The sequence below is a fragment of the Paraburkholderia sp. WS6 genome, from assembly GCF_030464835.1.
Taxonomy (GTDB): domain Bacteria; phylum Pseudomonadota; class Gammaproteobacteria; order Burkholderiales; family Burkholderiaceae; genus Paraburkholderia; species Paraburkholderia madseniana.
In genome coordinates this window covers 1-42,530 of record NZ_JALQCK010000062.1, presented here as the reverse complement: position 1 = coordinate 42,530, position 42,530 = coordinate 1, and the positions used below count along the sequence as shown (strand labels likewise).

At 59.2% G+C, this 42,530-nt stretch carries 39 protein-coding genes and 1 pseudogene; 13 read left to right on the top strand and 27 right to left on the bottom strand.

The window, feature by feature from the left end; genetic code table 11:
• Window positions 1–106: 106 nt before the first annotated feature.
• From M0D64_RS41470 to M0D64_RS41450, 5 genes are all read left to right on the top strand, one after another.
• Window positions 107–301: a hypothetical protein gene (locus M0D64_RS41470; RefSeq protein ID WP_266261905.1), complete on the top strand. Its 195-nt coding sequence runs from the start codon at window positions 107–109 to the stop codon at window positions 299–301.
• 48 nt (window positions 302–349) lie between these two features.
• On the top strand, window positions 350–637 hold the full coding sequence (locus tag M0D64_RS41465; RefSeq protein WP_266261904.1) for a hypothetical protein: 288 nt from the start codon (window positions 350–352) through the stop codon (window positions 635–637).
• A gap of 4 nt (window positions 638–641) precedes the next feature.
• The gene (locus M0D64_RS41460; protein WP_266261903.1) at window positions 642–2,492 is read left to right on the top strand and encodes a site-specific integrase; all 1,851 of its coding nucleotides are present in this window, start codon (window positions 642–644) and stop codon (window positions 2,490–2,492) included.
• Between the two features lie 385 nt (window positions 2,493–2,877).
• Window positions 2,878–3,894, top strand: a complete 1,017-nt coding sequence (locus tag M0D64_RS41455; RefSeq protein WP_266261902.1) for a metallophosphoesterase — start codon at window positions 2,878–2,880, stop codon at window positions 3,892–3,894.
• 117 nt (window positions 3,895–4,011) lie between these two features.
• A complete protein-coding gene (locus tag M0D64_RS41450; protein ID WP_266261901.1) occupies window positions 4,012–5,574 on the top strand; it encodes a sigma-70 family RNA polymerase sigma factor in 1,563 nt (520 codons plus the stop codon).
• A gap of 169 nt (window positions 5,575–5,743) precedes the next feature.
• On the opposite strand, the gene M0D64_RS41445 is transcribed toward M0D64_RS41450, so the two are convergent.
• Both M0D64_RS41445 and M0D64_RS41440 read right to left on the bottom strand, forming a co-directional pair.
• Window positions 5,744–7,015, bottom strand: coding sequence for a three-Cys-motif partner protein TcmP (locus tag M0D64_RS41445; protein ID WP_266261900.1), 1,272 nt, complete (start codon window positions 7,013–7,015; stop codon window positions 5,744–5,746).
• Between the two features lie 29 nt (window positions 7,016–7,044).
• The gene (locus M0D64_RS41440) at window positions 7,045–7,902 is read right to left on the bottom strand and encodes a DUF5131 family protein (protein WP_266261899.1); all 858 of its coding nucleotides are present in this window, start codon (window positions 7,900–7,902) and stop codon (window positions 7,045–7,047) included.
• Window positions 7,903–8,095: 193 nt separating this feature from the next.
• On the opposite strand from M0D64_RS41440, the gene M0D64_RS41435 reads away from it, so the two are divergent.
• The 3 genes from M0D64_RS41435 (at window position 8,096) to M0D64_RS41425 (ending at window position 10,643) form a co-directional block, all read left to right on the top strand.
• Window positions 8,096–8,920 carry a three-Cys-motif partner protein TcmP gene (locus M0D64_RS41435; protein ID WP_266261897.1) on the top strand — a complete coding sequence of 275 codons (825 nt, stop codon included), beginning with the start codon at window positions 8,096–8,098 and terminating at the stop codon, window positions 8,918–8,920.
• 425 nt (window positions 8,921–9,345) lie between these two features.
• Window positions 9,346–10,188 carry a hypothetical protein gene (locus M0D64_RS41430; RefSeq protein ID WP_266261896.1) on the top strand — a complete coding sequence of 281 codons (843 nt, stop codon included), beginning with the start codon at window positions 9,346–9,348 and terminating at the stop codon, window positions 10,186–10,188.
• 260 nt (window positions 10,189–10,448) lie between these two features.
• Window positions 10,449–10,643, top strand: coding sequence for a hypothetical protein (locus M0D64_RS41425; RefSeq protein WP_266261895.1), 195 nt, complete (start codon window positions 10,449–10,451; stop codon window positions 10,641–10,643).
• A gap of 23 nt (window positions 10,644–10,666) precedes the next feature.
• Here the strand turns inward: M0D64_RS41425 and M0D64_RS41420 are convergent, their stop codons facing one another.
• From M0D64_RS41420 to M0D64_RS41410, 3 genes are read right to left on the bottom strand one after another with little or no spacing between them, the layout of a single operon-like run.
• Window positions 10,667–11,296 (bottom strand): DUF1780 domain-containing protein, encoded by a 630-nt coding sequence (locus M0D64_RS41420; protein WP_266261894.1) that lies wholly within the window; start codon window positions 11,294–11,296, stop codon window positions 10,667–10,669.
• A 47-nt stretch (window positions 11,297–11,343) separates the two neighbouring features.
• Complete coding sequence (locus tag M0D64_RS41415) at window positions 11,344–11,634, bottom strand: type II toxin-antitoxin system RelE/ParE family toxin (RefSeq protein ID WP_266261892.1); 291 nt, start codon at window positions 11,632–11,634, stop codon at window positions 11,344–11,346.
• On the bottom strand, window positions 11,631–11,939 hold the full coding sequence (locus tag M0D64_RS41410; RefSeq protein WP_266261891.1) for a type II toxin-antitoxin system RelB/DinJ family antitoxin: 309 nt from the start codon (window positions 11,937–11,939) through the stop codon (window positions 11,631–11,633). The genes M0D64_RS41415 and M0D64_RS41410 overlap by 4 nt, the downstream gene beginning before the upstream one ends.
• 305 nt (window positions 11,940–12,244) lie before the next feature.
• Between M0D64_RS41410 and M0D64_RS41405 the strand changes: the two genes are divergently transcribed.
• The 4 genes from M0D64_RS41405 (at window position 12,245) to M0D64_RS41390 (ending at window position 22,713) form a co-directional block, all read left to right on the top strand.
• Window positions 12,245–15,772, top strand: coding sequence for a helicase-related protein (locus M0D64_RS41405; RefSeq protein ID WP_266261889.1), 3,528 nt, complete (start codon window positions 12,245–12,247; stop codon window positions 15,770–15,772).
• Between the two features lie 101 nt (window positions 15,773–15,873).
• The gene (locus M0D64_RS41400) at window positions 15,874–18,747 is read left to right on the top strand and encodes a DUF1156 domain-containing protein (protein WP_266261888.1); all 2,874 of its coding nucleotides are present in this window, start codon (window positions 15,874–15,876) and stop codon (window positions 18,745–18,747) included.
• Window positions 18,748–18,767: 20 nt separating this feature from the next.
• On the top strand, window positions 18,768–21,647 hold the full coding sequence (locus M0D64_RS41395; protein ID WP_266261887.1) for an ATP-binding protein: 2,880 nt from the start codon (window positions 18,768–18,770) through the stop codon (window positions 21,645–21,647).
• Between the two features lie 430 nt (window positions 21,648–22,077).
• Complete coding sequence (locus M0D64_RS41390) at window positions 22,078–22,713, top strand: hypothetical protein (RefSeq protein ID WP_266261885.1); 636 nt, start codon at window positions 22,078–22,080, stop codon at window positions 22,711–22,713.
• 41 nt (window positions 22,714–22,754) lie between these two features.
• Here M0D64_RS41390 and M0D64_RS41385 read toward each other — a convergent pair whose 3' ends face one another.
• The 21 genes and pseudogenes from M0D64_RS41385 to imuA all read right to left on the bottom strand — a co-directional run bounded on the left by M0D64_RS41385 (window position 22,755) and on the right by imuA (window position 39,339).
• Window positions 22,755–23,408, bottom strand: coding sequence for a hypothetical protein (locus M0D64_RS41385; RefSeq protein ID WP_266261884.1), 654 nt, complete (start codon window positions 23,406–23,408; stop codon window positions 22,755–22,757).
• A gap of 362 nt (window positions 23,409–23,770) precedes the next feature.
• A pseudogene (locus M0D64_RS41380) lies at window positions 23,771–23,872 on the bottom strand (IS110 family transposase); the annotation flags it as partial.
• A gap of 346 nt (window positions 23,873–24,218) precedes the next feature.
• Window positions 24,219–24,626 carry a hypothetical protein gene (locus tag M0D64_RS41375; RefSeq protein ID WP_266261883.1) on the bottom strand — a complete coding sequence of 136 codons (408 nt, stop codon included), beginning with the start codon at window positions 24,624–24,626 and terminating at the stop codon, window positions 24,219–24,221.
• Between the two features lie 472 nt (window positions 24,627–25,098).
• A complete protein-coding gene (locus tag M0D64_RS41370; RefSeq protein WP_266261881.1) occupies window positions 25,099–25,749 on the bottom strand; it encodes a hypothetical protein in 651 nt (216 codons plus the stop codon).
• A gap of 10 nt (window positions 25,750–25,759) precedes the next feature.
• Window positions 25,760–26,395 (bottom strand): GIY-YIG nuclease family protein, encoded by a 636-nt coding sequence (locus tag M0D64_RS41365; protein WP_266261880.1) that lies wholly within the window; start codon window positions 26,393–26,395, stop codon window positions 25,760–25,762.
• A 25-nt stretch (window positions 26,396–26,420) separates the two neighbouring features.
• A complete protein-coding gene (locus tag M0D64_RS41360) occupies window positions 26,421–26,819 on the bottom strand; it encodes a DUF2513 domain-containing protein (RefSeq protein ID WP_266261879.1) in 399 nt (132 codons plus the stop codon).
• A 9-nt stretch (window positions 26,820–26,828) separates the two neighbouring features.
• The gene (locus M0D64_RS41355; RefSeq protein ID WP_266261878.1) at window positions 26,829–27,158 is read right to left on the bottom strand and encodes a hypothetical protein; all 330 of its coding nucleotides are present in this window, start codon (window positions 27,156–27,158) and stop codon (window positions 26,829–26,831) included.
• A 359-nt stretch (window positions 27,159–27,517) separates the two neighbouring features.
• Window positions 27,518–27,808 carry a GIY-YIG nuclease family protein gene (locus M0D64_RS41350; RefSeq protein WP_266261877.1) on the bottom strand — a complete coding sequence of 97 codons (291 nt, stop codon included), beginning with the start codon at window positions 27,806–27,808 and terminating at the stop codon, window positions 27,518–27,520.
• 12 nt (window positions 27,809–27,820) lie between these two features.
• Window positions 27,821–28,216, bottom strand: coding sequence for a hypothetical protein (locus tag M0D64_RS41345; protein WP_266261876.1), 396 nt, complete (start codon window positions 28,214–28,216; stop codon window positions 27,821–27,823).
• Between the two features lie 66 nt (window positions 28,217–28,282).
• Entirely contained in the window at window positions 28,283–29,089 is an 807-nt protein-coding gene (locus tag M0D64_RS41340; protein WP_266261875.1) for a hypothetical protein, read from the bottom strand.
• 105 nt (window positions 29,090–29,194) lie between these two features.
• Window positions 29,195–29,623: a hypothetical protein gene (locus tag M0D64_RS41335; RefSeq protein ID WP_266261874.1), complete on the bottom strand. Its 429-nt coding sequence runs from the start codon at window positions 29,621–29,623 to the stop codon at window positions 29,195–29,197.
• Between the two features lie 79 nt (window positions 29,624–29,702).
• Window positions 29,703–30,170 (bottom strand): hypothetical protein, encoded by a 468-nt coding sequence (locus M0D64_RS41330; RefSeq protein ID WP_266261873.1) that lies wholly within the window; start codon window positions 30,168–30,170, stop codon window positions 29,703–29,705.
• A 58-nt stretch (window positions 30,171–30,228) separates the two neighbouring features.
• Complete coding sequence (locus tag M0D64_RS41325) at window positions 30,229–30,435, bottom strand: hypothetical protein (protein ID WP_266261872.1); 207 nt, start codon at window positions 30,433–30,435, stop codon at window positions 30,229–30,231.
• A gap of 59 nt (window positions 30,436–30,494) precedes the next feature.
• The gene (locus tag M0D64_RS41320) at window positions 30,495–30,848 is read right to left on the bottom strand and encodes a hypothetical protein (protein ID WP_266261871.1); all 354 of its coding nucleotides are present in this window, start codon (window positions 30,846–30,848) and stop codon (window positions 30,495–30,497) included.
• Between the two features lie 78 nt (window positions 30,849–30,926).
• Window positions 30,927–31,226, bottom strand: a complete 300-nt coding sequence (locus M0D64_RS41315; RefSeq protein WP_266261870.1) for a hypothetical protein — start codon at window positions 31,224–31,226, stop codon at window positions 30,927–30,929.
• Between the two features lie 10 nt (window positions 31,227–31,236).
• Window positions 31,237–32,139, bottom strand: a complete 903-nt coding sequence (locus M0D64_RS41310) for a toll/interleukin-1 receptor domain-containing protein (RefSeq protein WP_266261869.1) — start codon at window positions 32,137–32,139, stop codon at window positions 31,237–31,239.
• Window positions 32,136–32,795, bottom strand: a complete 660-nt coding sequence (locus tag M0D64_RS41305; protein WP_266261868.1) for a site-specific integrase — start codon at window positions 32,793–32,795, stop codon at window positions 32,136–32,138. The genes M0D64_RS41310 and M0D64_RS41305 overlap by 4 nt, the downstream gene beginning before the upstream one ends.
• A 281-nt stretch (window positions 32,796–33,076) precedes the next feature.
• Complete coding sequence (locus tag M0D64_RS41300; RefSeq protein WP_266261906.1) at window positions 33,077–34,036, bottom strand: SOS response-associated peptidase family protein; 960 nt, start codon at window positions 34,034–34,036, stop codon at window positions 33,077–33,079.
• A gap of 46 nt (window positions 34,037–34,082) precedes the next feature.
• Window positions 34,083–37,226 carry an error-prone DNA polymerase gene (locus M0D64_RS41295; protein WP_266261867.1) on the bottom strand — a complete coding sequence of 1,048 codons (3,144 nt, stop codon included), beginning with the start codon at window positions 37,224–37,226 and terminating at the stop codon, window positions 34,083–34,085.
• Window positions 37,227–37,232: 6 nt separating this feature from the next.
• Complete coding sequence (locus M0D64_RS41290; protein WP_266261866.1) at window positions 37,233–38,702, bottom strand: DNA polymerase Y family protein; 1,470 nt, start codon at window positions 38,700–38,702, stop codon at window positions 37,233–37,235.
• Window positions 38,623–39,339: a translesion DNA synthesis-associated protein ImuA gene (imuA, locus tag M0D64_RS41285; RefSeq protein ID WP_266261865.1), complete on the bottom strand. Its 717-nt coding sequence runs from the start codon at window positions 39,337–39,339 to the stop codon at window positions 38,623–38,625. Before imuA ends, M0D64_RS41290 begins: the two co-directional genes overlap by 80 nt.
• Before the next feature lie 416 nt (window positions 39,340–39,755).
• Between imuA and M0D64_RS41280 the strand changes: the two genes are divergently transcribed.
• On the top strand, window positions 39,756–41,786 hold the full coding sequence (locus tag M0D64_RS41280; RefSeq protein ID WP_266261864.1) for a DEAD/DEAH box helicase: 2,031 nt from the start codon (window positions 39,756–39,758) through the stop codon (window positions 41,784–41,786).
• A gap of 218 nt (window positions 41,787–42,004) precedes the next feature.
• Here M0D64_RS41280 and M0D64_RS41275 read toward each other — a convergent pair whose 3' ends face one another.
• The gene (locus M0D64_RS41275; protein ID WP_266261863.1) at window positions 42,005–42,358 is read right to left on the bottom strand and encodes a hypothetical protein; all 354 of its coding nucleotides are present in this window, start codon (window positions 42,356–42,358) and stop codon (window positions 42,005–42,007) included.
• Between the last annotated feature and the right edge of the window lie 172 nt (window positions 42,359–42,530).

The window sequence follows — 42,530 nt, the reverse complement described above, 5'->3', positions numbered from 1 at the left end:
CCGCCTGAAGTCGAACGCTATCAAGCTGCCCATACACCACTCTTGACGTTAGCTCCACGACGGAGACTCGGTCCCGTTCGTTGCTCTTGAAACCAATCAGGATTTCATGCAGCGCCTGCACTACGTGACGATTCCGCCCGATGCATTTGGCGCGATGCGGCTGCAGCTGGACAAAGCTGGCGTGACGAGTGCAGTGCTGTTCCCCGACCTCGAGGGCATCGCAGCGTACGTCACCCGCACCCATCTGTACCTTGCTGACGAGATTCTGCCGAGACTCGGCGGGATCGGCTCCAACCTCTGACACACATGGCGAACCAGCCGCAGCAGCTGACTCAAGGGAGACTAGACGATGGTGACGACGACGAAGGGCATTGCGTCCGCGCTCGCGATCGGGGGCCTGGTGGTTGGCCTGGTAGCCGCCTGGTATTGGCGCGAGTCGACCCGGGTGCCGATTGATCCGCTCGACGGCGATCCGAACGCGATCATGCCGGTCGTGCCGGAGCTCGAGCACCAGGCGTGGTGGGCCGCCCAGTTCCGCGCGAATCAGGAGGCCGGTCGCCTGAACACCATCGCTGCCATGCTGACCGCAGTCGCGGTGGTGCTCAGCACCGCATCGTCCGTCATCGCCCTGTTCTGATTCCATGGCGAACCAACCACAGCAACTCACCCTGCCGCCGCCGCGTACCTATTCGCGCACCGAATTTGCGGCGCTGCGCGCGCGGGTGCAGGGCATCCCGGTCGGGAAAATCGCGCAGCTGTATTTCGACAGCGACGCCACGCCGTACCACGACGAGCCCGAGCAGCTCGAGCGGTTCCTGCGCACGATGCGCGACGATCTGGTCCAGATGGCCATCCTCCACGGCTCGCCCGTGCTGGCCGACCACCTGCGCGCCTCGATCGCGAAGCACGGCAGTGCGCGGCTTGCGAGTGTCTCGCTGCAGATGGTCGAGCAGGCGTCGCGGCTCGCCGTCGCCGCGCCGCTGGCCGGTCACGCCGTCGGCCTGTGGTTCCGGCCGCTGATCGCGCGGCACCTGGCAGGCGAGGGCATCCACACGCTTGCCGAGCTGGTCGCTGTTGCGAACCGCCGCGGCGGCAGCTGGTGGCGTGCGGTGCCGCGCATCGGGCCCGGCCGGGCGCGCGTGATCGTCGCGTGGCTGCGGCGGCACGTCGATTCGCTGGGTGTGACGGTTGCGGCCGACGTCGATGCCGCAGAGCCGCTCGTGGCACCGGGCGGCACCGTGGTGATCGGACCGGCCAGCGGGCAGCTCGCGCCGCTCGAGCGCATGGCCTTGCCGCACGCGCTGTCCGGCGAGCGCGGCACCAACCGTGCGCCCGTCTTCCCGTACGTCCGGGCCCGCCACGACCTCGACGCGGTGCGGGCCTACCTGGCCGGCTACGCCGGACAGACGGCCACCCAGCGCGCGTATGTACGCGAGCTCGAGCGGCTGGTGCTGTGGGCAACAATGCAGTGCGGTGTGGCGCTGTCGTCATTGACGGTCGAGGACTGCGAGGCCTACAAGGCCTTTCTGGCCGCGCCGGCGGATGCCTTTACGGGGCCGCCGGTGTCGCGCGCCTCCGGGCGGTGGCGACCGTTCGCCCCGGGCGGCCTGTCGGCCGACAGCCAGCGGTACGCGGTGCGCGCAATCCGCGCCGCGTTCGACTGGCTGGTCGACGTCCGTTATCTGGCGGGCAATCCGTGGCGGGCCGTCAAGGACCCGCGCACCGTCCGGCGCGCGCAGAAAATGAAGATCGATCGCGCCCTGCCGATCGACCTGTGGACCCGCATGCGTGAGTTTCTCGCCAGTCGCGCGGACGATGCTGCCCCGCAGGGAGCCCAATGGCGCGCGGCGCGCGCGTTCCTGCTGCTGATGGGCGATTCGGGCCTGCGGATCGCCGAGGCGGCGGCGACCCGGCGCCCGGCGCTCGAGTGGCTGCCAGCCGACGGCGACGTGCCCGCGACGTGGCTGCTGCAGGTGGTCGGAAAAGGCGACCGGGAACGGTTCGTCCCGGTGAGCGATGAGTGCATCGCCGCGCTGCAGGCGCACTGGCGCGACCGCGGCCTCGAGTTCGATGTGCCGGACGCGGGCGCACCGCTCGTCGCTCCGCTCGTCATCCCGGGGACGAAGAAGGCCCGCGAGAAGTTCGGACTGGATGCGGGCAAGGAGGATGTAGCCGGGGTGCCGCTGCAGGAAGGGTATTCCGTGCGCGGCGCACGGGGACTCACCAGCTGGGCGATCCGTCAGATGCTCGAACACCTGACGGATCTCAACGAGTCCGAGCGCCGGCAACTCGCCCGCACATCACCGCATGCGCTGCGGCATACCTTTGGCACGCAGTCGGTGGCCGCCGACGTCCCAATTGACGTCGTGCAGCGGATCATGGGGCACGCATCACTGCAGACCACCACAACCTACGTGACCGCCGAGCGGCGGCGGATGCGCGCCGAGGTCTCAAAGTATCACGCGCGGCTGACCGGATCGGGACAGAAATAGCCGGTCAGAGTGTAATACGCATGGCGCTGGCCAACCGCCCGGGGAAGGAACAACTTCGTACATCGTCGCGATGCGTGCATGTGTTCCCGACCGCACGAATACCGTGGTTGGCGCTGGAACAAAATCATGCAAAGCAACGCAGGTGGTTGGGCCGGAGTCCGTCTGCCAGCACGGGGCAGGGCTTCGGGAAGGGGGGAGAACGCTGACCGGGTTTTACCCGGTCCAGAAATTGGGTACGACATACAACGAAAAGACGCGCTCCAGCTTCCCCGGATTCGCTGGAAAGTATTATAAATAACCAAGGATCCCCGCACGTGCTGCACTGGATGAACGATTTTTTGAATAGCAACAAGGCATCAGCCACGCCACAGCTACGGAGGATCCGATGGGAATCGTCAAGACCTACATCCATATCTCGGACCTGCATTTCGCCGGCCCGACGCAGCGGTTCTTCTATGATCGATGGGCGCGGTATTTCCCTGTCCTCGACGGCTTGGTCGGCCATGACCCAAACAAGCTTAACTATCTGGAAAACACGTACGGGAGATTGAAGGCAACTGAACCGGATGTCGATCTGGTAGTGACCGGAGACTTGACGGCCCAGTCGCTCGATTCAGAATTTGATGACGCGGAGTGCTTTCTGGAAACGGTGACGCCAGCCCCGACATTTTACGGACTGGGCGTCGCGGCATGGAAGGACCTTGCGGTCCCTGGCAATCACGATCAATGGCCAGGGATCCCCTTCACGCCGATAGGAACATGCAACGCCCGGGTACGTGCGATCTTTCCCCACACGGCTTCCGTCACCCACTCGTTTACCTTGGCAAATGGTGTTCCCGTGGTGTTTCTTGAACTGAACGGAGACGCAGATGTGGGGGCGGCATCGCCTGAAAGAGTACTGGCGCGTGGTTCGTTCGTTTCGGCCATCCATCGGCTTCGCAACCTGCTGGACCGCCGGGATGACCGCGAGGTGCGGATCCTGCTGCTTCATCATTCCATTGAGTTCCCGGGGCGCAGTTACCCATTCATGACAGAGCGGCCGCTGTCAATCGACGACCCGAGTCGTACTGAAATCGAGAAATTGCTGTCGGATTACGACATTCGGGTTGTCCTGACGGGACATGCTCACGAGCCGTTTTTCGTTGGCCCTCTCCAGGGAGTGGCCGGAAGGGCAGGCTTCGGCGTCATGGAAAGTCGCTGCGGCACAACCACGCAACGACTGAAGAAGCGTGGCCTGAACAGCCTGTTTGTGCATCGCGTTGAGCGCGACGCAAGTACCCATACGTTCATCTGGCGCAGTTCGCTTTACACGCACGGGGCGAGCCGGTCGGCCAGATTCACGGCCGTGGGCGCGACCTGCCAGGGGCGGACTGCGGAAGACCGGATCCAGATCTTCCCGTAACCTGGTCCCTGATGCACCGACGTGGTGCAAGAAAGTTTCGGCCAGCGGCCTGTCGAGGTCCCAATAACGAGTTGAAGACCGAAAACACGCTCGCGAAGATTGTCGCATCTGAAAATCATGACCACTCCTGCCCCCTCTTTTGAAGTTGCATATCGCGAATACCGAGGGCTGCTGTTCGCCGCCCTCGGCAGGATGGCGCTCCAGGGATTCGTCGTACCACCGGGAGACGCCAGTGATCTCGTGCACGACTTTTTCATTGACGCCTGGAGCGGCCTGGAGCAGAGGTATGAACCTCAGCGAGCCAGCTTCCAGACGTACATGTACGCGGCCTTCGTGCGCTTTGCCCGACCACGTATCGTACGACTGCACCGGTTCAACAAGGCGCTATGTGACCCGGCGGAAATGACTCGCCTGGCCGACCTCCTTGCCGGCGACTCGGGGCCTGCGGATGATGCGATCGATCTCGCCCGGGTGCATCAATCCATCGCGGATCTCCCGGTCGCCCTGCACGAGGCCCTGAGCGGCTGGCTTGATGCAAACAGGACCTCGGAGCGAGATGTCGCACGGACCCTCGGCCTGTCCCGCTACGAGTTGAGGCGCAGGCTGATCGAGGCCCTGGGCCAGATCTCCGTGGCCATGGGGGCGCTGCACGAAGCCGATTCCACTGACCGGGACGTGGCGATCGCGGTCTGGCAAGACGGCCTCACGGTGAACGAGGCGGCGGGGCAGCTCGGAATGACGTCACAGGAAGTGCGCAATGCGTGCCTGAGAAATCAGCGTCGGGTTCAGCAATCCATGGCATTGATGCGCAGCACGCCCCCCCTACCCAGCGGGAGAACAACGATGAATACCCCTTCGACGACTGAACTGGTGGGCACGATCCTGAGCGGAGCACTCGACGATGCGTCGCTCCTCCAGATCGAGTCAAATGCAGGAGAATTGCTTGGGCCACTCGCAGAAGCGATTGACCAGGCTCCTGCCGCATGGGAACGCTTGCCGCCTGACCAGGTGGCAAAGGTATATCTCGCACTGGCGCGAGGACTTGGCGCCGGGATTATGGTTGAACAGGAACCCGATCCACTGGTTGCAGAGGGTGCCGACGATTGCCGTGCAGTTGGGCTGGCGTTCGCAGACGCCCTCGTGCCGGCACTACCGACTCGCAGTAGTCTTTATCATTTGGCTGACGCGCTCGCGGCGCGCACACGACCATTGCCTCCGGATCGCCTGCAGCAACTTTTGGGCGAGCACGACGTTCAGGCTGCGGGAGACGCGGTGCTACCGGTCGCCGCCTACGGGTTGGGACCAATGCATTTTGTCTACGCGTCCGACGCGATCGGACTCCTGTTGCAGCGGGCCATCAACGCCGGATATTTTCCCCGGGGCGCGGCGCTATCGGTAATGCGCGAAGGTGGCGGTGTGAACTACATTTGCACTGCATCGCACAGCAAGCTCACGCGGGACAACCAGCTCACGCAGGATGATCTCGTCCGCGAGGTGGCGACAATGGCGGATATTTCCCGGGATATCGCGAAACCCGTACTTGACTGGATGGTGAACTCAGCGCCCGCCGTCAGGTCGCTGTTCACGGGCTTTTCCGCGTCGTTCAATGAACAGAATGTGATTCTGATGCCGCATGAAATGGCGGATGATGATCTTTTTCAGCGATGGTCACCGGCCTGAAACAGGATAAGCGGTGCCTCACAAGACATTGCGTCACTGGTCGATGCGCCGAATGCGCTGACGCATGCGTCATAACAAGGCAACGGCAAGCGTTAGCTGCATGGTTTTGACGTGACTATGCTGGGGCGGCGACGGCGATACTTTGCGTTGCGACGTCAGGCGCGTTTGGCTAACGCGTTGGAGGTAAGAACAACTTCAATTGTCTGGCCTGCTCAACCTGGTCTGAATCCTGGATGTAGCGACCCTGGTATCGATGTTTTCCATCACTCGACCTGATAATGACGTCTCCGCTCGCGACCAGCGTTGCAAGGGCGTCTTTATACATCGACGCGGTGGCGGGCGATCCATTGCAGGTCTGCGCGAAGATTGACGAAAACGTGACCGCGTGGGGCTGGTCAAAAATGCGCGCGGCGAGCTGTTCGACCAGTTCCTTGTCGGACCTGCTGCGTGCCACGTCATCAAACCGGAATCCCCCATCGAACTCCTGCAGGAACCCCATGGTGTGGGGTGCGAGCATGTTCAACCCGGCGCCGCCATAGTGCACAAAGTGGTTGCTGTGTTGCCAGTGAACCTGCTTCATCACATCCTGTGCGCGGTGGTGTTGGGAGAGGTGAACAAGCCAGTATTCCCCATGGCCGGCGCCTGTCCCGCGGATGAAGAACGGCGTGAAAAACGCTGCACCGCATCGCTCAACCAGAGCCTCGTACAGCGCGGCCTGAATGAACCGTCGCCAGTCCGTTTCGTCCGCCTTGATCTGTTCGATCGAACGCGTGCCTAACCGCTTGAAAATGTCGATCTGTAACGTGGTGGAAATGCGCTGCGCGAACTCGTCGTTCGTGTATGTCGCAAATGACGACACGTGAAATGTCAGCACGACCTCGGCATTGCGGCTGGTTTGAAAAATGCGCCGGATCAACGTTGCTGGAACCTCCGCGTACCCGTACTGATCCAGAAAAAAGAGTGCGGTGCCCGAACGAGGCGTGTGCTGGTGGATGCGCAGCAGGACCTCTTCCACGGCGACCCCGAATTCGGCGTGCAGCAGGTGGATGGAGACGCCGATTGCATGTTCGAGTCCGCGGTCCCCAAGCACCTTGCGCAGGTGTTGCAGCGCGCCCCGGTCTTTATCAACGAAGACAAACTGCACGTCGAATGCAATCAGCTTCGTTCTGTTCGCATTGACGAGCGCGAAGGCGGCGTCGACCGCCTCGATCATACGCAGTGGAGATCCGAACACGAGCTCCCCTGAGCCGCGAAGCTCGTACAGTCCGCCGCCACAAAAGCCGTCCACCAGGGTGATCTTGAAACGTTCGCGCCCGGGGGCATTGAGTAGTCGCTGCTGAAAATAACGCACCAGGTAGTCAACGAGCACCTGATGTTTTGTCAGACTGTGCTCGTCGAGGACGGCGGGGCCGTTGCTCCAGTCATAATGACGTTTTGCCAAGGCTTATTTTCCGAGTGAGGCTCGAGCGGCTAAGACGCGGATGCCGGAAACTGGTCCCAATGCTTTCCCGCGAGGGTGCGCCCGGCCTTGCTCTTGCCGATCGCCGCGACAGAGACCTCCGAGCCATCCTGGCGAAGAACCTTCACCGCGGTGTGCTTGGTCATGACGTCGGTGACCTGGTCCACTGGTGCCCAGTGCCCCCACTGCTTGAAGTGAAACGGCACTCTGGTTTTTGCGCACTGCTTTTGAAGATTTGCTGGCCAGACGGGATCCATGGGTCGAGAGCCGGGCCCCGACTCGCCGCCTGCAATGACCCAGTCAACGCGCGTGCCGTTCTCGCCGCGCACGAGAAACTCGGAGAGATCGAGCGGGCCCAGTAGCGGCTCGCAGGAGAGGAACCGGACGGCCGGCGAGGTGAACTCGAGCAGGTACTTGATGCGCTTGCGCGCGCTTGCCTGATTCTCAACCGTCGTTCCCAGCCAGACGTTGCTGGGAAAGTCATATCCCTTTGGCAACTGCTTGCGGACGAGATGAATGCGCTTCGTTAACAGCAACCAGTCCAGGTTGGGTGTCTGCGCAATCAGTTCGAGAAGCCGTAAGCGCTCGCCAACCAGGTCCGGTCTGTTCTCGAATACATCGGCCATCGACGCGCAGAAGACGCGAAGCCGGGTCTTGTCTGCCGCCGCTTCCCGATTCCACTTCAGGGGCTCTTTCCAATGCGCATCGCTAAAGAAGCGCCGGGGTGTTTCCGGCCCCCAAACGCTTTCGCCCAGCCTCTTTGCCCAAGTTTCCGCGTAGCAATGGTCGCAAGCGGCGGATACCTTGACGCAACCCCACCAGGGGTTGAAGGTGTGGTGCGTCCATTCGATGCGAGAATCTTTTCCCATGACGATCAGCTTATGTTGGGCGGTACGATATTGTACGCGTATGGCCGCCCAGAAAGGACCTTGCTCGGGGACGGGGGCATTGGGCCGGAATGCCACGTGTCGTCCGTGCGGCGCCATGGTCCGGACGCATTGCGAATCACGTCGCACGTTGCAGGACGACGCTGGTACAACAACGGAGTGAGAGGGGCGCGCTGTGGCGGATACGAAGACGGTGGTACCGGACAACAACGACGGCTTGCCTGCCATGGTGGTAGGTCGCTGGGTGACCGAAGAGAAGCACCAGATCATCAAGCGGTACATTGACGCGTCCTGGGGCGCACGTCAGAAGTTCACCACTCAGCGAACGTACATTGACCTCTTTGCCGGCACTGGCCGGGTACTGATCAAACACACCTCGACCTTTTCGGACGGTGGCCCGCTGGCGGCCTGGACGATGTCCCAGCAGAGACGCGGGACGTTTTCGCACTTTTTCGTCGCGGACGCGAACCCTGAATATCTGGCAGCCTGTGACGAGCGATTGCGCAAACTGGGAGCCCCGGTCAAATCCGCCGTCGGTCGCGCGGACCAAACCGTCGACTGGGTGATCCCGCAACTGGACCGGCGAGGACTTCATCTCGCATTGCTCGACCCATTCAACGCGGGTCACCTCCATTTCTCGATCATCGAGAAGCTGGCATCCATGCCGTCAATTGATATCGTCGTGCATCTGAGCACGGGCGATATCCAGCGCAACATTGCATCAGGCCTCGAGTCAGAACGCTCATCGCTCGACGACTTCGCCCCAGGATGGCGGCAGGTTGTTCGCCAACAGGCCTCGAAGCACGAGATGCGAGACGCGTTTGTCGATCACTGGAAGACGCTGGTGAGCAAGACAGGCATGCGCGTGTGCGACACGATGTACCCGGTGCGGAACAGCAAGGATTCGACCATGTACTGGCTGTGTCTGCTCGCAAGACACGATCTCGCCGAGAAGCTCTGGCGCGACGCGTGCAACCTCCAGGGCCGTTCCCTGTTCTGACTCACTACGTTATAACTTCCACCATGTGGCACACCCAAGGGTGTTTGCCGCTATCTGTTATCAATATGCATTGGTCAAACTGTGCCGGCTGCGGTGGACAGTCAGAACGCCAGCCGATCTTCGAAAACTGCCGGGTATGTGGAGAAGGTCAATCCCGCGTGGGTAGGGCTGCGGCGTGTCATCTGGCCATACGGCTTTGCATTGACTTTTCCCGAGTGCAGTATATAACTCGGATTGCATGACTGGCCGTCGCGACGCCAGTCATTTTTTTGACCCCCGTTGGATGGTGTGCGTCGCGTCCATATGCTGTTGCAGCGTAATGATTGGGCGGTCCTATGAAGACTTCAGGATGGTTTCTTCTCCCATTCGTTCTCGGTGGATGCTGCACTACGAAGGAGCCCGCATCGCCGCCTGGTACTGCGGACATGAGTGCGGTGATTGACCGCGTCAAAGTTGAACTCAACAAATTCAAGCACTCTCTACCGGTTGCACCGCCGAACAATACGACGACATGCACTGTGAATGGAAAACCGAACGTCTTTATCGTGCCGACGAAAGCCGAGCTGACACTGAAAGTCGCGTCAACGAACAACATCGCCGGTAGTATTGGCGTCAAAATACCGGCGGGAAAAATCGTCACCGTGGACCCGACATTTTCCGGTAGCTACCAGACCGTCGGAACTCATGCTTTTACCTTAAACCTCGATCTCCAACACGATCCGAGCGTCTCTGAGCTTCAGACCGACATCGACACCACGAGCAAACAGATCGCCGTGTACGCGAAGGCACAAAAAGCCCTCGCGAAGACTGACCCGGCTACGGCAGCGAAGTTTGGCTCATACGTTGCCGCGAAATCCGCGCACCTCCACGGCGACTACGCGGCCTTGGCCGGGATGCTTCCACAACAGGCCAGCGCTGTTGCAGAGCCGCCAGATACACCTGCATCATTCGTAGATGCGACGAAGCGACCACCCGTTCCCAACCCGCCCGACGATCTCGCGGACTATCCATTGGCAAGTACCCTTTGGACCGTTCGCGAGCAACTCCTCTACGTCGATCACATGCTTACCCCATGCGTCAAACCGAACCAGTTAGAGGTGGACATTGACTTCGAAGTCCAGGCAAAGATGAAGGCCGATGTCGGCCTCGACATCCTGATCGTCAGCATAGACGCGAGCAATGAGAAAACAAACGATACGCTCCAGCACCTGAAGGTGACCTTTGATATGACTGGGAGCTCCCAGCTGCTGCTCCTGAACACCAACTAAGCTGTCGTTGCCCAACCACCACAGACTGAAAATCTGTGGGTTGGGTGACGGCTAGTTCCAGCCAGCGGAACATGCGTGACGATGCGTCAATTCGTGCTCCAGCAGGCTGTCGACAGTCATGGCGAAAAACTCGAGGCAGGTAGTCGCGTCGGCGACGTAACCGGAGTCAAGTTGTCCTGGCTTGCTTCCACTTGAACTGGGTCGGTCGTGACCACAGCCGCGATTAGACACGTGGATTCTCGACATGCATCAGCGAGCGTTTGCCGATCGCGTACAACAACAAGGACCGTGAGCGTTTCAACTACAACGGCCTTAATCGCTATACGGTGCTGCATGGCTTCGCGATTGAGGAATATGCTGCGGAGGAAAACAGCCTGAAGGCGTTTTCGCTGCTCAGCGCCATGACAGCATTGATGTCAACAAGGGAGAGCCTCCACATACCCGACAACGCTTGAAGATCACTGGCCATCGCCAGCCGTCAGCGCCCAGCGTTGAGATTCTTAAGACGCAGAAACGCCGGTGCGTGGCTTTGCGCGAACAAAACTGTCGCTTGAGTGCTGGCGAGACAAGAGATTGACCGCCAGCCAAGCAGCTCGAGTTGATCTGCGCGTATCTCTTCTTGTCTAATGAGAGACGCATGCGTGCGAGTTATGTAGAGGAGAAGATCAAGTTCGCGCTTGGTATCGGTGTATTTCGGATCGGTCGCCAGGCGACTTGCACAATCCGTGACAAGCAAGTAGATCGTGGTGGATGGAGGCACATCGTAAAGGAGCGGTGGGCCAATGATGTCCTTGAGCGTTGCTGCGGCTTTGAGGCGCTCATAGGTGGCCTTGACCTCGCCGCTTCGTTTCGACCCAGGATTCAAGATCTCTTTGACCTGAAAATTCGCATCGCGAAACAGAACATCTGTCTTGCTGCGTTGATGCGGAGACCTTAGTTCGTCCTCAACAAAGGCGAGCGAACAGTGTTCTAGAAACTGAGAAACAACCCAGCGCTCGCGAGCTTCCTTCCCCTTGTTCGAGAAAAAAAGCAGTTCTTCATGCGCCGACTCACGCATGGATGCCAAAAATTCGTCATCCGATTGAGGCACTCGTGGAGTGTCACCCATGGCGGTTCTCAGTGATTAAGTGACCGATCTGGTTGCCCAGCGAATGGTTAGTCCATCATTTCATCGGGCCACAGTTGCGCGCCGTGCAACACACGCAGGATGCGTACGGTATCGCCTGCAATGCGATAGGCCGCAATATACGGTGTCCGGCTGATGACCAGTTCGCGAGTACCTTCGACGCGCCCCGGACGGCCAGTGTCGGGAAACTGCAGTAGTTGCTTGACTTGCACACGGATCCGATCATCCACGACGACTGCCGCATGTGGGCTATCCTCTTCGATGTAATCAAAAATCGCGTCGCGATCCTCTATTGCGAAAGCGGACCATTCAAGCCTCACGCGTCACCTTCGGCGGCTTTGCGAAGGGCCGCGGCGCGGCGTTTGGAGAAATGAGCTTCGACTTCATCGTCCGGGGTAGCGGGGCGGGGGTCGTCCAATGCTTCCTGCACCTTCGCGCGGAACCAGGCGTCATGCACAGCCGGGTCGGTCGCGAAGGCGAACGGCAACGCACCTTCGTTGGCAACGCGTGTCAGGAGGATGCGCACAGCATCCGAGACGGTCAACCCCATGTTGTCGAGCACCGCAGCCGCGCGCTCTTTCAACGCGGGGTCGATGCGTGTTTGCACCAATGCAGTCGCAGCCATGGCAACTACTCCTATGTGTGGTCCAGATTTCTCATTGTAATTCATTTGAATTACAATTGGTGTCACTATCAACACGCCAACAATTCGCGCTACCGGTCCAACGTGACGCATCACACCTCACCGATACCCGGCGATCCACGCTCGGGCAGTCCATCGAAATCAGGCGCCATGCGCGCGGTCAGCGCCATAGGTCCCCCCTAACTGAGCGATAATTGCGCCTAGCGCGCCGGTTTGTCGGCTGGCTAGCGCGACGCCCGGCCGTCGCAATCGAAGATCAAGCACGAAAAAGGCACAAGGGCGTTTGAATGCTCAAACTCGAAGCGGTTACCAAAAATACGTTACTGACGGGCATAGAGCCCGACCAAATTGCCCGGGTGATGAGTGTCGAGCCTGCCGGCGAAGACGCGATCGCCATCGTCTACAAAACGGGGGACGGACGGCTGGGCGAGCGGATGATTCTTCGCGACGAGGAGGCCAGCATCGCCTTGGCCGAAGTCGGCCGCCCTTGGGGTTTTGACGCCTCGGGCGAAGACTTCAAACTCGCTGCCGAGGCCTACCGGATATCCCTCGCGCACCTTTTCGATCGCATGATGGCGGTCCACACATCCAACGTGGACCCGCTGCCGCATCAAATCACCGCGGTGTACGAGTCGATGCTGCCACGACAGCCCCTGCGTTACGTTCTGGCGGACGATCCCGGCGCTGGCAAGACCATCATGGCCGGCCTGCTGATCCGTGAGTTGCTGATGCGCGCTGACGTTCGCAAAGTTTTGATCGTTGCGCCAGGCAGCCTTGTCGAACAATGGCAGGCCGAAATGGACACCAAGTTCGGACTGTCTTTCTCGATATTCTCTCGGGAAATGGAGCAGGCAAGTCGGGGACCCAATCCTTTCGAGGAGGCCGAGCTATTGATCGCCCGTCTCGACATGCTCGCGCGCAGCGATGACCTTCAGGAGAAACTCTCATTCAGCCGGTGGGATCTCGTCATCGTTGATGAGGCCCACAAGCTGTCGGCGACCTGGTATGGGACGAAAATCAACGAGACACGCCGCTTCAAGCTGGGGAAGCTTCTGGGCGAAATCTCGCGGCACTTCCTGTTGATGACTGCGACACCACATAACGGCAAAGAAGAGGACTTCCAGCTGTTCTTGTCGCTTCTTGACTCGGACCGCTTCTTCGGCAAATTTCGCGACGGAGCGCACAAGGTCGATGTCTCCGACCTCATGCGCCGTATGGTCAAAGAAGACCTTTTGAAATTCGACGGTAGCCGGTTGTTCCCCGAACGATTTGCTTACACCGTCAACTACAAACTCTCCCAGTCGGAAGCTGCACTCTACGCAGACGTAACAGACTACGTCAAAGAACAAATGAATCGCGCCGATGAGCTCGCCGACGGCGCGCGCAAAGGCACTGTGGGTTTCGCGCTGACAGCATTGCAACGACGCCTGGCATCCAGCCCCGCAGCTATTTATCACTCTCTCAAAAGGCGACGCGAGAAGTTGCAGCACCGAGTTGAGGACGAGAGGGCCGCGCAACGCGGCCAAGCTCCCCGCACAATAAAGGCGCTCGTTGTCGCGGGCGACGTCTGGGAGCGAGAAGACGACCTTGACCCGGAGGCGTTTGAAGACTTCGAGGAAGAGGTAGTAGATCAAGCAACGGCAGCGCAGACCATTCAGGAGTTAGAAGAGGAAATCCGCACGCTTTTGGCTCTGGAAGAGCAAGCCCGTGAACTCGCCCACTCTGAGCGCGACCGAAAATGGGAAGAGCTCTCCAACATTTTGCAAAACCGCCCTGAAATGCGGACTGCGGACGGACGGCGACGCAAGCTGATCATTTTCACAGAGCACCGCGACACTCTGAATTATCTGTGCACGAAAATTCGAGGTCTGCTGGGCAGCGACGAGGCCGTTGTACAAATTCATGGAGGCGTGCCTCGCGAAGGACGGCTCGTGGTCCAAGAACTCTTTCGACACGACGTCGAAACCGTTGTCTTGTTGGCGACGGACGCCGCTGGCGAAGGCGTCAATCTTCAAAACGCGAATCTGATGGTCAACTATGACCTCCCGTGGAACCCCAATCGGCTGGAACAGCGGTTTGGCCGCATTCACCGGATTGGGCAGACTGAAGTCTGTCACCTCTGGAACATGGTCGCGTCGGAGACGCGGGAAGGCGACGTGTTCCAGCGGCTTCTCGCGAAGCTCGAAGTCGAAAAAAAGGCGCTGGGCGGCCGCGTCTTCGATATCTTGGGCGAGGTTTTCGACGAGCGCAGCTTGCGTGATCTTCTCATCCAAGCCATCCGCTATGGGGAAGATCCAAGCGTCCGCGCCAAATTGCACATGAAGGTCGAAGGCGCTCTGGACACCGAGCATCTTCTCGACATCATGAAGCGCAACGCGCTGGCCGAGGAAATCATCGACCATCAACGGCTTTTTGCAGTCAAGGAAGAGATGGAAAAGGCGGAGGCTCGCAAACTGCAACCGTATTTCATACGCTCTTTTTTCTCGAAGGCCTTTCAGCAGTATGGTGGCGAGTTGAAGGTTCGCGAGCTTGCGCGAGCGCAAATCACTTTTGTCCCGGCAGTCATCCGCGAGCGGGGCCGGCAGCTAGCCACGCGGCAGAATCGCAACGCGGATCCCGTGCTGAACCGATACGAGCGCGTGTGCTTTGAGCGGGAGGCAGTGCGCCCGGAAGGGCAGCCTGGCCTGCAAATGGCGAGCTTGATCCATTCGGGGCATCCATTGATGCAAGCGCTCGTCGACCTAACGCTGGACGACCGTCGAGGAGTGTTGAAGCAGGGCGCCGTCTTTGTGGACCCCAACGACTTGGGCATCAAAGCGAAGGTTCTGTTCATCATCGATCACTCGATCAAGGAAGCGGGCCCGGGCGAGCAAGTCGCTTCTAGGAGAATGCAGTTCGTCTCTATTGACGAAGATGGCGTAACCAAGAATGAAGGATGGGCGCCCCATCTGAACTGGGAGCCGATCACCACTTCGGACCGCGTGCTCATCGGTCCGGAGCTCAACGCGCCGTGGATCCGGTCTGATCTTGAAAACCTGGCGCTGACGCATGCCTCTGAACACCTGGTGCCGGAGCACTTTATCGAGGTGAAGGAGCGCCGCGAGCGGCAGGTCGACAAAACGCTCGCAGCGGTTCACGAGCGGCTGCTGAAAGAAATCACATACCAGTCGGATCGCTACCGCAAACTCCGCGACGACTTGGCCGCGGGAAAAGACACGCGTCTCGCCATCGATAACACCCGACGAATCGTTGATGACTTAACCGTGCGCCGCGAGACTCGCGAGAAAGAGTTGCGTGCGATGCGGCAAGTCGTGTCAGCAACCCCCGTGATTGTCGGCGGGGCATTGGTCATCCCATCGGGCTTGCTTGCTCAACGCAACGGCGACGAGGAAGGCGATACGTGGTCTGCGGATCCCGTTGCGCGAGCGCGGGTGGAGCAGCTGGCTATGCAGGCCGTTTTTGAGCACGAACACGCTCACGGACGCTCGACGAAGGACGTTTCGGCGCTGAAATGCGGTTGGGACATCACGTCGCAACCCCCAATGGTGAACGGTTTGTTGCCGGATCCTAGACACATCGAGGTCAAGGGCCGCGCGAAAGGCAGTGAAACCGTGACGGTGACCGTGGGAGAAATTATCGAAGCTCTGAACCAAGGGCCCAAGTTCATTCTCGCAATCGTCATGGTTGACGGAGATCGCGCCGATCCGCCGCTATATATCCGGCAGCCATTCGCACAACCCCCGGAGTGGGGGACGACCAGCGTCAATTTCAGCCTCAAACAATTAATGACGAAGCTGTCGAGCGAAGCGCTATGAGTGCGCTTACCTTGAAGCCGATCATCGGGCGGGCCCGCGAGCTATGCTCCGACGCCTTGCCGGAAATGCACGATCACGATAGAACTTAGGCAGGCACATCAATGACCACACGGATTAAGAGCCCCAAAAAACTAATTGAAGTCGCCCTGCCGCTCGACGACATTAACACCGCGGCCGCGAGGGAAAAGTCGATTCGTTTCGGGCACCCATCGACCCTGCACGTTTGGTGGGCGCGGCGACCTCTCGCGGCCGCACGCGCAGTGTTGTTCGCGCAATTGGTTAATGACCCCGGCGGCAATCGCGGCTACGGACCGGGAATGACAAAGGCGCAGGCTCAGACAGAAAGAGAACGGCTCTTTGGGATCATTCGGCGTTTGGTGCTTTGGGAAAACTCGACGAACGAGACGGTTCTCCGAGAAGCCCGGGACGAAATCGTCAAAAGTTGGAAAGAGACCTGCGAACTAAACCGCAACCATGAGCGAGCGAGCGAGCTTTTCGATCCCGCCCGCCTTCCTGCGTTTCATGATCCATTCGCGGGGGGCGGGGCCATCCCACTCGAAGCTCAGCGGTTAGGGCTCGAGAGCTTCGCCACGGATCTGAACCCGGTCGCCGTGCTTATCAACAAGGCGATGATTGAACTTGCGCCTCAGTTCTCCGGTCGAGCGCCCGTAGGCCCGCTCCTCGCGGCGGAGCAGCGCGATCTAGCCGAGGAGTGGCCCGGAGCGCTTGCTCTCGCAGAGGACGTTGGTCGATACGGCGCCTGGGTTCGTGCTCAAGCGTTTCTGCGAATCGGCCACCTATATCCCAAAGCGACACTGCCCCCAGAAATGGGCGGGGGCGAGGCTCAGGTGATTGCGTGGCTTTGGGCTCGGACCGTTAAAAGCCCAAACCCCGCGTTCGCTCACGTCGACGTGCCGCTTGCGTCATCCTTCATTCTGGCGCACAAGGCCGACAAAGAATTTTTCGTTTCTCCGGTCGTGGAAGGCGACACCTATCGATTTGAGGTCAAAAGCGGGACGCCGCCGCCGGGCGCGGAATATGGAACGAAGGCCCCTGGGCGAGGGGCCAACTTCGTCTGCATACTTTCCAACACGCCCATTAGCGGCGACTACATTAAAGCAGAGGGACATGCTGGGCGAATCGGTGCGCGTTTAATGGCTGTGGTCGCGGAAGGCAATAGGACGCGGCTGTATCTTTCTCCCACTCCAGAGGCGGAAGCAATCGCACAGCAGGCCGAGCCTGGATGGCGACCGTCCGGGGATATTCCGCCACGTCTGTCTGGCGGCACTTGCGTTCCTTATGGACTTAAAGAGTGGGGCGACATCTTCACGCCGCGGCAACTGGCGACCCTCAACACGTTGTCGGACCTGGTGGCTGAGGCACGTGAAAAGATAAAGGCGGATGCGATGGCCTCGGGCCAGTTTTCAGATAACGACGCCGGAACCTACGCTGACGCTGTCGCAACGTTTCTTGGGTTGGCTATCAGCCGCCTAGCGGATCGAAACAATTCGTTGTGCTCGTGGGACGCGGGCCCGGTAAGCACTAAGTCTACGACGGGCGGGTCTGCTCGCACGGCATCACTCCGCAATTTGTTTGCGCGTCAAGCTATACCAATGGTCTGGGACTTTGGCGAGGCCAATCCATTCAGTGACTCGGGCGGCGGCTTCAACAGCGCTTTCGCTTGGGTCGAGCCCGCGGTCCGGGCCCTCTATGCAAAGGGTGTGGGGCACGCGCAGATGGCCGATGCGCAAACGCAATCGGTTTCCGAGAACAAGGTAGTTTCGACGGATCCGCCTTACTACGACAACATTTTTTACGCTGATCTGTCCGATTTCTTTTATGTGTGGCTCCGGCGTTCACTGCGCCCAATCCACCCAACGTTGTTCAACACCATTTCATCACCCAAGGCGGAAGAGCTCGTCGCGACGGCACATCGGCATGGCGGCAAGGACCAAGCCGAAGCATTTTTTCTTCAGGGCATGACCGAGGCGATGAGACGCCTCGCAGAGAACGCACACCCCGCGTTCCCCGCAACGATTTATTACGCGTTCAAGCAATCGGACACGACGGACATTGGGACGGGCAACACCGGATGGGAGACGTTTTTGGAAGCCGTGCTTCAGGCCGGCTTTTCCATTGGCGGCACTTGGCCGATGCGGACGGAGCTCAGCAATCGAATGATCGGGCGCGGGAGCAATGCGCTGGCGTCCAGCATCGTCTTGGTGTGCCGCAAGCGCGATGCGCAAGCCGCGACCATCTCCCGCCGCGATTTTCTTCGCGAGCTCAAAGAGGAAATGTCGGAGGCGGTCGAATTGATGATCGGCGGGGCTGAGGGAGTGTCCCCGGTGGCGCCGGTCGACCTCGCGCAGGCGGTGATCGGGCCCGGCATGGCAGTTTTTTCCAAGTATTCAGCGGTTTTGGAAGCTGATGGAAGCCGCATGTCGGTGCACTCCGCTCTGACTCTCATCAACCGAATGCTATTGGAGGGAGGTGATGAATTCGACGCGGACACGCACTTCTGTTTGGCTTGGTTCGAGGAAATGGGGTGGGCGCCGGGCGATTTTGGCAAGGCCGACGTATTGGCTCGGGCGAAAGGCACGGCGGTCGACGGCGTTCGAGAGGGGGGGGTCATCGAGGCGAGCGGCGGGAAAGTCCGCCTGCTCAAGACTAGCGAATACCCAGCGGATTGGGAGCCGCGGACGGACACACGGATTCCCGTTTGGGAGGCGCTCCATCAAATGATCCGGGCGTTGCAGTCAGAAGGGGAGAGCTCAGCGGGATTTGTGCTGTCGAGACTGCCTGAACGCGCGGAGCCCATTCGCAGCCTTGGCTATCGGCTCTATACCCTCTGCGAACGAAAGGGATGGGCTGAGGAAGCGAGAGGCTACAACGAACTCATCACGTCTTGGCTCGGCATCGAGGCGGCGTCACACGAGGCGGGCCGCGTCGGCTCACAGGTCCAACTAGACATATAAAAAGCAAATCTGAGGCGACTATGGCTTTGAAAACTTGGCGTGAGATTGCGATCCCGCATGAGGACGTTTTAAAGGGCACCTTTCAGCAGGCGGAATTCGCGGCTGACATTTCTCGCGTTCACGAAGGCAGCGCGACCCCCGAATATCAGAATGCAGCGCTCTTCTTTCAGCGGACGTTCGTCACGGAAGGTATGCGGTTACTGCTTGATTCTGTCGTCCGGCGGCTCGTTGGGAAGGGCGGCGATCCGGTCATTCAGCTTCAAACGGCGTTTGGGGGCGGCAAGACCCACACAATGCTGGCGGTGTACCACATCGCGAAGGGCGACCAGCCGGCGAGCTCCCTCCAAGGCGTCTCCGCGATCCTTGATGGCGCTGAAATCACGGAGCTCCCTCGAGCTCGGGTGGCGGTGCTGGATGGCATCAACCTGTCTCCCAATCAACCGAAGACACGGACATCTGGCGCGACCAAAGTTAAGGTGAACACGCTATGGGGTGAGCTTGCTTGGCAACTCGGGGGCGTTGAAGGCTACGAACGGGTGCGAGACGCTGACGACTCAGGCACGTCCCCCGGCAAAGAGGTTCTGAGCGAACTCTTGGTGACCTTTGCGCCGTGCGTTGTGCTTATCGACGAATTAGTCGCCTACGTCCGCCAGTTCGAACATGGCCGGTCCTATTCTGGCGGAACATATGACTCCAACCTTTCGTTTGTGCAGGCGCTGACCGAAGCCGTCAAGGCTGTGCCCAACGCCGTGCTTCTTGCGTCGCTTCCTGAGTCTGACAGAGAGGCGGGAAGCCAAAACGGCGTAGCGGCTCTGGCAGCGCTCTCGCATTACTTCGGGCGGGTTCAGGCCCTTTGGAAGCCGGTTGCAACGGAAGAGGCGTTTGAAATTGTCCGGCGGCGCCTGTTCGAAAACATTTCGGATCGGCTGGGCGCAGAGAACGTGTGCCGATCCTATGCCGACATGTATGCGGGTAATAGTGGCGAATTTCCGGCGGAGACCCGCGAAAGCCATTATTTTGATCGGATGAAGCATGCTTATCCCGTTCATCCGGAGGTGTTCGACCGGCTCTATGAAGACTGGTCCTCGCTGGATAATTTTCAGCGCACCCGCGGCGTTTTGAAGCTGATGGCGACAGTCATTCATCGTCTCTGGCAGGACGGGAACAACGACCTGCTCATTCAGCCGGCGAGCCTTCCTCTCTATGCGTCCGAAGTCCGCAATGAGGCCATCAATTATCTGGTGCAAGGGTGGGATCCGGTCTTAGAAAAAGATATCGACGGCGAGCGGGCAACCACAACCTCGCTTGACAGCCAAAAGCCGTTGCTGGGATCGATCCAGGCCTGCCGCCGGGTCGCGCGCACCATATTCCTCGGCAGCGCGCCGGACGCCGGCTCCGTGGGCGGGTCGAAGCAGCAGCGCGGTCTCGAACTGGAAAGGATTTACTTGGGAGTTGCACAGCCGGGGCAAGTTCTTGGCTATTACGGCGATGCCGTGAGAGCGGTTGAGGATCGCCTGCAATATCTCAACGGCGCCAACAATCGTTTCTGGTTCGACACGCGGCCGAACCTACGGCGAGAAATGGAAGACAGAAAGCGCCACTTTGACGAGCGCGGCGACGTCTACCCGCTGATCCGCGAAAGGCTCCGATTCGCGCCCGGAGTGTTTGCAGGGGTTCATATTTTCACGTCGAGCAATGATGTGCCTGACGACTGGTCGTTGCGACTGGTCGTTCTCCCGCCGGATGCTGCATTCAGTCGATCGATTCCGGGCGGCGCCACCGACCGCGCGACCACGTTTCTTCAAACGCGCGGCGATCAGCCTCGCATCAAGCAAAACCGGTTGATCTTCTTGGCTGCGGAGGCCGATAGCGTGGGGCGCCTCAAGGATCACGTGCGATCGGTCTTGGCCTGGCAATCGATCGTGAATGACGTCAAAGAATCGCGACTGAACTTGGATCAGTTGCAAGCCAAGCAGGCATCGCGCGAGCTCGACACAGCAAACGACGCGTTGGCGCGGATGGTCAAGGAGTCGTATAAATGGCTGCTCGCTCCGGTCCAGCACGCCTCGCGCGCGGAAGGGATCACGGATCTGGTGTGGGAGCATTTTCCCGTCAACCCGGCGGCCGCAAATCGGATGCAAGAGATCGAACAGATACTGCGCGACAACGAACTGCTGATCACCCAATGGGCCCCGATCCATCTGCGCGGGCAGTTGCAGACATGGTTCTGGAAAGATAGCGAGCCGACGGCCAATGCTCTGGATTATTGGCACAAAAGCTGCGCGTATCTCTACTTGCCGCGCCTCAAAGACGCTGATGTCCTTCGCGCAACCCTCGAAGCGGGCGCGACGACCACCGATTTTTTCGGCTTCGCCTACGGCCGGGAGGAGGGTCGATATGTCGGGTTCCAATTCGGAAAATCGGTCGCGCCCATTTTGGACGAAACACTGCTTCTTATTGAGCCGACAGCCGCGAACGCATATGCGGATCAACTGGTGAACGAAGAAAAGGCGCGCCAGAAAGCTGTTGCTCCAGCCGAGGAGCCAGACCCGAATCCCGGCGCGCTTGAATCGGATGGCGCCGGAAATACTGCCGCAAGCCCCGCGTCAGTCGCGGCGGCAGCCCAAAAGACCACGGCGAATCCCGGCTCGGGCGCCCCGCGCGCTGTCAAGCGTTCCTTTTTCGGCGCGATTGATTTAGATCCCATTCGGGCGGAGATGCAGTTCGTGGATGTCGTGCACGAGGTGATCAACGTGTTGCTGGCAAGCCCCAACGTCCGCCTGAAGGTTTCTATTGAGATTGAAGCGGAGGCGGAGGACGGATTCGAGGAGAATCTGCAAAGAGCGATCAAAGAAAACTGCGCGGCTTTGAAATTCAAGCAGCACGGCTTCGAAGAGTGAGCCTCGCGCTGGCCCTGCTTGCTCGGCGCCGGCAGCATTTCGGTGACGGCGTTGCCCTGAGAGAAGGTCCGCGAAGGGCATCGTGGTTTGCTCGCCGCGCCCACAATGGTCAGGCTCAGGTCGACCCACGACTTCCCTTCGATCCCGCGTACCTTTTACGGCGGCTCTCTCGAGAAACATCGCATGGAAGTACGCGTGGTTTTCAGGCCGTTTTGGTGTCGGGAGTGATCTGGAACCCAAGCGCGGACGCGCTCGGCCCGTAGCTGGTCTCGAGTGGGTTGGTCTTGCGCAGTGATCCGCTCGAAATTGGAGCCGTCAGCAAAAGCAGGACGTAGGTCTGATCTGCTGCCGTTCGATGCCAGACTGCCATATGGGCCAAAACCTTATAATTCTCGTCCGCCTACGAATTAGCAATTCGCTACGAGAAATGATGAATCCGATGTTGCCGAACAGGAAACAGTTTTTCCAAGATCCGGGAGGCTACAGCCGTTCGGGATGGATGCGTTGGGCGATGATTGCGTCCGTAAATGGCGCCGGGCTTGATCCTTCCACGCAGCCAACCAGTGAAGACCTGAAGAATCCGCTGTTATGGCTGACGCAGGCAGAAGCTATGTCGCAGGCCGCGTTCGTTTTAATTCGAACCGAGCCGTCCTTCGACAACGTGCCAGCAGAAATGCGAGGCATTTGCGACAGCCAGTATTGTGCCGTTGCTCTCATGTTGGTGGGCTACAGCCTCGAGGTATGCCTGAAGGCAATGATCATCGTTAAAGAAGGCGTTGAGGCGTATTCAGAAGCCGAGCGAACGTATCTAACCCATGACCTAAAGAAGCTCGCAACGTTCATTGTCGATCTCGATGCGAAGGATCTGGCAACTCTCGAACTGTTGACTCACTTCGTCGCATGGGCCGGACGATACCCTGATCCCGGAAGCAGGTATATTGACAAACACGACACCGTCTTCGAGCTCGCCGAACAGAATCAAATCTCGGGACATGACCTTTTTAAGCTCGCCGCAAAGGTGATGGGCCACGTACGGAACCTTACGGAGCCAAAGGGTCGACCTTAAAGCGGAGCGAGCATTCGTGCTTGACGAGGTAGCCGACCGCGCTATTTGGCGGGCTTGATTAGTTGGCGCGCCAGTTTGGCGATCTCGCTCGCATCGAATTTGGACAGGTAATCAATGAGCGCAATTTTTTTCCCGATCCCGTTCAAGGAGGTGCCCATAACAATGCCGACGTTAGTTGCGGCATCTATCCAAAAACGATCATGGAATTCGTCGGTAACAACGTCCTCGATCGAAACCTTTGGCGCAACTGCCTTCAGGACCGAATGCATAGTCGATCTCTTGCTCGCCTTACTACCGTTTGTGAAGAATGTCACGGAGCTAAGCTGCTCGGAGAGTGCGGACATCATTTTTTCGAAAAGGGCGACGCAATCAGGATCATCTGAATAAAAATAGGGGTCGATAATGAAAAGATCCTTTACGCCTTTCAGCTTTTCAACAAATTGAAGAACGATGTCCGCGATTTCATCCACATGAATTCCCCCATGCATTACAGCGTCGCAAGTCAGCGAAAAATTGAACAACGAGGAAATTCCGTTCTCAACAATATATTCGCGAAAGTAATCGCGAGCGTTGATCGCATCGAATCTCGTGACGAGAAAATGCGAGAACTCTGGATGTTTATAGACCTCTTTGAGAAAGTCCACGACATCTGATCCTTCCTTGTAGCTTTTGACATAAACGATGCCGGAGCCCATAGTTCCTTCTTTATTTTGTTGGCGTCGAAGTCCCAATCTCTTGACAAGCCTAGGGGCGGAGAAAGCGCGAAGGCTCGATCCCTCAGTCGTTCTCGAGGTTACTCCGACCGGGGCTTCGCTGACCCCCGTCCGAAATGTTCGCTTAACGGCTCTTAGCAGTACCTAAGCACCTCCCCGGTCTCGGGATCTACGACGCGCTCGTAGTAAGTGTCAGCATCTCGATCGATATCTCGCTCCTTGTCAACAAACTTGTCCCGGGACACGCTCCATTGGCTTCCCGTCTGTAGGTGTCGCCGGATTTTCCGCTTGCCCGTCACGTTCACATTTTTGGATTGAACGTCTAAAAAGTCTGTCACCGTCAGGTTAACCTTCTTGCGAAACACGGCCTTGCCGGCGCGATCCTGGCCGTGGAGATGAAATGCATGTTTGCCCAGATCAATTCCAATCAGTGTCACGTCCTGCATGATGGCCTCCTCGACGGTGGAAAATCCCCCTAAGAGTAGGGGGCTGGGCATATAGATGCTCGAAGTACTTCGGCAAAACCGACTCGTTTCTATCGACGACCGAGTCAAACTCGTCAAGTTGCTGGATACCAACCGCGGCAAGCAATCGAGCAAACGCTGTTACATGTTCGTCGGTAGGGTCTGCAGCAAATCCCGCGGCGCGCGCGGCACGCATGGTAGTTGCGACGCAAGATGACGTCTGCAGGTACGCCATGATCTTCTGCGTGTCGATTCGTGATGGTGAGTGCATTGATCTTTCTCTCGTTCATTGCGCCGGCGATGCCAGCTTCCGCTTTTTTCCGATCCGTTAAAGCAGATGAGACGGCTTGGCGAGTCGCGCCTTCAGCGCGTCTGCCAGAAACGTCAGCAACTGGTTGCCTTCGGAATTCTTAACGAAGCGCTCCATAGTCGCGTCGTCACTCGGCAGCGCTCGAACAACACCAACGGCCTCGGTTCGTTGCTCGGCAGTGAGTTCGACATCCGCATAAGTGCGAAGCATGTCGACCACGTAGCCAGCCATTTCTTCAGGGCTAGGCGACTCTGCAAACGCGCTGGAATGCAACGCGGACTGACCGCTCAAAAGATGTCTCGCTTCGTCAACAAACAGCACTTGCGTCGGGCGCTTGTCTTGTGGGTGTTCACTCATCATTGTTCCTTTCATCTCTGTGCGGGCTATGCGTGCTTTTCCGGTCCGTTGATGATCGACAGAATTCAAGGGAGTACGCAGCGTATAGCATGGTCGGAAAGGGGCCCCGCTATCAACCGCACCCACTTCTCGCAGGACACAATCCACTGCTCGCCACGAAACTTGGTTTCCGCAGCCTTCGTCCGAAACGTGTCGGAGTCGTGCATTTCACCCAACACCGCGAGTGTTGACTGCGTTTCGTTCCATCCAGCACGATCAGATCGCTTGTCGATGATTACCGCCTGTACGACCGCCCTCAACGCGAGTATGGCCGCAAACTCGCGGAGGCCCCCTTTGTACGACCGCACTCGCTCGGAGAATTTTTCGGTCACGACATCCCGATTAAGATCGTCGGGTTCCAACTCGAAACCGGGGCAGTGGGAAACTAGATACGCCGTGTCCTGCCTTTGATCAAGAGGAAGCGACTGATACCAGCTTACGAAGTGCTCAATAGGGGAGTCCATTGGTTTCCTTGATTGCGCGACCAGCGCGAACGCTCTTCCTATCCAACTGCTGCCTCGAAATCCACCATCCGAGCGAGGCGCTGCAATAACGGCGAAGGCTGATAGTATTCTCCGCCGAAGCCGGAGAACGGTGACACCAGGCCAGTTCTCGTCAACGAAGCGAGGACCGACACGAAGTCTGAATCATCCTCAAACACCGACGGTATCAATTCGGCTTTCAAGGCGCCGAGGGTCCCTGTCCGCCTCTTGCTCACATCCGGCGATGCGGCGCATTGCTCAATCCAAATCCTGTGAAGAGTGCCCAGCAGCAACACTTCTTCGCGGCGCAGAGGACTCAGAATATCCGCGTAGTACAGGAATTCGTCGGCAGCGATCGACTGCCCGCTCACCTGCCCAGCAAAGACCCCCGCCAAGAGACGAAGATTGCGGCGAGCGGCCCCCTCTTCGGCCGCCCGAAGGTATCGGTAGAGCACGGCGACAGACTCTTCAAGATCCGACTCGCAAAGGGTTACAGATCCCTCTTTCAGAGCGCGGAGCATAATGGTCCGAGCGGCTTCCCGTCGCGTTTTCAGCAGGCGATCGAGCAACTCCGTTCCAGCCGCCCCCGCTAGATTTGCGGCCGCAAAATGGACGGACGAGGCTCCGTCACCGATCACAGCGCCTATTAGGGTCACGAGAAAGTCCGACATCGCGCTTTTCCTACGGTTGCGTCCAAGCGCCGGGGGCTGCCTGAATACGTTGGTGAATTTGGGCAATCTCACTGACGAACGGCAACGCATCTTCCGTGAAGAACTCGCGAGCGTTATTGAGGCGAAACGGTGCGAGCAATTTATGCAGAGCTTGTTCGAGCAGATCGTAGTTGTCCACGCGGTATGACGCCAATTCCTCGAATTGAAACATCGCCCCCGTCGTATAGAGTTGACGGATGCGTATCGCAACACTCTGCGTCGTGTAACCAATCTTCACGATGCGCTTCCCGTCTTTCGTAAAAACGCCGGTGCCAAGAACGTATACAAGTCCGGTGACTTGCTCAGGATCCTCACCATCGGGAGTTTCCAGCGCCTCCTCGACGGCCTCGCTCGACTCCACGGATACCCGATATGGCCTCGTTGATCGATCGATGAGGTATCGGTCATCGTTGCGAACCGCCGTATAGATCGCGGCCAAAAGCGCATGGTCGATATCTTTGTAGTGGCCGGCTTCGACGCTTCGCTTTGCGGCATCCGTACCGTGCAAGGCCGGAAAGTCCTGCTTTATCCGATCTCGGATATCTTGCGGCGTTATGCTTTGGTTCGCGTTGGCGACAATAGAAAAAATAGTGTCTGACAGTTTCATTGGCAGTGTTGTTTTCCGATGCAAGTCAGTTCAAACCGAGCTTGTTCTTCGCGTACGCTTGGAACAAGCCGACCGACACTGTCACCAAGCTCGACATTGCCGCGCCCGGTAACTCTTTTCTTACTTTCTCCCAGACGGATTTGTCAGAGACCGCTTCACCAAAATCGTGCCCCCTCGAAGTCAGCCGGAGCGGCAAAACCGACCACGACGCGTATCCATCTATACCCTTGGTTAAGCCGAATCCTGGGTCTCCGTCGTCCTGCTCGATAAGCCCTTGGTCATCGAACAGTTTCATGTGGAATTCGAACTCGGGCGTTTGATACGGAAGTCCGGCGCTGTCGAAATCTTCGATCGTGAACGTAGGGCTAGGATGGCTCAGAATGACGTCGATCATCCGTTTAATGTAGTCGTGGTCAATACGCATAGCGTTTTCCTATTCGCCGTCGAACGGCACGTGCTGACCGTCGCGCGACTGGCTACCGATCTTCGCCTCGCTGCCCATCGCGTCTTGCCAAGCGATCATCGCATCAGCGACGGCATCCGCCTCGCCGCTAAAGGCCAGAACAGTTTCGCCACATGCGGGGCAGTGACCGCCGAACGCGGCGTTGATACCGCGCATGTTGCGCGTGTCCATCGAGTCGAAATCGGTGAAAGCGGTTTTGCATGCGCCGCACACCAGCTTTTCGGGCCGCAAAGCTTCGATTTTCGCTTGGGCTTGAGCGATACGCTGCTCTTGCGTACCACGTTGTTTTGCCTGTCCCATATCTTTTCCTTGTTACTTGCCAGCGCGAGAAGGAAGGCGTGTGACGCCGCGTAGCAGAAGACCGCCCCAAACGCCCGCAGCGACGCAAGCGAGGATTACGTACTTTGTTGGGAGGCCATAGCGAAATTCCATCACCGGGTAGTACGCTCTACACCACGTACTGCCTGGCTCGTAGTCGCACGGGAACGTGGGGATGTATAGCACCTCCATGAACCGGGTCCAGAAACCGAGGTCACCGGACCAGCCAGCGGAAAAAAAGAACGCAGCTATGCCCGCAACGAAAGCGCCCGCGATAACCCATGCTCCTACCTGCCTGTTCCGGTCCATAATTCGTCCGCTTTTCCACTTTTCGGTAGCCACTACGTCGAAGGCTTCCGGTGAGTCTGGTTGTATCCCGGGTCGTTGCTTTTTAGTGAGCGGATGAACTCGCCCTCCATGCGGCGGACTTCCAGCTTGTCCTCCGACTCAAAGAGAATTTGCTTGCGTAACGTTAAGTCTTGAAGCTCGGCTTTGCTAAAGTCCCGCTCAATTAGGGCATTGGACCAGCTACCAAAGTAACGCACGGAATGTCCTATGCCTCCGTCATCCTTGCCAACGTAAATTTTTCCGTGGGGGAACGTGATCATATACACGACGTAGTTGAAGATCATATCCGGCTTTTCCTATGTGTCGCCCGTCGCAAGATTTCTTCTCAGCGACTCAATCTCGTCACCTATTTCTGCGATCCGCTCAGCATCTGATTGACCAGCTTTAGCAACCCTTGCAATACCGTGCAGCCGGTCAATCGTATGCTCCATGGCACCGGCCCTTTCAACCAGACGCTTGCCCAACTTACTTCGGCCGATAATCAATGCCTCATATAAGGCAACGACTTCCATCTCGGTGAGCGAAATCGCCACCTGTGATTGCCTTTCAGCTGACCGCTCCATCGTCACATTGAGGTCAATAAAGGCGATCTCGTCGGTCCACGGCCGTATCTCAACGATCAGATCTCTGTCCTCAACTTTAACCATTTTGTTCACATCAACAAGACCGCGAGGATAGCGACTAATTCTCATTCTGATCTCCCTCTTTCCTGTTTTCCTTGTTTCGCGCATGCGAAAACCGCTGTGCGCCTTTCCGCTCTACTCGCGCTCATATTGGCCGGCGACGCGCTTGGCATGCAGATTCCACCTCCGGATCAACGCCGTCGCCTCTGGGTGCGCGGCCAGGACGTGCTCTGCGTCGGGAAAGAGCGCAGCGTAGTGAAGCGCGAAGAAGCTCATCAGCACACACACGGTGCTTACAGACATCGCGGTCATTGCTGCCTGCTGTGAGAGCTCGCGTGCATCCCGGATCTGCAGGATGCTCAGCCAGCTTGTATGCGAATAGCCGCAAAGGTAGCTATAGAGCTCGCGAATAAGCACGGGATGAAACCCGGCCTCTACACCGATTGCCGCCCAACCCCGCCCAGCGCGCCAATCCCCCTTCAGGAACGCCCCATGTTCTTTCTCAGAATGCTGCACCCACCGGCTATGCGCCTGCATCTCGGCGCGTAGCGTCTCGATGCTCGCCCTTTCGTTCACGAGCTTTTGCTTGTTCTCGGGACGGCGCGCGCTAGCCTGCAGCTTCTGCCGGTCCAGCAGACCCGCGCAACGCCACGTCATATGACGAAATTGCCGCAGGTCAGATTCGGCGGAGCCGAAAACGTGCGCGAACGTCAGAAAGGTCTCAAGGGCCGCCCGTGCCAGAACCAGCACAGAACCATGGTCGATGTGCGACGTTGCACCCTGTGGCATCACCACCTCCACGGGCCGCACCAGAACGTGCAGCGACGCGAGATGGTAGTAGAACTTGAGCGCCAGAACCTGCGCATCATTCATCCATAGCGCGCCCATCGGGACCGCCTTTCCGGCCTGAGAGTTCGTTAGTTGCACGATCAGATTCAGCAACGTCAGCGACTCGTCGGTTCCCGCCTGCGTGACGGTCCCGTTGCCTTCCATAGTCGCACTCGGCGAAGTCGGTTGCCCCATGTGGTTTGCGCTCCTGGTGTTTTCCTACTTATCCGCTTTCCTGTCGCGATCAGCGGTTTGTGCGGGGCCGTCGGTTAAATGCAAGCAAATTGCGTTTGCGTTTGCGATGGTCGCGTTGTTATAGACACATTGGTACGTCTTCTTGTCTTTGTAGACACCCGCGTTTTGTAATACTGCGGCAGGAGCATGAGGTTCCAACTCGCAGTACCCGGCCACCAGAATCTCGTTGGTACCGAGACACTTCGCGGACATATGCGTGGCATCGTCGCGATTCCCCGGATAGACAGTGGTGTCGAGATGCTCGAACAGACCCTTGGCCTCGCTGGCATAGTATAGGTTCACCATCCTCCCACCCAGTCCCGTCGCGTAGGTTACAAGCACCGTCGCAACTGCTCCGACGATGCCGCCTATAAACGCTTTCCCGCTGCCATCGAACGCTTTCTTCCAGTCCATGACATTCTCCGTGACCGTCGTTGGTTCGGGCGACCAGTCAAGGTGCGACGGCTGCCGTATGAAGACCTTTTCCTTCATGTTACGAGGCGCGCAGGGCTGAGGTGATTCTCGCATTCCATGCGCCGGGCCGTACCTCATAAGACGCCAGTAACTCGAGCAGTCTCTTGCTTGGCGCGGTGGTCGTGTATCGGCCGCCGTCGATCCACGAGGCGGTCTCCAGCCATCCCATTTCACCGCCGATAACCATGAATTCCGGGTACGAGACTGCATAGATCGTTGCAGTCTCCGGTCGCTCGATACCCCAAACGAACGCCATCAGGAGATTCTGAAATTTTGCATACTTTCGGTCAATCGTGAACGCCCGGCGAGCAGCCGTCTTGATCTGAATCGGGATTGCCATGAACCGGTCTGCCTGCTCGTCAAGATCCAGATACGCAATCAAATCAATGCCTCGATCGCGAACGGGCGTCGCGACCTCAACGTCGCTCTGTAGGAGGTCGTTCACCAACCGGTTCCGACCGAAAATCTCTGTCAGCTGGGTATCCATGTGCATCCGCACGAGCGGCTCTCGCTTACCTGATTCATAAACCACGGCGCGGCTTTTCCTATTCCAGCTCGATGACGCCCGACTTCCAGTGCTCGTGCTTGCCGAGCTTCGTCTGTTCCGCCGCGTCCGCGATCTGCAACAAAGCGTTTGCCAGTGTCCGGAGATTCGCAGGATAAAAGTCTTGCCCGTTCCCCATCGCAGAGTCGAGCGTGACGAGCGCAGCACCGTGCCGGTCCTTGCATAGCCTGTATTCGAGTCGCTTCATGCCGTGTTCTCCTGTCTAGCTCGCGCGGCCGGCGCGAGCGCATTTCCGTGCTCAATAGCTCAATCAGCTTCCCAGTCATCCACGCCGGGGTGAACTTCTATCGCGACCCACGTTCCCTGCGCGTCTTGCCCCATTCCGAATACGAAGATTTTGAGCGGTATGACCGGCGGAGAGATCTGCCCTTTGCTACGATGGCCGTGCCACATACACTGGATCTGGTCCGCCGCAGCAGCTGAGATCTTCACCTCCCTCACTTGCTCTGGTGGGGCATACAAACCAAGCTCGACGCCGTGAACCTCGCTATGTGCGATTGCCGCACTCGCAAGTTGCCTCTTCAACCCCTCGACGTCCGGCAAGCTGTTCCAACGATCTGGAACAAGTGAAGTGAAGTTCAGGCAAATAACCTTGTGCAATCTACGCTCCTTCGATGTGAGTCAATACGGACCTTGCTCGTTGCTTGCTTTTCCCGGCGCGTGACCGGCCTTTCCGATCTATCTGAACATCACGCGACGACATGCTGTCAGGCTACTCGGCCCAGTCTGGCCGTACACGCGCAGTCGGCATTCGCCGGAGACATTCGTAATTTCAGTTTTACCCAATGCGTGCAAAGGCCCGCTAACTCGATTTCCAATCGCAACATCCTCACCTAAACCGGGGCGAACGCGCTGAATGAGTTCGAAAACGACGTAATCACCTTGATCGATGTGGATAAGGAACATCCCCCGCCGATCTTCGATTTCCTCCAGCGTGCCTTCGTAGATGGCACTTCTCGTTTGCCTGCGGTAAATCATTGTAGTTCTCCTACCGAACAGCAAGAACAGACCTCATCTGTTCGAAGGTCGTACGTACCAAGCCTGTGACGTTCGTCAAAATATCGCGGCCGGTATCCTGCCCGAGGCGACGAACCCCAATACGGGCCTCGTAAATTTCATCTTGCGCAGCGCCATGAAATTCAATGCGCTTAACCCACTCTTCCTCGTCATCAAGCACAGGGCGCACGTCTTCTCTTTCGCCAAGGTAAGCCACCAAAGCCTCCATGGCGACGAACCGCATCTTCGTCTTGCCTCCCTCTTTGAACACCTTGAGCAGCCGCTCATTTGCGACAGCATTTGGGAGAAGTGCGATTTCCGTCAAAACGGTGTAGGGCTGATCCTTGTCTTGCTGAACATAAGTCAGGAAGATCCCTATTTGCCCATCACGTTCGCCACTCCGAATCGACCAGTCTGTGTGATTGTCGGCACTCACTGAGCGTGCCAGTGATGCGTTCGAAATTTTGGCGACTCCTTCGAGAACCGTCCGCAATCCGGCGTCAAAATCCGTTCTGAAGTCCGCATAAAACTTATCGCGGAGAAACATTGGCAAAGCGCAGTCTTCTAGGAGAATTGGCATGACTACCACGCGCTTCTCGTCCAGTTCCCGAAAAAGTCCCGCTGTGAGTTCCTTTTTGCACCACTCCGACTCCACTGAAGCTTTCGACAAGACGACCAGCAAGGCGCTGGCGCCTTCAACCGCGCTCTGAACCTTGTCGATCAAGGAGTCACCTAGCGACAGTTCCCAACGGTCCAGCCAAACATGGACTTTCTCACGGACCAACTGGCCTGCTAAATCATCGACGAACTCGCGGTTCGCGTGGGAGTAGCTGATAAAAATTGGCATGTGCTTTTCCTTTGCCGTCGACATGGACCGTTCGATCGTGACGGTCAAATCACTCCACTTACCACCGACGCGAGCCTAACCGGATCGCCGTCTATCAAACGTTTAACGGCAGATAGGCTGGAAACCCCAATCAATTGTTGAATGAGCTTCAGCGAGCGTCCGTCACGGTGCAGCCTGACAACAAAAGTGCGGCGCGCGGCGCTGGCGTTGCCGTGCTCGATGCCGGCCTGTTGATGAAGCCGCCGCACAATTTCGGTCAATGACTCGCACGAATAGCTAACCGCGCCCGCGGGCGTCGTCCGACGCGTAAAGCTGAATGGCTCGCCGTCCCCGGTCAGGAACAGCGGGCTATTGGGGTCCAGCCCACGGAAGGCAACTAGCGAGGTAGTCACGGCGTGTCGCGCATCCAATCTGCATTGCAGGTAGTCGTCAATGGCAGCGCAGATTTTCTGACTGGCCCACAGCAGCGGTCGCCGCTTGCCGTTGAACGCGATTTCGGGCCGCAAGCTTGCCTCTACGACACAGCGCCCATCCGGCATGAGGTAGTCGGACACTTGAAGTTTTGCTACCTCGTTTGGCGTCAGACCGGTTCCATAGAACACAAGGAGCAAAGCAACGTCGCGTTTCGCGTTTTGCCCCGTGACGGAGGCCACCTTTACCGCATGACGAAGCTGATGTTGTTCAATGACAGGGGACTTAGCCATCCCGTAACGCATCTCAAATTGGTCGCATTACGAGACAGTATGGGCGCCGAGCACCGCGAATGCAATTGGCGCGTAATGGATTGCGGACCTCCTCGGAAAAATGCTTCGCTCGGAGGTGTGCGAAAGGGCAGGGCTCTTTCCTGCCGGATTCGCGCGGTGACGATCGCGTGTGAAGTGGGCGGGCAAAATCGTAGACCGTTAGACCTTCTGGACGGGGTGCCGGTAACGCCCGACTGGCAGCAAGCGATGCGCAAGTTTAGTGTCGTCACGATCCGACCAGCTCAAGCTGCCATTCGATGTTCGTAGTAGGGGCGATGACGGTCGTCGAGGATCGCGTACTGCGCCGCAAGATCGCGTGGATCCGGATTGAGCCACGCGTCGATATGCTCCGGCTTGATGGGAATGATGCAACGATCATGACCCGCGGCGGCAATCTCCGGCGGCGGCTCATCGGTGATGGCTGCGAACGACAGAAGGTCCGGCTCGCCAGGGGCCTGCCAGTGTGACCACAGGCAGGCGACGAGCATGTCCTGAGCGGGCAGTGGCTTGAACTCCAGGACCACGTTTTCCTCCAGTTCGCCTTCAGCGAGCTCGCGCCCTTCAAGGCGATGTCGTTTCACGTTTTCATAGAACGCATTCGCGACGATAAGTCCGTGCGAATACCCAAAGACGCCCTTCCAGAAGCCTTCGAGGTTGTCAAGCCTGGCATTGTAGAGTCCGGGATATTTCTTGTCGTAGAACGCAGGCTTGCCAGCCGGGCGACAGTGATATCGCATCGGCTTGATGACGCGCTTGCCGTCTTCCATGACCATCACCGGAGCATAGTTACCGGGGAAAATTCGCGAGTCGCGGTCTTTCAGTTCGGTGCGACGGAGATCGTCGAGCCCGCGCAGCGCCGACTCGATCTTGCTGGTTGCGATCCGTTTGCTTTCGGTGGCCGCCTTCGTCGTCTTGCCCTGAAGTGTGCGTTCCGCGTCGGCGAGTCGCGCGCGCTGCTTGAACAGTTCCTGCTCCAGCCTGGTTGCCTGATCGCCGTTGAACCGGTCGATCGCCTCCCTGATCCGACGTTCCTCGTCGGTCTGGGGCACTGAGAACGCGGCGTCCATCGCCTTTGGAATCTTGATGTTGCTGCCCTCGGCGCGTTCCCAGTACAGCTGTGCGAACTCGCGAATGCTCATGTGTGCGCCAAACATCCGGACGTACTTGCGGTAGTCCGCCTGGATCTGGGCTGAATAGCACATGGTCACTCTCCTTGAAGGATTGGGCGTCAATATGGTACGCCGGTTCCTAATGGAAGTTTCGCGTCGACGTGATGAGCGAGCCGAGCAGATGGGACGCGTCAACCAGCCGGTGCGCGACGAGATGACGAACCTCACCCTCGCGCTGCCAGACGCCGTACACGGCAAGAAGTGACGCGCCGAGCGCTTCGCGCCGCTGCTTTTCCAGCAGGGACGGCCAGATGATGACGTTGACCTGCCCGGTCTCATCTTCCAGGGTGATGAACATCACCCCCTTCGCCGTGCCGGGGCGTTGCCGGACCGTCACGATGCCGCAGGCACGCGCGAGCTGTCCGTTCCGGAAGCCCGCCAGTGTCGACGCCGGCAGCCATCGCTGGGCGAGCAGGCGAGGGCGCAGCAGTTCCAGCGGGTGCCGGCCGAGCGTCAGGCCCAGGGTCCGGTAATCACTGACGATCTGCTGGCCTTCTGTCATCGGCGCGAGGACCGGCGTCGCGTCGTCATTGGTGGCCCCGCGCAGCAGATCCCGGTCGGGTACCGCAGCCACCGCCTGCCAGAGTGCCGCGCGCCGGTCGCCGGCGAGCGGGCGAAGTGCGTCGGCCGCCGCGAGCGCCTGCAGATCCTTGCGATCGAGCTGCGCGCGTCGCGCGAGGTCTGATACGTCGGCGAACGATCGGACCGCGCGCGCGAGCTCGATGCGCGCGGCGGCTTCTTCCTTCAGGCCGCGCACCAGCGACATGCCGAGGCGCACCGGCGCGCGCGTCGAGTCGCCCTTGACCGTCGAATCCCAGTTGCTGAGCGTCACGTCGACGGGCAGCACTTTCACACCATGGCGCCTGGCATCCTGCACGAGCTGTGACGGCGAATAGAAACCCATCGGCTGGCTGTTGAGCATTGCGACGAGAAACGCGACCGGTTCATGCTGCTTCAGCCATGCACTCGCGTAGACCAGCAGCGCGAAGCTTGCCGCGTGACTTTCCGGAAAGCCGTACTCGCCGAACCCCTGGATCTGCGCAAAGATGGCTTCGGCAAACTCGCGGTCGTAGCCGCGCTCGAGCATCCCGTTCACGATGCGATCGTAGTAGGCGTCGAGTCCACCCTTGCGGCGCCATGCGGCCATCGCGCGCCGCAGCTGGTCGGCCTCGCCGGCGGTGAATCCGGCCGCGAGCATCGCGACCTGCATCACCTGTTCCTGAAAGATCGGCACGCCGAGCGTGCGCGAAAGCGCCTGCTCCATCTGCGGGCTCGGATAGGTGACGGGCTCCAGTCCCTGCCGCCGGCGCAGGTAGGGATGCACCATGCCGCCTTGCACCGGGCCCGGGCGCACGATTGCCACCTCGATCACGAGATCGTAGAAGCTGCGCGGCTGCAGGCGGGGCAGCATGCTCATCTGCGCGCGCGACTCGATCTGGAATACGCCAACGGTATCGGCGCGACAGATCATCCCGTAGGTGTCGGGATCTTCGGCAGGAATGTCCTGCAGCTCGAACGGCTCGCCGCGCTTTTCTGAAATGATGTCGAGGGCGCGGCGGATGGCTGACAGCATGCCGAGTGCGAGCACGTCGATCTTCAGCAGGCCAAGCGCCTCGATATCGTCCTTGTCCCACTGGATGATCGAGCGGTCGGCCATCGCAGCGTTCTCGATCGGCACCAGCCTCGACAGCTTGCCGCGGCTGATCACGAAGCCGCCGCTGTGCTGCGATAGATGTCGCGGAAAACCCACCAGCAGTGCGGCGAATGTCGCCCACTGCACGATCAGCGGCGACGCGGGATCGAGCCCGGCTTCGGCGAAACGGTTCAGCAGATCGCCGCTCGAATCGAACCACTGATGGGCCTTCGCGACGCGAACAACGATCGCCGGATCCACACCGAGCGCCTTGCCCGATTCGCGCAGCGCGCTGCGCGGGCGGTAAGTTGTCACCGCAGCCGTCAATGCTGCGCGATCGCGCCCGTACTTGCGATAGATGTACTGCACGACTTCCTCGCGGCGCTGATGCTCGAAGTCCACATCGATATCAGGCGGCTCGCCGCGCTCTTTCGAGATGAACCGCTCGAACAGCATCGTGGAGCGCGCGGGATCCACTTCGGTCACACCCAGGGCGAAGCACACGGCCGAGTTGGCCGCCGACCCGCGCCCCTGGCAAAGGATGCCCTCGCTGCGCGCGAACCGGACGATGTCGTAGACCGTCAGAAAGTACGGCTCGTAGCGCAGATCCCCGATCAGCGCGAGTTCGTGTTCGATCTGCAGTTGCACCTGATGGGGGACGCCTTCCGGCCAGCGGCGATGCGCGCCAATGTAGGTTTCCTGCCGCAGGTAGCTTGTCGGCGTATGGCCGACCGGCACCAGCTCGTCGGGATACTCATAGCGCAGCTCGTCGAGCGAAAACGTGCACAGGTGCGCGATCCGCAGCGTCTCCTCAAGCATGCGCTGCGGGTACAGGTTGGCGAGTCGCAGGCGTGATCGCAGATGCTGCTCTGCGTTGGGCGCGAGATCATAGCCGCACTCGGCGACCGGTTTGCCAATCCGGATCGCAGTGAGGACATCCTGCAGCGGTTTGCGCGAGCGCACATGCATGACAGGTGCGCCGGTCGCCGCAACGGGAATGCCGTGGCGCGCAGCGACGTGTTCGACGGTACCTCGGTGGATGTCATCCATTGCACGCGCGTGCAATGTCAGTGCAACCCACGCGCGATCGCCGAAGGTCTGGGCGAACCACTCGATCTGCGTATCCAGCCTCTCTTCGTCGGCCGGGTAGTCCGGTGACAGGATCGCGATGCAGTCCGGCAGTCCCCGCAGGTGCCCGAAGGGCTTCTCGGGGTGCGCGAGATCCAGGGGGGCAATCCGGTAGCTGCCTTTGTGTGCGCGCATGCGGCCGAGCGTGATCAGCTCGGACAGGTTGCCGTAGCCTTCGCGTGTCATCGCCAGCGCGGTGAATGACAGGGCAGGCGTGCCGTCGGCGTTGGTCAGATGGAAGTGTGACCCGACGATGAACGGCAGACCGGCCTTCTTCGCCTCGACGTGGGCACGCACAACGCCGGCCAGCGAGCATTCATCCGTGATGGCCAGTGCGGCATAGCCCAGTTGCGCTGCACGTGCAGCGAGATCTTCGGCGTGGGATGCGCCGTGCAGAAAGGAGAAGTTGGACGCGCACTGAAGCTCCGCATAGTCGGGCAGTGCGCCGTAGGTCGGCGCCATGGACGATCACCCGAACAGGCCGTGCAGGAACCAGCGCGGCTCGCGATCGTCGCGCGCGCCCGTGCGTTCACGGAACACCCAGTAGTGCACCGCATCGCCGGATTCGGCGACAAAGTAATCCCGCGTCACCAGGTGTCCGTCCTGCCAGCCGCCCTCGATACGTTCGGCCGGCGACACCATACGCAGCGGGGTGCCGTAGAACGGACGGTGGCCGCGCATGATGAGCTGCACGGGACTGTCGAGCAGCCACGTCGGCCGCGGAAGGCTGGACGATGGCGGCAGGGACCTGACGGTCTCACCGATGGGTATCCAGCGCGCGGCGACCTCGGGGCGGTGGTCGGCGACGGGCGCCGCCCGAGTGACATTCTGGGCGCCGAGCCGGGCGACGAGCAGTTCCATCAGGCGCGCATGATCCTGTGGCGACCCGCCAGGCTCAGGAAACAGCGATTCGCTGGGTGCGTCCGCTTCGCGCACGTCCTTCGCGTCGAGACGAACGGCGATGACCGGCGCGGCCAGTTCGACGCGGCCCAGCCGTTCTTTCAGAAGACGCACGAGGTGGTCCTCGCGCGACGTCGGTTCCGCAAGGGCAACTTCGATTGCTGTCGGCGGCACCGCCGCGCGGCCGCGCTCGTGCTCGAGCTCAAGCACAAGCCGCGCGATTGCATGCTGTCGGGCCGACAGCCAGCCGGTCATCTGCAGGATCAGGCGCCGCGCCGCGAACAGCACGGCCTCTGCGTGCTCGATCCGGTCGGGCAGTTCGAGCCGCGCACTGAAGGCGGGAGGCATCTCGAGCCATTCATACACTTCCGGTGCCGCGCCCGTCGCGCGATCGAGCGCATCCAGCAGCGCCGTGCCGCAGCGTTTCTTGAGGCCTGCGCGGGGCAGGCGCCGGACGTCATCCACCGTTTCGCATCCCAGGCCGTCGAACCATTCGGCGTAGGGGCGCGCTGGCGGCACGGCAGGTAACGGCACGCGATGCAGTGCGCGGTCGACGGATCGCAACGTGAGGGCAATGCCACCCGAGGACCGGGCGAAGAGCCACGCGGCCTGCCCTGTTGGCGCAACAGCAAGCGTTGCCGTTACGCCGAACGCGATCACCGTTTCGCGCGCAAGTCGGCGCAGCGGGCGAATACCGCCAAAGAGCCGCAGGCTCGCCGATACGTCGGCAAGTACGACGGCTTCTTCAGCCAGCACCACGTGGGGGGTGAACTGCAGCAGGGCGAACGCCACGCCGCGAACAAGCTCTGCTTCACGGGTGAGATCACGCTCCCGGATAACCGCGTCGGGCGCGAGCGTCAGCACGCCACCGCGGCGCATGCCGGCCACGATCCCGGCGGAATGCGCCGCGCGGTCGAGCGCGACAACGCGGTCCTTCTCCAGCACGACAAACCCGGCCTCATTGCGTGGCGTCGACCAGCGCGGGAGAAACGACTCGAGGGCGAGGTGCGGCAGATGTACGCCGATCCAGAGTTGCATATCGGCTCAACAGGGCAGGTGAAGGTACGAGAGGAACAAAAACGGGTTCGTCGCGCTGTGGTCCGCGGCGCTTGACGAACGTCACTTCAATGCCGCCTTTCGTCGCGCGCAGCGCAAGCCGCAGCGGCGCCGGCGACGTCGCCTGGGCGGCCGCGAGCGGGCGAAACAGGAACAGCAGGGTGTCCGAAGCCTGCGCGGCCAGATGCAGGCGCCGGAGCGCTTCCTGCCGCACTTCGGCCTGCCAGAAGAGCAGGGCGCCGCAGGTACCGGCACGCAGGATCTGCTCGGCGGCCCACAGCGCATCAGCCGTGCGTGGTGCGCGCAACACGCAGGCCTGTCCTGCGGGAACGCCCAGCCACGCCAGTCCGGCGGGTTGTAGCCGATGCGGCGGCTGCAGCAGGAGCAACGGGCGGGATCCGACGGTCGCCAGTGCTGGCTGCAGCAGACGCAGTTCACCGCAGCCCGGCTGCGGCACGAGCAGCTCTGTAAGCGCACCGGCGGGCCAGCCGCCGCCCGCCAGTTCGGCGGCCAGCGCAGTGTGACCGCACGACACCACCCGGTCGAAGCCGGCGGCCAGCTGCGACGCGCGCCACAAGGCGGGGTGGATGTCTTCGGGGTGACGCGGCAGAGCGCTCATGGGGCAATAGCACTGTATGGATATACAGTGTCTAGTGTAGCGCTTATCCCGCGAAAATGTAAAAGGGGAAGTCAGGAGGCTGCGGACGGGGGCTTTTCGTCGCCCCGTCGGCGACCCGGTCGAGGGCCTGCCCAGCCAGCACGCCATCCATGGCGGACTCGTGTGCCTCTTATCCGAACTCACGATGACGCGAGTACGGCAGGAGTAGCTGTTCCTAGATGACAGTGTGGAAAATGCAATCGTCACTTGCCCGAACTGCCACCGCGAGGCGCACTTTGGAGCGCCTCAGCAAGTGCCGCTCGCATCGACGTTTCCTTAAAAGCATTCCCAAGCAGACACAGGATAGCAGCCGATACTGATTTTTCTTGCCTTTCTATCTGTCGTTTACTATCGTTATGAATCAAATGGTGACTGACATGACAGAATACGACGGATGGCTCTCTCTTGAAGAGACTGCGACCTACTTGGGAATGGGTAAGACCGCGCTGTATGCGATGGCGCGCGAGGGCCGCATCCCGGCGCGGAAGATCGGCAAGAAATGGATCTTTGAGAAAATCGGGCTCGATCAGTGGGTGCGCACCGCTCGGCCCCTGCAGTCGTTCTTCCTTGACGCTGATTTCACAATCGACGGAAACGACCACCTCCGCGACCCGCAACGCGAGGGCTATTTGCGCACCTATGAGTTCTTCCGGGCCGGAAAGAATAAGGCGATCCTTCAAATTCCAGTCGGATGCGGCAAGACCGGCCTAGCGTCTCTGCTGCCATTTGGACTCTCCGCAGGCAGAGTCATTGTTATCGCGCCCAATCTCACCATCAAGGACGGGCTTTACGAAGCGATGGACGTCACCAACCGCCAGAAATGCTTTTGGCGGAAAGCGGGCGTGTTGAGCGCTGACCAGATGTTGTCTGGGCCGATGGCCTGCACGCTTGATAGCGGCAACATTTCGATCGCGACAAAGTCCCACATCGTCATCACGAATGTCCATCAGCTCGCAACCAACGTTGATAAGTGGTTGACTCAATTTCCCGATGACTTTTTCGACATGATCATCGTGGACGAAGCGCACCACAGTGCGGCGGCTAGTTGGCAGAAAGTCATAGAGCGCTTTCCAAACGCAAAGGTCATCCTGCTCACGGCGACCCCATTTAGAAGCGATCGCCAGGAACTCGATGGCGAACTGGTGTTTCGGTATCCGTTCCGAAACGCTACTCTGAAAGGCTATATCAAGCGCCTAAAGGCAAGCTACGTCGCTCCCTCGACCATTGAGCTCGGTTTTTCGGATGCCGGCGGCCGAACGTACACCTTGGAAGAAGTGCTGAAGCTCAAGGAGGAAGAATGGTTCAGCCGCGGCGTGGCGCTCGCCAGGCTTTGCAACAAACACATCGTCGATAGCAGTCTGCAGAAGCTTGAGGAGCTTCGGCAAAGCGGGACGCAGCACCAACTCATCGCTGTTGCATGCTCCATTAACCACGCGCGAGAAATCCGTTCGCTATATCAAGAGCGCGGCTTCAACGCTGACGTTATCCATAGCAAGCAGACGGAGGATGAGCAGGCCGCCATTCTTGCGGCTCTACGCAACGGGTCGCTCGATTGCATCATCCAGGTGCAGATGCTGGGCGAGGGATTCGATCACCCCAAGTTGAGCGTTGCAGCGATTTTCCGCCCGTTCCGGTCGTTGGCTCCATACATCCAATTTGTCGGGCGCATCATGCGGGTCGTTGTGCAGAACGATCCGAGCCATCCCGACAATGTCGGCCATATAGTCACCCATCTGGGGATGAATCTGGACGAACGCCTGAAGGAATTCAAGCAGTTCGAGAACGATGACCAAGCCTTTTGGGACAAGGTCATTGGGGGCGACGAACCGGAAGTGCCTCAAGGGGTGCTCGACGGTGCCGCGCGGCTCCGTGCCGGCGATCAGGTCGTGGTGCATGGAGAAATTGTCGATTCTTTGTGGGAGGAAGATTTCACGTCAGTCGAGGACACGCAGATCGTGGCCGATCTCCGCGAACGTTTGAAGCTCCTCGGCCTCGACGACAGCAAAGCTGAGGAAATGGTTCGGCTCGCGCAGCAGTCTCCCTTACGCAAGAATTCACCCACCGAACCCTTCATGGTTCAGCCGCAGCGAGAGTGGGAAGAGGCCAGGAAACGGATGCAGGAGCAGGCCAAGCGCCTCGCGAATGTATTGCTGAACCACGTTGAGCTCAAGCAGACCGGCAACGAAATGGTCTACAAATACAAATCCCTGAAGCTCACTGGGAGGAACAACTACATCTGCGCGTTGATGATGGTGAACAAGGAAATGGAGAAGCGCCTCGGCAAAGAGAGGCAACAGGCCACAACGGAGGAATTCCGCTCCGTCCTCGATAATCTGGATGATCTGCTGCAAGTGCTTGTAAGGCGTGTTCGCAAAGCAAAGGCGGAATATGACAAAATCGACTCCTAAAGGGCGTACACCTTCGCTAATTGGAGGAACCAACGGCCGCCCCAAACGGGTCCCCGTCAAGCGCCTCAGCGAATGCTATCGCTGCCACGATGATCTCGTCGCGGGAACGACCTGTATCGAAATTCCAAAGCTTGGTTCGGCCTATTCGACTGATCGGCGTGTGTGCGATGCGTGCTTCCAACTCATTTTGCGCCAGACAGACGATGACCTTGCCGAAATTAGGAATCTTTAAGTGCCGGACGCGTTGGCCGCCGTTTCATCGTTACCGATGTCGGTCTTTTTGCCACAAGGTTCCGCATGCGGGCCAATAGCTGTTGATGCTTATCAAGAGTTGTTTCAAACCAGTCAATCTGCTGCTGGAGATAGTCAGCGTCTCCGTGTTCCGCAAACGCGGTGCCTTTGGCCTGAATATTGACGAGAGTCTGCTGGGCCGCAACTAGCTGTATCAAAGCGACCGGAAAAGGCGTGCTGGGCGTTGCGTGACTCGTTGGTCGTTTCTGTTGCGCGGAGTCCGAACGAAAGCCTTGATCTGCCGTGAGCCAAACGCCAGAAAACGCAACACCGGCAAACATACCAGTCCGGTTGAATCTTGGTACCTACGGCGCACTCTTGCGCACCCGATGCTGGCCGGTAGCCAGTTCGAAAGAGGCAGACATGAAACCTAGCGCATCGCAGTTTGTTGACAGATAGGGGTCGGCTCAGAATTCGGAAAAAATCGTACGCTAAGCTGCTTGCAGGGGGCGT

Excerpts from the sequence above, each read along its gene's own strand:
- M0D64_RS41315 (WP_266261870.1), bottom strand. The coding sequence starts at position 31,226 with ATGATTTACCGCAGGCAAACGAGAAGTGCCATCTACGAAGGCACGCTG.
- M0D64_RS41300 (WP_266261906.1), bottom strand. The coding sequence starts at position 34,036 with ATGTGCTATTCAGCCCAGATCCAGGCGGACTACCGCAAGTACGTCCGG.
- M0D64_RS41335 (WP_266261874.1), bottom strand. The coding sequence starts at position 29,623 with ATGGACTGGAAGAAAGCGTTCGATGGCAGCGGGAAAGCGTTTATAGGC.
- M0D64_RS41345 (WP_266261876.1), bottom strand. The coding sequence starts at position 28,216 with ATGAGAATTAGTCGCTATCCTCGCGGTCTTGTTGATGTGAACAAAATG.
- M0D64_RS41290 (WP_266261866.1), bottom strand. The coding sequence starts at position 38,702 with ATGCAACTCTGGATCGGCGTACATCTGCCGCACCTCGCCCTCGAGTCG.
- M0D64_RS41400 (WP_266261888.1), top strand. The coding sequence starts at position 15,874 with ATGACCACACGGATTAAGAGCCCCAAAAAACTAATTGAAGTCGCCCTG.
- M0D64_RS41395 (WP_266261887.1), top strand. The coding sequence starts at position 18,768 with ATGGCTTTGAAAACTTGGCGTGAGATTGCGATCCCGCATGAGGACGTT.
- M0D64_RS41385 (WP_266261884.1), bottom strand. The coding sequence starts at position 23,408 with ATGGGCTCCGGCATCGTTTATGTCAAAAGCTACAAGGAAGGATCAGAT.
- M0D64_RS41275 (WP_266261863.1), bottom strand. The coding sequence starts at position 42,358 with ATGTTTGCCGGTGTTGCGTTTTCTGGCGTTTGGCTCACGGCAGATCAA.
- M0D64_RS41430 (WP_266261896.1), top strand. The coding sequence starts at position 9,346 with ATGAGTGCGGTGATTGACCGCGTCAAAGTTGAACTCAACAAATTCAAG.
- M0D64_RS41420 (WP_266261894.1), bottom strand. The coding sequence starts at position 11,296 with ATGGGTGACACTCCACGAGTGCCTCAATCGGATGACGAATTTTTGGCA.
- M0D64_RS41450 (WP_266261901.1), top strand. The coding sequence starts at position 4,012 with ATGACCACTCCTGCCCCCTCTTTTGAAGTTGCATATCGCGAATACCGA.
- M0D64_RS41360 (WP_266261879.1), bottom strand. The coding sequence starts at position 26,819 with ATGCGTATTGACCACGACTACATTAAACGGATGATCGACGTCATTCTG.
- M0D64_RS41390 (WP_266261885.1), top strand. The coding sequence starts at position 22,078 with ATGAATCCGATGTTGCCGAACAGGAAACAGTTTTTCCAAGATCCGGGA.
- M0D64_RS41350 (WP_266261877.1), bottom strand. The coding sequence starts at position 27,808 with ATGATCTTCAACTACGTCGTGTATATGATCACGTTCCCCCACGGAAAA.
- M0D64_RS41280 (WP_266261864.1), top strand. The coding sequence starts at position 39,756 with ATGACAGAATACGACGGATGGCTCTCTCTTGAAGAGACTGCGACCTAC.
- M0D64_RS41355 (WP_266261878.1), bottom strand. The coding sequence starts at position 27,158 with ATGGGACAGGCAAAACAACGTGGTACGCAAGAGCAGCGTATCGCTCAA.
- M0D64_RS41455 (WP_266261902.1), top strand. The coding sequence starts at position 2,878 with ATGGGAATCGTCAAGACCTACATCCATATCTCGGACCTGCATTTCGCC.
- M0D64_RS41325 (WP_266261872.1), bottom strand. The coding sequence starts at position 30,435 with ATGAAGCGACTCGAATACAGGCTATGCAAGGACCGGCACGGTGCTGCG.
- M0D64_RS41470 (WP_266261905.1), top strand. The coding sequence starts at position 107 with ATGCAGCGCCTGCACTACGTGACGATTCCGCCCGATGCATTTGGCGCG.
- M0D64_RS41330 (WP_266261873.1), bottom strand. The coding sequence starts at position 30,170 with ATGGATACCCAGCTGACAGAGATTTTCGGTCGGAACCGGTTGGTGAAC.
- M0D64_RS41295 (WP_266261867.1), bottom strand. The coding sequence starts at position 37,226 with ATGGCGCCGACCTACGGCGCACTGCCCGACTATGCGGAGCTTCAGTGC.
- M0D64_RS41410 (WP_266261891.1), bottom strand. The coding sequence starts at position 11,939 with ATGGCTGCGACTGCATTGGTGCAAACACGCATCGACCCCGCGTTGAAA.
- M0D64_RS41305 (WP_266261868.1), bottom strand. The coding sequence starts at position 32,795 with ATGGCTAAGTCCCCTGTCATTGAACAACATCAGCTTCGTCATGCGGTA.
- M0D64_RS41465 (WP_266261904.1), top strand. The coding sequence starts at position 350 with ATGGTGACGACGACGAAGGGCATTGCGTCCGCGCTCGCGATCGGGGGC.
- imuA (WP_266261865.1), bottom strand. The coding sequence starts at position 39,339 with ATGAGCGCTCTGCCGCGTCACCCCGAAGACATCCACCCCGCCTTGTGG.
- M0D64_RS41440 (WP_266261899.1), bottom strand. The coding sequence starts at position 7,902 with ATGGGAAAAGATTCTCGCATCGAATGGACGCACCACACCTTCAACCCC.
- M0D64_RS41460 (WP_266261903.1), top strand. The coding sequence starts at position 642 with ATGGCGAACCAACCACAGCAACTCACCCTGCCGCCGCCGCGTACCTAT.
- M0D64_RS41370 (WP_266261881.1), bottom strand. The coding sequence starts at position 25,749 with ATGTCGGACTTTCTCGTGACCCTAATAGGCGCTGTGATCGGTGACGGA.
- M0D64_RS41365 (WP_266261880.1), bottom strand. The coding sequence starts at position 26,395 with ATGAAACTGTCAGACACTATTTTTTCTATTGTCGCCAACGCGAACCAA.
- M0D64_RS41405 (WP_266261889.1), top strand. The coding sequence starts at position 12,245 with ATGCTCAAACTCGAAGCGGTTACCAAAAATACGTTACTGACGGGCATA.